Annotated in this window: 53 protein-coding genes and 1 other annotated feature; of the genes, 41 read left to right on the top strand and 12 right to left on the bottom strand. The window is 57.9% G+C overall.

Features of this window, described 5'->3' with window-relative positions; translation table 11 throughout:
- Positions 1 to 99: 99 nt before the first annotated feature.
- Together rpmB and TQ39_RS15675 are read right to left on the bottom strand one after the other, a co-directional pair.
- Entirely contained in the window at positions 100 to 288 is a 189-nt protein-coding gene (gene rpmB, locus TQ39_RS20480) for a 50S ribosomal protein L28 (protein ID WP_009325433.1), read from the bottom strand.
- Positions 289 to 431: 143 nt separating this feature from the next.
- Positions 432 to 749, bottom strand: coding sequence for a VOC family protein (locus TQ39_RS15675; protein WP_050006237.1), 318 nt, complete (start codon positions 747 to 749; stop codon positions 432 to 434).
- A gap of 339 nt (positions 750 to 1,088) precedes the next feature.
- On the opposite strand from TQ39_RS15675, the gene TQ39_RS15670 reads away from it, so the two are divergent.
- The 30 genes from TQ39_RS15670 to TQ39_RS15530 all read left to right on the top strand — a co-directional run bounded on the left by TQ39_RS15670 (position 1,089) and on the right by TQ39_RS15530 (position 31,730).
- Complete coding sequence (locus tag TQ39_RS15670) at positions 1,089 to 1,745, top strand: site-2 protease family protein (RefSeq protein WP_009325434.1); 657 nt, start codon at positions 1,089 to 1,091, stop codon at positions 1,743 to 1,745.
- Between the two features lie 33 nt (positions 1,746 to 1,778).
- On the top strand, positions 1,779 to 2,486 hold the full coding sequence (locus TQ39_RS15665) for a segregation and condensation protein A (RefSeq protein WP_009325435.1): 708 nt from the start codon (positions 1,779 to 1,781) through the stop codon (positions 2,484 to 2,486).
- Positions 2,487 to 2,533: 47 nt separating this feature from the next.
- Entirely contained in the window at positions 2,534 to 3,142 is a 609-nt protein-coding gene (scpB, locus tag TQ39_RS15660) for an SMC-Scp complex subunit ScpB (protein WP_009325436.1), read from the top strand.
- Entirely contained in the window at positions 3,139 to 3,402 is a 264-nt protein-coding gene (locus tag TQ39_RS15655) for a hypothetical protein (protein WP_139056114.1), read from the top strand. Before scpB ends, TQ39_RS15655 begins: the two co-directional genes overlap by 4 nt.
- On the top strand, positions 3,399 to 3,749 hold the full coding sequence (locus TQ39_RS15650; protein WP_050006235.1) for a DUF2953 domain-containing protein: 351 nt from the start codon (positions 3,399 to 3,401) through the stop codon (positions 3,747 to 3,749). Before TQ39_RS15655 ends, TQ39_RS15650 begins: the two co-directional genes overlap by 4 nt.
- 80 nt (positions 3,750 to 3,829) lie before the next feature.
- Positions 3,830 to 4,249, top strand: coding sequence for a GerW family sporulation protein (gene ytfJ / locus TQ39_RS15645; RefSeq protein ID WP_009325438.1), 420 nt, complete (start codon positions 3,830 to 3,832; stop codon positions 4,247 to 4,249).
- Positions 4,250 to 4,381: 132 nt separating this feature from the next.
- Positions 4,382 to 5,245: a pseudouridine synthase gene (locus TQ39_RS15640; protein WP_050006234.1), complete on the top strand. Its 864-nt coding sequence runs from the start codon at positions 4,382 to 4,384 to the stop codon at positions 5,243 to 5,245.
- Positions 5,242 to 5,589 carry a hypothetical protein gene (locus TQ39_RS15635; RefSeq protein ID WP_050006233.1) on the top strand — a complete coding sequence of 116 codons (348 nt, stop codon included), beginning with the start codon at positions 5,242 to 5,244 and terminating at the stop codon, positions 5,587 to 5,589. Before TQ39_RS15640 ends, TQ39_RS15635 begins: the two co-directional genes overlap by 4 nt.
- 98 nt (positions 5,590 to 5,687) lie before the next feature.
- Positions 5,688 to 7,019 carry a carboxyl transferase domain-containing protein gene (locus tag TQ39_RS15630; protein ID WP_050006232.1) on the top strand — a complete coding sequence of 444 codons (1,332 nt, stop codon included), beginning with the start codon at positions 5,688 to 5,690 and terminating at the stop codon, positions 7,017 to 7,019.
- A 36-nt stretch (positions 7,020 to 7,055) separates the two neighbouring features.
- Complete coding sequence (locus TQ39_RS15625) at positions 7,056 to 7,469, top strand: biotin/lipoyl-containing protein (protein WP_050006231.1); 414 nt, start codon at positions 7,056 to 7,058, stop codon at positions 7,467 to 7,469.
- Between the two features lie 18 nt (positions 7,470 to 7,487).
- A complete protein-coding gene (locus TQ39_RS15620) occupies positions 7,488 to 8,891 on the top strand; it encodes an oxaloacetate decarboxylase subunit alpha (RefSeq protein ID WP_009325443.1) in 1,404 nt (467 codons plus the stop codon).
- A 176-nt stretch (positions 8,892 to 9,067) separates the two neighbouring features.
- A complete protein-coding gene (locus tag TQ39_RS15615; RefSeq protein ID WP_050006230.1) occupies positions 9,068 to 9,946 on the top strand; it encodes a YicC/YloC family endoribonuclease in 879 nt (292 codons plus the stop codon).
- Between the two features lie 117 nt (positions 9,947 to 10,063).
- Positions 10,064 to 10,330: an extracellular matrix/biofilm regulator RemA gene (gene remA, locus TQ39_RS15610; RefSeq protein ID WP_009325445.1), complete on the top strand. Its 267-nt coding sequence runs from the start codon at positions 10,064 to 10,066 to the stop codon at positions 10,328 to 10,330.
- The gene (gene gmk, locus TQ39_RS15605) at positions 10,290 to 10,889 is read left to right on the top strand and encodes a guanylate kinase (RefSeq protein WP_242853522.1); all 600 of its coding nucleotides are present in this window, start codon (positions 10,290 to 10,292) and stop codon (positions 10,887 to 10,889) included. Before remA ends, gmk begins: the two co-directional genes overlap by 41 nt.
- Before the next feature lie 45 nt (positions 10,890 to 10,934).
- The gene (gene priA, locus TQ39_RS15600; RefSeq protein ID WP_050006229.1) at positions 10,935 to 13,190 is read left to right on the top strand and encodes a replication restart helicase PriA; all 2,256 of its coding nucleotides are present in this window, start codon (positions 10,935 to 10,937) and stop codon (positions 13,188 to 13,190) included.
- 49 nt (positions 13,191 to 13,239) lie between these two features.
- Complete coding sequence (def, locus tag TQ39_RS15595) at positions 13,240 to 13,773, top strand: peptide deformylase (RefSeq protein ID WP_050006228.1); 534 nt, start codon at positions 13,240 to 13,242, stop codon at positions 13,771 to 13,773.
- Positions 13,774 to 13,776: 3 nt separating this feature from the next.
- A complete protein-coding gene (gene fmt / locus TQ39_RS15590; RefSeq protein WP_009325449.1) occupies positions 13,777 to 14,697 on the top strand; it encodes a methionyl-tRNA formyltransferase in 921 nt (306 codons plus the stop codon).
- Positions 14,698 to 15,029: 332 nt separating this feature from the next.
- Complete coding sequence (gene rsmB / locus TQ39_RS15585) at positions 15,030 to 16,337, top strand: 16S rRNA (cytosine(967)-C(5))-methyltransferase RsmB (RefSeq protein ID WP_050006227.1); 1,308 nt, start codon at positions 15,030 to 15,032, stop codon at positions 16,335 to 16,337.
- A 4-nt stretch (positions 16,338 to 16,341) separates the two neighbouring features.
- A complete protein-coding gene (rlmN, locus tag TQ39_RS15580) occupies positions 16,342 to 17,382 on the top strand; it encodes a dual-specificity RNA methyltransferase RlmN (protein WP_050006226.1) in 1,041 nt (346 codons plus the stop codon).
- Entirely contained in the window at positions 17,379 to 18,131 is a 753-nt protein-coding gene (locus tag TQ39_RS15575; RefSeq protein WP_009325452.1) for a Stp1/IreP family PP2C-type Ser/Thr phosphatase, read from the top strand. Before rlmN ends, TQ39_RS15575 begins: the two co-directional genes overlap by 4 nt.
- Positions 18,124 to 20,196, top strand: a complete 2,073-nt coding sequence (pknB, locus tag TQ39_RS15570; RefSeq protein ID WP_009325453.1) for a Stk1 family PASTA domain-containing Ser/Thr kinase — start codon at positions 18,124 to 18,126, stop codon at positions 20,194 to 20,196. Before TQ39_RS15575 ends, pknB begins: the two co-directional genes overlap by 8 nt.
- Positions 20,197 to 20,277: 81 nt before the next feature.
- On the top strand, positions 20,278 to 21,879 hold the full coding sequence (locus TQ39_RS15565) for a PASTA domain-containing protein (protein ID WP_050006225.1): 1,602 nt from the start codon (positions 20,278 to 20,280) through the stop codon (positions 21,877 to 21,879).
- 18 nt (positions 21,880 to 21,897) lie between these two features.
- On the top strand, positions 21,898 to 22,770 hold the full coding sequence (gene rsgA, locus TQ39_RS15560; RefSeq protein ID WP_009325455.1) for a ribosome small subunit-dependent GTPase A: 873 nt from the start codon (positions 21,898 to 21,900) through the stop codon (positions 22,768 to 22,770).
- A 53-nt stretch (positions 22,771 to 22,823) separates the two neighbouring features.
- Entirely contained in the window at positions 22,824 to 23,456 is a 633-nt protein-coding gene (locus tag TQ39_RS15555; protein ID WP_040910458.1) for a thiamine diphosphokinase, read from the top strand.
- 27 nt (positions 23,457 to 23,483) lie between these two features.
- Positions 23,484 to 23,624, top strand: coding sequence for a stage V sporulation protein SpoVM (gene spoVM, locus TQ39_RS22015; protein WP_133303751.1), 141 nt, complete (start codon positions 23,484 to 23,486; stop codon positions 23,622 to 23,624).
- A 182-nt stretch (positions 23,625 to 23,806) separates the two neighbouring features.
- Complete coding sequence (locus TQ39_RS15550) at positions 23,807 to 25,327, top strand: DUF3794 domain-containing protein (RefSeq protein ID WP_050006224.1); 1,521 nt, start codon at positions 23,807 to 23,809, stop codon at positions 25,325 to 25,327.
- A 19-nt stretch (positions 25,328 to 25,346) separates the two neighbouring features.
- A complete protein-coding gene (gene spoIVA / locus TQ39_RS15545; protein ID WP_050006223.1) occupies positions 25,347 to 26,822 on the top strand; it encodes a stage IV sporulation protein A in 1,476 nt (491 codons plus the stop codon).
- A gap of 234 nt (positions 26,823 to 27,056) precedes the next feature.
- Positions 27,057 to 28,928 (top strand): polysaccharide biosynthesis protein, encoded by a 1,872-nt coding sequence (locus tag TQ39_RS15540; protein ID WP_050006222.1) that lies wholly within the window; start codon positions 27,057 to 27,059, stop codon positions 28,926 to 28,928.
- A gap of 12 nt (positions 28,929 to 28,940) precedes the next feature.
- Positions 28,941 to 29,537 carry a sugar transferase gene (locus TQ39_RS15535; protein ID WP_050006221.1) on the top strand — a complete coding sequence of 199 codons (597 nt, stop codon included), beginning with the start codon at positions 28,941 to 28,943 and terminating at the stop codon, positions 29,535 to 29,537.
- A gap of 115 nt (positions 29,538 to 29,652) precedes the next feature.
- Positions 29,653 to 29,903, top strand: a binding site (T-box leader).
- 84 nt (positions 29,904 to 29,987) lie between these two features.
- Complete coding sequence (locus tag TQ39_RS15530) at positions 29,988 to 31,730, top strand: proline--tRNA ligase (protein WP_050006220.1); 1,743 nt, start codon at positions 29,988 to 29,990, stop codon at positions 31,728 to 31,730.
- Positions 31,731 to 31,830: 100 nt separating this feature from the next.
- Here TQ39_RS15530 and TQ39_RS15525 read toward each other — a convergent pair whose 3' ends face one another.
- The 4 genes from TQ39_RS15525 to TQ39_RS15510 form a co-directional block, all read right to left on the bottom strand.
- The gene (locus tag TQ39_RS15525) at positions 31,831 to 32,304 is read right to left on the bottom strand and encodes a hypothetical protein (RefSeq protein ID WP_050006219.1); all 474 of its coding nucleotides are present in this window, start codon (positions 32,302 to 32,304) and stop codon (positions 31,831 to 31,833) included.
- Positions 32,291 to 32,521 carry a helix-turn-helix transcriptional regulator gene (locus TQ39_RS15520; RefSeq protein ID WP_009325479.1) on the bottom strand — a complete coding sequence of 77 codons (231 nt, stop codon included), beginning with the start codon at positions 32,519 to 32,521 and terminating at the stop codon, positions 32,291 to 32,293. The genes TQ39_RS15525 and TQ39_RS15520 overlap by 14 nt, the downstream gene beginning before the upstream one ends.
- Before the next feature lie 207 nt (positions 32,522 to 32,728).
- Positions 32,729 to 33,319 (bottom strand): DUF4364 family protein, encoded by a 591-nt coding sequence (locus TQ39_RS15515; protein ID WP_009325480.1) that lies wholly within the window; start codon positions 33,317 to 33,319, stop codon positions 32,729 to 32,731.
- Positions 33,320 to 33,469: 150 nt separating this feature from the next.
- Positions 33,470 to 34,378, bottom strand: coding sequence for a S1 RNA-binding domain-containing protein (locus TQ39_RS15510; RefSeq protein ID WP_050006218.1), 909 nt, complete (start codon positions 34,376 to 34,378; stop codon positions 33,470 to 33,472).
- 224 nt (positions 34,379 to 34,602) lie between these two features.
- On the opposite strand from TQ39_RS15510, the gene TQ39_RS15505 reads away from it, so the two are divergent.
- From TQ39_RS15505 to TQ39_RS15475, 7 genes are all read left to right on the top strand, one after another.
- Positions 34,603 to 34,794: a DUF951 domain-containing protein gene (locus tag TQ39_RS15505; RefSeq protein ID WP_040910461.1), complete on the top strand. Its 192-nt coding sequence runs from the start codon at positions 34,603 to 34,605 to the stop codon at positions 34,792 to 34,794.
- Positions 34,795 to 34,863: 69 nt separating this feature from the next.
- A complete protein-coding gene (prfA, locus tag TQ39_RS15500; protein ID WP_050006240.1) occupies positions 34,864 to 35,940 on the top strand; it encodes a peptide chain release factor 1 in 1,077 nt (358 codons plus the stop codon).
- 3 nt (positions 35,941 to 35,943) lie between these two features.
- Positions 35,944 to 36,963, top strand: coding sequence for an L-threonylcarbamoyladenylate synthase (locus tag TQ39_RS15495; protein ID WP_050006217.1), 1,020 nt, complete (start codon positions 35,944 to 35,946; stop codon positions 36,961 to 36,963).
- Positions 36,964 to 36,966: 3 nt separating this feature from the next.
- The gene (gene coaE / locus TQ39_RS15490) at positions 36,967 to 37,590 is read left to right on the top strand and encodes a dephospho-CoA kinase (protein ID WP_050006216.1); all 624 of its coding nucleotides are present in this window, start codon (positions 36,967 to 36,969) and stop codon (positions 37,588 to 37,590) included.
- Positions 37,568 to 38,161, top strand: a complete 594-nt coding sequence (locus TQ39_RS15485; protein ID WP_009325493.1) for a lytic transglycosylase domain-containing protein — start codon at positions 37,568 to 37,570, stop codon at positions 38,159 to 38,161. Before coaE ends, TQ39_RS15485 begins: the two co-directional genes overlap by 23 nt.
- Positions 38,162 to 38,164: 3 nt before the next feature.
- Complete coding sequence (locus TQ39_RS15480) at positions 38,165 to 39,568, top strand: aminopeptidase (protein ID WP_050006215.1); 1,404 nt, start codon at positions 38,165 to 38,167, stop codon at positions 39,566 to 39,568.
- Between the two features lie 436 nt (positions 39,569 to 40,004).
- Positions 40,005 to 40,652, top strand: a complete 648-nt coding sequence (locus TQ39_RS15475) for a D-sedoheptulose-7-phosphate isomerase (protein WP_050006214.1) — start codon at positions 40,005 to 40,007, stop codon at positions 40,650 to 40,652.
- Positions 40,653 to 40,772: 120 nt separating this feature from the next.
- Here the strand turns inward: TQ39_RS15475 and TQ39_RS15470 are convergent, their stop codons facing one another.
- Both TQ39_RS15470 and TQ39_RS15465 read right to left on the bottom strand, forming a co-directional pair.
- The gene (locus tag TQ39_RS15470) at positions 40,773 to 41,261 is read right to left on the bottom strand and encodes a flavodoxin (protein ID WP_419079958.1); all 489 of its coding nucleotides are present in this window, start codon (positions 41,259 to 41,261) and stop codon (positions 40,773 to 40,775) included.
- Between the two features lie 248 nt (positions 41,262 to 41,509).
- Positions 41,510 to 42,343 carry a helix-turn-helix domain-containing protein gene (locus tag TQ39_RS15465; RefSeq protein WP_069955762.1) on the bottom strand — a complete coding sequence of 278 codons (834 nt, stop codon included), beginning with the start codon at positions 42,341 to 42,343 and terminating at the stop codon, positions 41,510 to 41,512.
- 199 nt (positions 42,344 to 42,542) lie between these two features.
- Between TQ39_RS15465 and TQ39_RS15460 the strand changes: the two genes are divergently transcribed.
- From TQ39_RS15460 to bilR, 3 genes are read left to right on the top strand one after another with little or no spacing between them, the layout of a single operon-like run.
- Positions 42,543 to 43,940 carry an MFS transporter gene (locus tag TQ39_RS15460; protein WP_050006212.1) on the top strand — a complete coding sequence of 466 codons (1,398 nt, stop codon included), beginning with the start codon at positions 42,543 to 42,545 and terminating at the stop codon, positions 43,938 to 43,940.
- Positions 43,937 to 44,692, top strand: a complete 756-nt coding sequence (locus TQ39_RS15455) for an alpha/beta hydrolase family protein (RefSeq protein WP_050006211.1) — start codon at positions 43,937 to 43,939, stop codon at positions 44,690 to 44,692. The genes TQ39_RS15460 and TQ39_RS15455 overlap by 4 nt, the downstream gene beginning before the upstream one ends.
- Positions 44,693 to 44,752: 60 nt before the next feature.
- Positions 44,753 to 46,675, top strand: coding sequence for a bilirubin reductase, long form (bilR, locus tag TQ39_RS15450; protein WP_050006238.1), 1,923 nt, complete (start codon positions 44,753 to 44,755; stop codon positions 46,673 to 46,675).
- A 277-nt stretch (positions 46,676 to 46,952) separates the two neighbouring features.
- On the opposite strand, the gene TQ39_RS20475 is transcribed toward bilR, so the two are convergent.
- Genes TQ39_RS20475 through TQ39_RS15445 form a run of 4 tightly spaced genes read right to left on the bottom strand, consistent with a single transcriptional unit; the run spans position 46,953 to position 47,895 of the window.
- Positions 46,953 to 47,102 (bottom strand): hypothetical protein, encoded by a 150-nt coding sequence (locus tag TQ39_RS20475; RefSeq protein ID WP_199488556.1) that lies wholly within the window; start codon positions 47,100 to 47,102, stop codon positions 46,953 to 46,955.
- Positions 47,103 to 47,133: 31 nt separating this feature from the next.
- Positions 47,134 to 47,340 (bottom strand): hypothetical protein, encoded by a 207-nt coding sequence (locus tag TQ39_RS22010; protein ID WP_420865196.1) that lies wholly within the window; start codon positions 47,338 to 47,340, stop codon positions 47,134 to 47,136.
- Between the two features lie 31 nt (positions 47,341 to 47,371).
- A complete protein-coding gene (locus TQ39_RS20975; RefSeq protein WP_117461215.1) occupies positions 47,372 to 47,521 on the bottom strand; it encodes a hypothetical protein in 150 nt (49 codons plus the stop codon).
- Positions 47,518 to 47,895, bottom strand: a complete 378-nt coding sequence (locus TQ39_RS15445) for an IS5 family transposase (RefSeq protein WP_050006210.1) — start codon at positions 47,893 to 47,895, stop codon at positions 47,518 to 47,520. The genes TQ39_RS20975 and TQ39_RS15445 overlap by 4 nt, the downstream gene beginning before the upstream one ends.
- Positions 47,896 to 48,258: 363 nt before the next feature.
- On the opposite strand from TQ39_RS15445, the gene TQ39_RS15440 reads away from it, so the two are divergent.
- Positions 48,259 to 48,519, top strand: a 261-nt coding sequence (locus TQ39_RS15440; RefSeq protein ID WP_167541544.1) for an ABC transporter permease, incomplete at its 3' end; no start/stop codon positions are given.

The raw sequence follows: 48,519 nt of genomic DNA, 5'->3' as shown, positions 1-48,519 counted from the left end.
GCCGCAGCAGGTGCGGTTTTGTTGAGGCCGCTTTGCGGCGTCATGGTATAACAAAAAATACCCCGCACACGGATGTGTGCGGGGTGCAGTTGTTCGCTATCAGACAGCGCGGGTAACTTTACCCGAACGCAGGCAGCGGGTGCAGGCGTGGATATAACGGGGAGAACCGTCAACCACAGCTTTCACTCTTTTTACGTTGGGCTTCCAAGCTCTGTTTGCACGTCTGTGCGAGTGGGACACCTTGATACCAAAGGTCACGCCTTTCCCACAGCAATCACATTTTGCCATTTACTGCACCTCCTCTTTTCAAGTCGCTAGAATATAATATCAAATAATCCGGCAAAAAGCAAGTTTTTTTCAAAAATAAATCAGAGATATTTTAAACAGCCGGTTTTCGTAAAATGAAAGGCCGCGCGAGGAAAAGCACAAACTCACTCGTTGTAATAAAGAGCCCAGCCGACACCGAACTTATCTTCGACAAGGCCCGATCTAGCCGCCCAGGGAAACGGCCCTTCCAGTGAATGGCTTTTGCTTTCCTGTGTTAATATGCCGTACGCTCTGCAAAATTCATTTTCATCCGTAAAACGAATCTCGCAGCATATGGAATTCCCGCTGCCGGGCGCTACACCGGGCCCGATAAGGTTCTCAACGCCGTAAATATCCATCATGATATGGATGTCATCGCTATCCGGAGGAGTATCTTCATAGGTTTTTCGGGCATGGAAAGCGTTTTGGTAGAATTGAAACATCGCGATTCACTCTTCATTTGTGAAATCAAGATTGAAAGACAGCGTGAATTTTGCGCATTTTGACATTGCTTTTCCTCCTTTGTCAGGTCAAGCCTGGTTTGGCGGGAGCGGGCGAATTCGTAAAATAAGTATACCGCCCGCCGTTCTTCGCTGCAAGGGACGGTCTGAAGATGTTTCGTTTTCGATGGAAAGGCGATATCCCATGAACTGGGAATGCAGACGGCGTCTGCGTACTTGTGTTCCCATCGGAAAAATGGTATCATATAATATCCGTTGGATAAAGTTTACGCCGCAGAACGCGCCTGCTGTGCGCCGCGGCCGGAAGGGGAGAGACATCGCGTGAATTGGGACCTGCTTGCCACCTATGTGGCCCGCGCTGTCGCGCTGCTCACCGCGATCCCCGTGCATGAATCCGCCCATGCGTGGGCGTCGGACAAGCTGGGAGACCCTACAGCCAAGCGCTATGGCCGTTTGTCGCTGAACCCGCTGCGCCATTTTGATTTTCTGGGTGCGCTTTGCATGATCTTTGTCGGCTTCGGCTGGGCCAAGCCCGTGCCTATCGCGGCGGCAACGAATTTCCGGCATCCCCGCAGGGATATGGCGCTCTCCGCTGCCGCAGGCCCGGCATCGAATCTGCTGCTGGCCTTTTTGTGTATGATCTTTTACAAGCTGGTGTACTACCTCGCACCCGGCACGCAGGGCTGGATATTCGTATCCGCGGTGCTGTTCCAGATGGTGTGGACGAATATCACGCTGGCCGTGTTTAACCTGATGCCTGTGCCGCCCCTGGACGGCTCACGCATTGCAACGGTGTTCCTGCCGCGCGGGGCCTATTTCGGGCTGATGCGCTATGAACGGTATATCATGGTGGGGCTGTTCGCGGTTTTGATGCTGGGCTGGCTGGACACGCCTCTGCGCGTTGCCACAAATTTTGTGTGGAACCTGCTGGTGTCGGCCACGGGATTTATCGAGGCCATTCTGCGCGCCGTGCTTTGAACAGCGCTTTGAAAAGGAGAATAACCCTGCCGGATGGAACAGACGATTACTTTTAAGCTGGAAGATTTTGAGGGGCCGCTGGACCTGCTGCTGTACCTCGTCTCCAAAAACAAAATGAATATTTATGACATCGAGATTGTGGCCCTGATCGACCAGTACGTTTCGATGGTGAACGGCCTGCCTGTTTACCAGATGGAGAGTGCAAGCGAATTTATCGAGATGGCCGCCCGTCTGGTGCAGATGAAGTCGTATTTTTTGCTGCCCAAGAGCGAAGAAGCCGAGCGCATGAAGGAAGAACTCACCGGTATGCTGGTGGAATACAGCGCCTGTAAGGAGGTGGCTGCGCAGCTGCGCAGCATGGCCGAAGGCGTATATACCGTGGTGCGTGAACCGGCCGAGGTCGAGCTGGATACCGAGTACCGCCTGCGTCACGATGTATATCTGCTGGAGGAAGCGTACAACGCCCTGCAGGGACGCAGCCGTCAGAAGCAGCCGCCCCGTCAGGAGCAGTTCGAACCGCTTACCACCGCGCCTTTCGTTTCCGTCACCTCACGTATCATACATGTGCTGCGCGGCTTGATGACAGGCCGTGTCAGGCGGCTTCGCCAGCTGTTCGTCAAGGAGGGGGGGCGCAGCCAGACCGTGGCTACGTTCCTCGCGGTTCTGGAACTGGTGCGCGCCGGACGCATCGCCATCGCGGACGACGAATCGCTCACCGTACGCACCGGGCGTAAAATGTAACGGCATACGCCCCCTTAAGACTGCCAGAGAAGCGGGAGAGGATTAAAATGGATCTGAAACAAACCAAGGCCGCGGTAGAGGCCATGCTGTTCGCTCATGCCGAGCCTGTCACGGCGGAACGCCTGGCGGGCGTGCTGGGGGTGGAGGAGGACGCGGTATCGCGCCTTCTTCTTTCCTTGCGGGACGATTACGAGGCCGAAGACCGCGGTCTTGTGCTGCTCCAGCTGGAGGACCGCTGGCAGCTTGCCACCAAAACGGCTTATGCGCCGTATATCAAAGATATCATGGACACGCGGCGCAACACGCCGCTTTCTCCGGCTGCGCTGGAAGTCCTGGCCATTATTGCGTACAATCAGCCGGTGTCCCGCTCCTTTATCGAGCAGGTGCGGGGCGTGGATTCTTCGTCCACAGTGCAGACGCTGGTGCAGAAAGGGCTGATCGAGGAAGCCGGACGGCTGGACCTGCCCGGACGGCCGGTGTCCTTCCGCACGACGGATGTATTCCTGCGTACGTTCGGCATCGCCTCGCTGGCTGAGCTGCCGCCGCTGCACGGTGACGACTATGCGGAAATGGAAGAGGCCGCGGGGGAGGCTGCGTATTCCGGCGATGAGGACGCGGACGGCGCACAGGCGTTTGCACCGGAAGGGGATGTGTGATGCACACGTTTCTGATGGTGCTGCTTTGGGTGGTCCTGGGGCTTTTGGCGCTGCTTGCGGTTCTGCTTATTGTTCCGGCGGCTGTGGCGGTGGAGTATAAGCAGGGAGAGTTTACGGCCAGACTGAAACTATTGGGCATTTTCAGTTTCCGCCTGTATCCCATGAAGGAAAAGGCGGACCGAAAAAAAAGAAAACGCTGCCGCGGCCGGAAAGTGCCCCGAAGGAGCAGCCGGCTAAGCCGGAGCCGAAGCTTCATATGACGTTTGAAAAGGTGCAGGGCATCCTTTCCGCCGCCGGTGCATTCATGCGCCGCGTGTTCCGGGCACTGCATTTTACAGGCATTGTTTTTATCCTGCCCATACACAGGGACGATGCGGCGCAGACAGCTGTCGCCTATGGCAGAGCGCAGGCATGGGTGGGCGGAGCTGCCGCCGCGCTGCAAAATTTTTTCAACCTGAGCTTCAGGCAGGTGCGCATTTTGGCTGATTTTACCGGAGAGATCACGGCCGGGCCATATTTCTCTTGTAAAATAGGCGCATCACCGATTATAATGATAACAGCGGCGCTTTACGCGCTTGTGCAGCTGAAGAATGAACATGTGCTTTAGAGGCTGCGGCAGGCGGCTGCTGTGCGCCGAACCAATTGATATCATTGCGGAGCCATCAAAAACAAACGGAGGTATTCAGCATGAGCCAGCATCCCATTGAGGGCCTGATGGATGTGACCCTGGAAAAAATAAAGAGCATGGTGGATTCCAATACCATCATCGGAAATCCCATCAATATGGCGGACGGCACACTGGTGCTGCCCATTTCAAAGGTGACGTTCGGGTTCGCTTCCGGCGGCGCGGATTTTCCCAGCAAGACGACGAAGGACCTGTTCGGCGGCGGCGGCGGTGCGGGTGTTTCCATCCAGCCCGTGGCTTTCCTGGTGGTAAAAGACGGCAGCGTGCGCATGCTGCAGCTTGCCGATACCTCCAACAGTGTAGACCGCGCCATTGGTATGCTGCCGGACATGGTTGATAAGATCACGGCGCTGTTCAACAACAAACAGAAGGAGCAGCAGGCGCAGGGCGAAGCCCGGCCTGCGGCCCCGGCGGCGGAATAACGCGGCGGCGCAGGCGTGCCGTGCGGCCGGACGCGCCATGCTGTCCGGCCCGCGCACGCCCTGGCTCCGCCGTTTTTTGTGGCCGGGCTGCATCGGGAAAATGATCAGACAGGGGAAAGAAAAGGAGAGACCATGCGCGACGTAAGAATCCAGAAAGTGCTGGCCGAGCAGGGCATATGCTCACGCCGGGCCGCAGAACAGCTCATCCGCGAGGGCCGCGTGAAGCTGAACGGCAGGTCCGTCACAGTGGGCGATAAAATGGACACGCTGAAAGACCTGCTCACTGTAGACGGACAGAAGGTCTATGTGCCGAAGAAGTCGGAGAAATATTATTATATGATGTATAAGCCCCGGGGATACATCACCACCACGAACGATGAGCGTGGGCGCAAAACGGTAATGGACCTGATTGCGGACGTGCCCGTTCGGGTGTACCCGGTGGGGCGTCTGGACAAGGACAGCGAGGGGCTGCTGCTGCTGACGAATGACGGTGATTTTGCCAATCTGCTCACGCACCCCAGCCACGGAGTGTCTAAGCTGTACCGCGTGACGGTGCGCCCCCACGCAACCGAGGAGCAGATCATTGCGCTGACGGACGGCGTTGTGCTGGACGACGGAAGCAAAACGCTGCCCGCTGCCATCCATGTGGTGACAGACGAACCGGAGCGGACAGTGCTGGAAATGACCATCCGTGAGGGAAAAAACCGCCAGATCCGCCGTATGTGCGAAGCCGTGGGCCTGGATGTCATCCGGTTGCGCCGTTCGGCACTGGGCGCGGTAAAGCTGGGCATGCTGCAGCCAGGCCAGTACCGGGAGCTGACAAGCCAGGAGGTGACGGCGCTGCGCACGGCCGCCTCCCGCGGAAAGGCCACGGCCACCATTGCGAAAAATACGGCGGCCAACGCCGCGCGCCGCACCGCGGCTGGGCCTCACGGCCCGCGCGCGCCCAAGGGCGCTGTGGCGGCAAGAAAAAAACGGGGAGGGAACAGAGGATGATCGCAATGCGCCCCATCCGGGAATATGATGTGATCGATCTTTTGAACAACGGCCGCTTCGAGGGAGAAGTGGAGGGATATGTCGTAATGGACGGTCCCAAATATCTGGGCCACATGCTGTACCGTGTGGACGGCGCGGTGACGCAGGTGCTGGAGTGCGGCGTGGAGGAAAAAATGTTTGTGGACGGCGCGGTGCGCGCCTGTGTGGCCGCAGGCGAAAACGCCGGGGCCACGTCCTTCCGGGTAAACGGGGAGGACGAAAAGCTTGCCGAATGGAAGAACGTTTTCTTCCCGGAAGCGCAGGGCGACGTTCCCAACAGCAGTATTTTCCATACTTGCGAATAATTTTACGGAAATCATAACAGAAACACTTGTTATTGATTTGTCAAAATAGTATAATGATATTAATTTCGGAATTTTTTTAAAATGCAGGAGGGCTGTTAATGGCTATCGCAACAACCGGCAAGGATGTGCTTGCCAAATTCTTCGACGAAGGCGCTTACAGTGCGCTTTACGCGGACGGCGCTGTCACCGCTGCGTTTGGCAGCGCGAACGGCACCCCCGTTTACGCCGTGTGCCAGACAGGCGCGGCCGTGGCCGAAAAAGACACCGAGAAGGTCGTCAAGGTTCTGGACATGGCCGCGAAAACGGGCAACCCCGTCGTAACGTTCTACAACTCCGTGGGCGCGAAGCTGGAAGAGGGCCTTGCGGCGCTTTCCGGCAGCGCGGCTGTTGCCGCTGCCGTGGCAAAGGTCTCCGGCGTTGTGCCTCAGATCGCCGTTGTCACCGGCGTGTGCGGTGCTGGCTCCGCTCTGGCCGCTGCCGCTGCCGATGTGTGCATTGTAAGCAAGGAGGGCGAGCTGTTTTTGACGGCTCCGTTTACCTCTGCCGCCGCAGGCGATAAGCTGGAGGGCGCGGGCAGCGCCGAGTTTGCCGCCAAGGCGGGCGTTGCGGCCATTGTCGTGGACAGCGCCGAGGAGGCCGCTGCCAAGGCAGCCGAACTGGTGGGCCTGCTGCCTGCCAACAATCTGGCCGGCCCCGCCGTGTTTGAGCCGTCCGCTCCTGCGGGCACGCTGAACCTGGCGAAATACTGCCCGGTGGAAGCCGCAGCCAGCATCGCGGACGCAAACAGCGCAGTCGAGCTGTATGCGGGCTATGGCAAAACCGTTTACACCGCGCTGGCGACGGTGGCGGGCAATGTGGTGGGAATTGTCGCCACCAAGGGCGCCGAGGATGTGCTGTGCCGCAATTGCGTGTCCAAGGCCGCGCGTTTTGTACGTCTGTGCGATGCGTTCAGCATTCCGGTTGTCACGCTTGTAAATACCGACGGCTTTGTAAAGAGCGCTTCCGATGATATGGCGGGCGGCCTGCGCGAAGCTGCGCGTCTGGCAGGTACTTACGCCGACGCTACCACCGCGAAGGTGGCTGTCATCACGGGCAAGGCCGTGGGCGTTGCGTATACCGCGCTGGCAAACGCGGACCTGACGATCGCTGTCGAGGGCTGCACCGTGGCCCCGCTGGACCCGAAGGCAGCCGTTACCGTGCTGTATAAGGATGAGCTGGAGAACGGCACCAATATCGCGGCCGATACCGCGAAGCTGGCCGCCCGGTATGCTGCCGATGTGTGCAGCGCCGCCGCTGCCGTGGAAGCCGGCCTGGCCGATATGGCAGTGCCCGCCGCAGGCGTGCGCGCCGCCGTTGTATCCGCTCTGGATATGCTTTCCACCAAACGCACCCAGCGTCTGCCGAAGAAACACGGCAACATGACTCTGTAATTGAAATAGTAAAGATAATAAACAGGAGGATATCCCATGAAAACTTTCAATATCACCGTAAACGGCACCGCTTATAACGTTACTGTGGAAGAGACCGCCGGCGGCGCCGCTGCCGCGCCTGTTGCTGCAGCTCCGGCTCCCGCAGCTGCCCCGGCCCCGGCCCCGGCTGCCGCTCCTGCGCCTGCCGCCGCCCCCGCTGCTGCGCCCGCTGCGCCTGCCGCCGCAGGCAGCACCGGCGCTGTCACCGTTACGGCTCCGATGCCCGGCAACATTTTGGACGTGAAGGCCGCTGTGGGCGCTTCCGTCAAGGCCGGCGACGTGCTGTGCATCCTGGAAGCCATGAAGATGGAGAACGAGATCGTTGCGCCGCAGGACGGCACGGTTGCTTCCGTGAACTGCCGCAAGGGCGACGTTGTGAACGTGGGCGATCTGCTCGTTTCCCTGAACTGAACAGAGAGGTGAACGATTTTGGCAAAAAAACCGATTAAGATTACCGAGGTCGCCCTGCGCGACGCGCATCAGTCTCTGATCGCTACGCGCATGACGATGGACGAGATGCGTCCCATCCTGCCTGCGATGGATGAAGTGGGCTATTACTCCGTAGAGTGCTGGGGCGGCGCGACGTTTGACTCCTGCATCCGTTTCCTGGACGAGGACCCGTGGGACCGCCTGCGTATCCTGCGCAAGGAAATGCCGAACACCAAGCTGCAGATGCTGTTCCGCGGCCAGAACATGCTGGGCTACCGCCATTACGCGGACGACGCCGTCGAGTATTTCGTGCAGAAGTCCGTTGCCAACGGCATTGACATCCTGCGTATTTTCGACGCGCTGAACGACCCGCGCAATCTGGAAACGGCCATCAAAGCCGCCATTAAGGAAAAGGCTCATGTGCAGGGCTGCATCAGCTATACGCTGAGCCCCGTGCACAACAACGAGTATTTCGCCAAGTACGCCAAGACCCTGGAGGAGATGGGCGCGCACAGCATCTGCATCAAGGATATGGCCGGCCTGCTGACGCCGTACTCCACCTATGAACTGGTGAAGTCCTTGAAAGAGACTGTTTCCATCCCCGTGGACATCCACAGCCACTACACCTCCGGCCTTGCTTCCATGTCCATCCTGAAGGGCATTGAGGCGGGCGCGGATATTATAGATACGGCCATCAGCCCGCTGTCGCTGGGCACCAGCCATATGCCCACCGAGAGCCTTGTGGCTGCGCTTCAGGGTACCGATTACGACACGGGCCTTGACCTGAAAAAGCTGAACGTGGTGCGCGAGCACTTCGCCAAGCTGCGTGAGAAATATCTGGCCAGCGGCCAGCTCAGCCCGAAAATGCTGGGCGTGGACGCCAATACGCTGCTGTATCAGGTGCCGGGCGGTATGCTGTCCAACCTGCTCAAGCAGCTGAAGGACGCGGGCAAGGAGGACCAGCTCGACGCCGTGCTGCAGGAGATTCCCCGCGTGCGCAAGGACTCCGGCTATCCGCCGCTCGTTACCCCGACGAGCCAGATCGTCGGCACCCAGGCGGTGTTCAACGTCATTCTGGGCGAGCGTTACAAGATGGTAACGAAGGAGTTCAAAGGCCTTGTTCACGGCGACTACGGCAAGACGCCTGCTCCCATCAGCCCCGAGTTCACAAAGCAGATCCTCGGCGACGAGCAGCCCATCACCTGCCGTCCGGCAGATCTGCTGGAGCCGGAGATCGAGAAGCTGAAGGCGGAAGCCAGCAAGTATGTCATGCAGGAGGAGGACGTGCTCACGTACGCCATGTTCCCGCAGGTCGCGCCCAAGTTCTTTGAGAAGCGCAACAACAAGCTGGCCGGCGTCGACGGTGATCACGTCGATTTTGAAGGCAAATCCCATCCGGTGTAAACAGCTTTATACAGCGCCGTTCCCATATGGGGACGGCGCTGTTTTCGTACCTTTTGCCGCCGCACGGCCCGGGGCGTTGCGGAGCACGGAGGAGAAACAGCGAGAAAACTTGCAAAAAATGGCGAAAAGCAGTAATATAGATATATCTATTATCATGGGGAAAGAGGGCTTGTTTTATGGTGCTGAGCATGACCGGCTACGGGCGCGCCGAGCAGGAGCGAAGCGGGCGCGATATCACAGTCGAGATCAAAAGCGTGAACTCCCGATATTTTGAGTACACCTCCCGCATGCCGCGCAGCTTTGCGTTTTTGGACGACAAGCTGAAAAAGCTGGTGAACGCCACCATCTCCCGCGGCAAAACAGAGCTGGCGCTGACCGTGGTAAACATTGGTGCGCCGGAGGCTTCCATCAGCGTGAACCTGGACCTGGCAAAAGGATATCTGGATGCCATCGGCGAGATGAGCAGTGCGCTGGGTGTTGAAAACGATGTCACAGCGGGCACGCTGACGCGTTTTTCAGATATCTTCACCACACGCAAGGCAGAGACGGACGAGGAGCAGTTGTGGGCGGACGTGAAGGCCGTGGCTGAGGCTGCGGTGGAAAATTTCGTCGCCATGCGCGCCGCCGAGGGGGAGAAGCTGAGGGCGGATATCCTTTCGCGTCTGGTGTATCTGGAGCAGGCGGTGGGCGAGATCGAGCAGACGAGCGCCGAGCGTGTGCAGAAATACACGGAGAAGCTGTACGCCAAGCTGAAAGCGCTGCTGGAAGACACGAACATCGATGAGGCGCGCATTTTGACGGAAGCCGCCATTTTTGCAGATAAAACGGCCGTGGACGAGGAGACGGTCCGCCTGCGCAGCCACATCCGGCAGTATCGGGACATTCTGGAGAAGAACGAGCCGGTGGGTCGCAAGCTGGATTTCCTGACGCAGGAGCTGAACCGGGAAACCAATACCATCGGAAGCAAGGCCCAGGAGCTTGCGATCACACGCATGGTGGTGGATATGAAAGCGGAGATCGAGAAGATACGCGAGCAGATCCAGAACATCGAATGACACGCTGAAAAACACGGCATGTACGCGGGCGGCTTTGGAAGTCTTTCATGGGTGTTCTCTTTTTTGGGGGACTGCTTAGCCTGCGCTCTGCCTATACTGTTATAGGAGGAACCAGAAATGAAGCTCATCAACATCGGCTTTGGCAACATGGTCAGTGCCAACAGGCTCATCGCCATTGTCAGCCCCGAATCCGCGCCCATCAAGCGCATCGTGCAGGAGGCGCGGGACAAGGGGGCGCTCATCGACGCCACTTATGGACGCCGCACCCGTGCGGTCATCATCACGGATTCCGACCATGTGATCCTTTCCGCCGTACAGCCCGAGACGGTGGCGAACCGCCTGAATGACGAGGACGATGAAGCGGAGCTGGACGACGATGAATAAGCAGCGTTATCTGCTGGTAGTTTCCGGTCCGTCGGGCGCGGGCAAGGATACTGTCGTCAGCCGGATGATGCAAAAGCATCCGGAAATCGAGATATCCGTCTCGGCTACCACCCGCGCGCCCCGTGCGGGTGAGACGGATGGTGAAAATTATTATTTTCTTACCAATGAGCAGTTTGAGGAAAAAATCGACCGGGGCGAGATGCTGGAATATGTGAATTACTGCGGGAAGTATTACGGCACACCCAAGTCGGAGGTGGACGCCCGCTTGGACAGGGGCACGACCGTTGTGCTGGTCATTGAGGTGGTCGGCGCGGCGAATATCAAAAAGCTTTATCCGGAAAGCACGCTCATTTTCATCATGCCGCCCAGTATGGACGAGCTGCGCGCCCGCCTGCGCGGCCGCGGGACAGAGAGCGAAGAGGCGATTGCCGGCCGGCTCAAGCGGGCAGAGGAAGAACTGCCCTATGCCAGAGAGTATGATTTTTCGGTGGAGAACCGCGATGTGGACGCATGCGCGGACGAGATCTACCGTATTTTGAAGCAGCGCCAGCAGGACTAGCGTTATGTAAAAGGAACAGGCAGCCGGAAAGGGAGGGTGGAGTGCTTGGCCGAATGCGTGCAGGTGGCGGTCAGCAACGCCACCTTTCATTTTGATAAGCTGTATTCTTACAGTGTGCCGGCGCACCTGCAGGACAGAGTTTTTGTGGGCAGCATAGTGCTTGTCCCGTTCGGCCGTGGCGCGGCCGCGAGGATGGGCGTGGTGCTCGGACTGGATGCGCCGGAGGCGGCGGGCAAAAGGCTGAAATCACTGTACGACGCTGCGCCTGAACAGGCGCGCCTGTCGGATGAGCTGCTGCGTCTGGTCTATTATCTCAAGGAACACACGTTCTGCACCTATTACGAGGCGGTCAAGGCCATCATTCCCTACGGAGCGCAGTACAAAGCTGTCAACACCGGCCCCGTACCGCAGCTGCAAAAGCAGCTTGTGCGCCATACCGAGCCGGTATACCGGCGCACAGACGCCCCCTGGCAGGGGCGCCGTACCGAAAAGCAGCAGGCTGCCTGGGACGCGCTGGCTTTCGGCCCCAAAACACAGAAGGAGCTGGAAGAGCAGGGCGTGACGAAGGCGGTGCTGGCGGGTCTTGTGAAAAAAGGCGTGCTGGCTGTTTCCGCTCAGGATAAAAGCGTAGCGTTGTATGAGGATTACAGCCCCGCGCAGGAGACGATCGCGCTTTCACCGGCGCAGCAGGCGGCTTACAGCCGCCTGGCGGCTCTGATGGATACGGGCCGGCCCGCGGCCGCGCTTCTGCACGGCGTCACTTCCAGCGGAAAGACGCTGGTGTTTTTAAAGCTCATCGAAAAGGCGGTTGCGGCGGGGCGCAAGGCGTTGGTGCTGGTGCCGGAAATTTCGCTTACGCCGCAGATGATTTACCGTTTGAAAGCCTTTTTTGGAGACAGAGTGGCCGTGCAGCACTCGGCGCTCTCCAATACCGAGCGCCTTCTGCAGTGGCAGCAGATCCAAAACGGCGGCGCAGACATTGTGGTGGGCACGCGCAGCGCTGTGTTTGCGCCCCTGCCGGACATCGGCGTCATTATCATCGACGAAGAGCAGGAGCATACCTATCACTCCGAGAGCGCGCCGCGCTATTCCGCCCACGACGTGGCGAAGCGCCGTGCCGCGGCTCACGGCGCGCTGCTGCTGCTGGCCTCGGCCACGCCCTCCACGGAAAGCTACTATGCCGCGCAGACGGGCCGGTATACGCTGGTGGAGCTGTCGGAACGCTACAACCACATGCCGCTGCCGGAGGTGCGGCTGGTGGACATGCGCGAGGAGCTGGCCGCGGGCAACGCATCGTCCGTCAGCCGGGCGCTGGCGGATGAAATTTCGCGCAATTTGGCCCGGGGCGAGCAGACCATCCTTCTTTTGAACCGCCGCGGATACAAAACAGTGGGCATGTGCACCGCCTGCAGTGAGGTGGTGAAATGCGACGCCTGCAGCGTGCCCATGGTGTACCACAAGGCGGACGGCCGTTTGCTGTGCCATTATTGCGGCAAATCCGTCAGTCCGGTGCCGGAGATGTGCCCTGCCTGCGGCGGCAAGCTGAAGTATACGGGCTTCGGCACCCAGCGCGTGGAGGAGGAATTGGCGCAGATGTTTCCCGCGGCGCGGGTGCTGCGCATGGACCTGGACACGACCTCCCGCAAAAACGCCCACGAGACCATGCTGCGCCGCTTCGCAAAGGGCGAATATGATATCATGCTGGGCACGCAGATGGTGGCCAAGGGGCTCGATTTTGAAAAGGTGACGCTGGTGGGCGTGCTGGGCATCGACCAGCTTTTGTTTGCGCAGGGATACAAGGCGTTCGAAAATGTTTTTTCGCTGGTGACCCAGGTGGTGGGGCGGGGCGGCCGCGCGGCTCAGGCGGGCCGGGCGCTCATCCAGACGGTGGACCCAAACCATCCGGTTCTGAATCTGGCGGCGCGGCAGGATTATAAATCTTTTTTTGCAGAGGAGATATCCTTCCGCAGGCTGAACCTTTACCCACCGTTTTGCACCATCTGTCTGGCGGGCTTTTCCGGTGCGAAGGAGCCGGAGGTGCTGGCGGCATCCCGTGCCTTTGCGGCGGACGTGCAGCGTCTTGCACAGCAGCGCAGCGGTATTCCGCTGCGTATCCTCGGCCCCGCGCCCATGAACATTGCCATGGTGAACAACCATTACCGCTACAAGCTCACGCTTAAGTGCCGCAACGACAATGCTTTCCGCGCGCTGATGGGGGAGGCGCTGGCGGCGTACAACGCGGCCGGATGGCCGGGAAAAGTGTCCGTTTATCTGGATTTCCATTCGGACGCAGACATTTAACACATAAAATATTATCAGCTGCAAACGAAAATCTTGGAGGGATTTGATTATGGCTTTACGCACTATCGTACAGGACGGCGATCCAATCTTGAAAAAGAAATGCCGTCCCGTTACAAACTTTGACGACCGTCTGGCGGAGCTGCTGGACGACATGATCGAGACGCTGGCCGACGCACAGGGGTACGGCCTGGCGGGCCCGCAGGTGGGAGTGATGCGCCGCGTGTTCGTCAGCCTGGATGAGCGTGACCTGCCTGAGGACGGAGAGCTGCCCGAGGGTTACGAGCCGAAGTACCTGGAATTCGTGAATCCGGAGATCATCATGCAGGAGGGCGAGGTGCTCCAGTATGAGGGCTGCCTTTCGTTTCCGGGGCATAACGCCGCCATCCGCCGTCCGCAGAAGGTGACCGTGCGCGCGTTTGACCGCCACGGAAAACCGTTTACGCTGACAGGCGAGGACATGCTGGCGCGCTGCATCTGCCACGAGACGAACCATCTGGACGGCGTTACCATCATGGACCTTGCCGAGTTCTTCTATGAGGATCAGGAGCACGACGACGAGGACGAAAGCGCAACGGAGGAATGAGCATTGAACATCCTGTTTATGGGTACGCCCGATATCGCGGCTGCTGCGCTGGAGGCGATCCTTGACGCAGGGCATACGGTATGTGGTGTCTATACGCGGGCGGATAAGCCTGTCGGCCGCAAGCAGGTGCTGACGGCCCCGCCTGTCAAGCGCACAGCGATGGCGCACGGCATCCCCGTGTTTCAGCCTGGGACGCTGCGGGACGCCGCGCAGGCGGAAAACATCCGTGCGCTTGCCCCCGAGCTGATCGTGGTGGTGGCCTATGGCCGCATCCTGCCGCCGGAAGTGCTTGCGATCCCCCAATACGGCTGCATCAATCTGCATGTTTCACTGCTTCCCAGATACCGGGGCGCTGCGCCCGTGCAGTGGGCTGTTATCAACGGCGAAAAGACGACCGGCGTTTCCATTATGTATTTAAATGAGGGCCTGGACACAGGCGATATCCTGCGGGTCTCCCCGGTGGAAATTGGCGAGAACGAGACCTCCGGCGAGCTGTTTGAGCGCATCACACAGGAGGGAGCACGCACGCTGCTGGCGGCGATGGAGGATATCGCGGCGGGCACGGCACAGGCGCGGCCGCAGAATGACGCCGAGGCCACGCTGGCGCCGCCCCTTACAAAAGAACAGGCGCATTTCGGATTTGACGCGCCCGCCCGCCGTTTGCACGACCTCATCCGCGGTTTGAACCCGTGGCCCGTTGCATATTTTGAGTACGGCGGAAAAAAGGTGAAAGTGCTGCGCACTTTGTGTGACGATGCAGCCGCGGGCGCGCCGGGTGAGATATTGAGCACAAAACCGCTGAAGGTAGCCTGTGCGTCCGGCGCGCTGACGCTTCTGGAAGTAGTGCCCGAGGGGAGCAGACCCATGGAAGGCAGCGCCTGGGCCGCCGGCCGCCGGTTTACAAATGGTGACAAATTGCAATAAATTTCCTGCTTTTGCCGTATAAAAGCAAGAAAGAAAAAGATATGCCCGGGGAAAAAGCTTGAAAAAGGGGTGGCGACTGCGCCCGCAGGTGCGTGTCGGAGCGCAACCGCGCTGAAAGCGCGGCTCTTAGCGCGTAGACGCCCCTTTTTCATTCAAAATAACCCCGCGCCGTGCGCGGCGAACAGGGCATGCCCTGTTCGTAAGCGGCTTTGCGGTCATACCGCAAAGCCGGCAAATTGCAATAAATTTCCTGCTTTTGCCGTATATAGAAAGAGGCATGCGCGCAGCGCACGTGCCGCTTGAGGCTGCGGCAGGGAATCAAAGGAGCAGCTATGGAGAATCCCCGCCGCGCGGCCGTGGCCGCGCTGATAAAACAGGAACAGGACGGTTACGCAAACCTTGTATTGCGCCATGCGCTGGACGGCTTCACCGGAACAGCGCGGGACCGGGTATTTCTCAGCGCCGTGTTCTACGGCACCGTAGAGCGTATGGTGACGCTGGACCATATCCTGCAGAAATTCCTGCAAAAGCCTCTGGTAAAGCTGGATGCGTCGGTGCGCGCCATTCTGCGCAGCGGGCTGTATCAGGCGCGTTATCTGAAGAGCGTGCCTGTGCGCGCGGCCATCAGCGAATCCGTCACGCTCACGCGGCAGATGGGGAAATCCAGCGCTGCGGGGCTTGTCAATGCGGTGCTGCGCCGCGCCGCCGCTTACGACCTCACCGTCGAACATTACTCCAACGAGACCGAGCGCCTTTGCGTGGAGTACAGCGTTTCGCCGCAGATCGCCGGGCTGCTGCAGACGCGCTGCCCGGACCAGTGTGAGGATATTTTGAAGGCCAGCTTCACACCGCCGCCCCTGTGCGTGCGCGTGAACACGCTGCAAACGGATATCGGGGCGCTGGAGGAGGAATTTGCCCGGCAGGGCATGGCCACCCGACGCGGCGCGGTCCCGGACAGCCTGTATGTGGAATGCAGGGGAGACGTTACGGCGCTGAAGCTGTTCAAGCAAGGCCTGTTCCATGTGCAGGGTGAGGCGTCCCAGCTTGCCTGCGCGGCGTTGTCGCCAAGGCCCGGTGATACCGTGCTGGACCTGTGCGCGGCCCCCGGCGGCAAAAGCGCCACGCTGGCGCAGTACATGGAGAACAAGGGGACGCTGGTTTCCTGCGACGCGGCTCAAAACCGCCTGACGCTGGTCGGCGGCGCGCTGGAACGGCTGGGCGTGGCCTGCGGCCGCGTGCTGCACAACGATGCCGCCGTTTACAATGAGGCGTTTGCGGGCGCGGACGCAGTGCTGTGCGACGTACCCTGCTCCGGCCTTGGTGTGCTGGCGAAAAAGCCGGATATCCGGCAGAAAACGCTGGACGGCCTGGATGGACTGGTACGGCTGCAGCGGGCGATTCTGGAGACAGCCGCGCGCTATGTGAGGCCGGGCGGGCGGCTCGTCTACTCTACCTGTACGCTGAATCCGGATGAAAATGCCGGTATCGTCCGGCCCTTTTTGAAAGAGCATCCGGAGTTTCGTACGCGCAGTGTGGAGTGTGTTTTGCCGGGGACGACAAAAGATGACGATTTTCTTACACTTTACCCGTTCCGCACGGGAACAGACGGCTTTTTCATAGCATCTCTGGAAAGATTGTGATAAAATGAACCAGACAGGAATCTCTTCATATACCGAGCCGCAGCTTGCGGAACTGGTGAAGGAAATGGGGCAGCCCGCGTTTCGCGCAAAACAGCTTTTCAAATGGCTGCATGAAAAGCAGGCGCGCTCTTTTTCTGCAATGACGAATCAGCCAAAGGCGTTTCTCGCCGCGCTGGAAGAACGCTTTTTCATCGAGACGCTGGAGACTGAGCGCCGCCAGCAATCGAAGGACGGTACGGTGAAATACCTGTTCCGCCTGCCGGACGGCAATTGCATCGAAACGGTATTGATGCGCTATTCCTATGGCAATACTGTATGCGTGTCCACACAGGTGGGCTGCCGCATGGGCTGCCGCTTCTGCGCTTCCACGCAGGGCGGGCGTGTGCGCAACCTCACGGCGGGTGAGATCGCAAACGAGGTATACGCCGCTGCCCGGGATACCGGAGAACGCGTTTCCCATATCGTGCTCATGGGCATTGGCGAACCGCTCGATAATTTTGATCATGTCATGGACTTCCTGTCCATCATCTCTTCGCCGAATGGCGTGAACATCGGCATGCGCAACATCAGCCTTTCAACCTGCGGCCTCGTGCCGATGATCTACAAGCTGGCCGAACGGCATCTTGGCCTGACGCTTTCGGTCTCGCTGCATGCGCCCACGGATGAAATGCGCAGTTCGATGATGCCGGTCAACGATGTGTATCCCGTGGAACAGCTCATCCGGGCCTGCCGGGACTACCAGCAGGAGACCGGCCGCCGCGTCAGCTTTGAGTATTCAATGGTGAACGGCGTGAACGACAGCCCGCAGACGGCCCGCAGGCTGGCACAGCTCATCAAGGGCATGGGTGCGCACGTGAACCTTATTCCCATCAATCCCGTGGACGGCTCGCCGTATTCCGCTACGGATGCCGCCAACGTCAAACGTTTTCAAACGCTCCTGACGGAGCTGGGCGTCAACGCCACCGTGCGCCGCCGCCTGGGCACCGACATCAGCGCCGCCTGCGGCCAGCTGCGCCGCGAGGCAAAAGGAGGAACGACCGCATGAAGCTTGTCGCTAAAACAGATATCGGCAGCCAGCGCAGCGAAAACCAGGACAGCTACCGGGGGGGGCGCCGCCCGGACGACGCTGTTTGGGGTGCCGTGTGCGACGGTATGGGCGGTGCGCGCGGCGGCCGCTTGGCCAGCACCATGGCGGTGGATGCGCTGCAGCAGGCCATCGAGGCGGGTATTGACGAGGCGCACACCCCGCAGGCCGGACGCGCACTGCTGGAAAGCGCCGTGGAGCAGGCCAACCGCAGCGTTTATGAAAAGGCGCGGGGCACGCCTTCGCTCAGCGGCATGGGCACCACTGTTGTATGCGCGCTGGTGCGCGGAGGCCTTGCGCAGTATGTGCATGTGGGCGATTCCCGCATTTATCTGTTTCGCAACAACAAGCTGCTTCAGCTTACAAAAGACCATTCCATGGTGCAGGAGATGGTGGAGCAGGGTGCGCTGACGGAGGAGGAAGCTCAGAATCATCCGCGCAAGAACCTCATCACCCGCGCTTTGGGCGTGGGACGGGATGTGGAGGCGGATTTCGGCGAAAAAGAAGTGAGCCCCCGGGACATCCTGCTGCTGTGCAGCGACGGGCTGAGCAACTGCGTTTCTGTGCCGCAGATCGAGGAAACGCTGGCGCGCACGCCTTTTTATGAGGCGGCGGACGCGCTGGTGCAGAAGGCGCTGGAGGGCGGCGGCCTTGACAACATTACGGTCCTGCTGATGCAAGTAGAGGCAGTGGAGGAGAACAATGGATAATTTGATCGGGAAAAAACTGGACGGCCGTTACCAACTGGAGGAGCTGATCGGTTCCGGCGGCATGGCCAACGTCTACAAAGCCACCGACCTTTTGGAAAACCGCCTTGTGGCGGTGAAGATCCTGCGGGAGGAATGCCGCGGCAACGAGGATCTTGTGCGGCGGTTTAAAAACGAATCCAAGGCGATTTCGGTGCTGGATCATCCCAATATCGTAAAGGTATACGATGTCAGCGTGACGGACAAGCTCCAATTTATCGTGATGGAGTATATCGACGGCATCACGCTGAAAGAATATATGGAGTACCGCGCCCAGCCTTTGACGTATAAAGAGACGCTGCACTTCATCACACAGGTTCTGGCGGCGCTGCAGCACGCCCATGAGAAGGGCATCGTACACCGGGACATCAAGCCGCAGAACATCATGCTGCTGGCGGACAGCACCATCAAGGTGATGGACTTCGGCATCGCCCGCTTTTCCCGTAGCGAGAACCAGACGATGACCGATAAGGCCATCGGCTCGGTGCATTACATCAGTCCCGAACAGGCGAAGGGCGATACCACCGACGCAAAGGCGGACATCTATTCCGTGGGCGTGATGATGTACGAGATGCTTTCGGGAAAGCTGCCGTTTGAATCCGACAGTCCGGTGTCCGTGGCCATTAAGCAGATCGCGGATACGGCCACGCCCCTGCGGGAGCTGAACCCCGCGGTGCCTGAGGCGCTGGCGGCCATCACCGAGCGTGCCATGGCCAAGGAACCGAGGGAACGTTATCCCTCCGCTCAGGCCATGCTGGCGGACATCGACGAGTTCAAGCGCAACCCCAGTGTGAAGTTTGAATATCAGTACCTTACGGACACAGCGCCCACACGGTACATCGACAAAGTGGTGAACAAAACGGCTACGAAACAGTCTGGAGGCCAGCAGCGTCCCCGAACAGGCGCGCGGCCTGCCGCCCGCGGCGGCACAAAAACCAAGAAGCGGCTGGCGCTGCCCATTCTTGCGGGAATGGCGGCGGCATTTCTCATCGGCGCGGCGATCCTGGTGTTCCTCATCTTTAAATATGAGGGCAACGGTATGTTCAGCCAGAGTATGGATGTGGACCTGCCCAACTTCATCGGCCTGACGCAGGCGGAGATCCAGGAAAAATATCCGGATTCAAAATTCATTTTTCAGACGGAAGAGGAATATAATACAGAGTACGCGGCTGGTGTCGTATGCGACCAGTACCCGCGTGCGCAGACGGCTTCCGACCCTAAGCGCGTGAAGGAAAACGCGAAGATCACGCTCACCATCAGCAGAGGCGTGGAGATCGTCACGATGCCGGACCTTTCCGGTATGTCCCGCGCCGAAGCGCTGAACGCCTGTAAGGAAAAAGGCCTAATGCCTACTTTTAAGACTGAAACGGTCCCCAAGGGGCAGGCGAGCGGCGTCGTCCTGCGCACGGACCCGGTCTCCGGTACGCAGGTGGAGGCGAACACGGAAAACAGCAGCGTCACGGTCTACATCAGCCAGGAAGAGGTGGACAAGAGCACTACGGTGCCGAACCTTGTGGGTGTGGCGTCTCTGAGCGAGGCACAGGACCTGATCCGGAGTGCGAAGCTTGTGCTGGGCGGTTATTCTGAGGAATACAGCGACACCGTACCGGCGGGAGCCGTCATCTCCCAAAACCCGGTCAGCGGCACGCCCGCCAAATGGAACGACCCTGTATCGATCGTTGTGTCCAAGGGCGCGCAGGAGCGCACGATCTATGTGCACATCGCTGTGGATGAAACCAACGAGGGCGGCACTTATACGCTGCTGCTGAACGGCGGCAACCCACAGCCCTGGTCACCCACGGCGGGCCAGGCGTCCAGCTATCAATGGTCCGTCACTTCGACGGGCACGGGCACGATCACGCTGCAGAAGCCGGACGGTACGACGGCGGAGCAGGCTGTTGATTTTGCTCCGGGCGGCAGCGGAGACCTGGATTTCGGCACGTTTGGAGGCAACTATAAAAAGCCGGACGATCCTTCGTCCACACCGCCGGACCCTTCCCAGTCCGCGCCGTCGGGCGAGGGCGACTGAGCCGTTATTGCATTCAGGCGCCGGGAGCGCGTTTCGCGCGCTCCCGGTTTAATTGATTGATCAGCGGGGGAAAAAGAACAAGTGGCATCAAGAAGGCAGGCAAAAAAGAAAGGCAAAGCGGCAAAAAACGCGGAACACGGAAACGTACAGGCGTCGGCAGCCGCTTCCAGAAAGAAAACGCCGCAGGAAGAAATCCAGCAGGCGGACGGCGTGCAGCCCTTCCTCGAGACACCGGAGCACACGGAAGCAACTGCAAAAGGGAAAAGCACACAGGTGCCGGCACCGGAAAACAATGCTTTGACCGGGGAGACTTTGAGCATGTCCAGCGGCGCTTCGGAAACAGAAAGCAGCGGCGATGCGGCGCAGGATAACGCTGGTGGGGCCGCTGCGCCGCAAACGAAAGAAGAAGCGCCGCGGAAAACAGCTGCAAAGCCGAATGCTCCGGAAATTGAAGAGGGAGCGGACGTACAGGCCGGGGAGGATTCCGAAGGCAAAGAGAATGCCGCGCCGGCGGAACAGGTCCCCGTCGCTTCGGAGGATGCGGAGGACGCCGGAAAGGCGGACGCAGATGCCGGTGGAGAGTTGGAGCTGCCGGACGAGCCGGAAGGGCTTCCGGAGCTTTCCGCCGCACCGGAGGCCGCATATCATGCGCAGCCGGCCGCCGAGCAGAAAGCTGTGCCGCATCAAAAGGCACGCAAACAGAAGAGACGGCATTACGCACTGTTTTATATTTCGCTCTTGACACTGGCGGTGGTGATATGCTCCGCCGTTTCGATCTACTGGATGTTCAGCACTTCCGAAAACGGCCTGTTTGACGTGAAAGAAGATGTGGAACTGCCGAACCTGATCGGTACGCGCTGGACAGACGTGAAAGACGACGCGGCGTACAGCGGCTTTGTACTGGAAAAAGAAGAAGTATTTGACGACGAGGCGCCGGTGGGGGAGATCGTGGACCAGAATCCCCGTGCGCCGCGCCAGGTGAAAGAGGGCTCCCGCATTGTGGCAAAAGTGAGCAAGGGCGTTGAAATGGTGACCGTTCCGGAACTTGCGGGCTGGAACAAAGATACCGCACGGGAAAAGCTGCGTGCGCTGAACCTGACGCTGCTCATCAAGCCCGAAGAGACCACGGATGTTCCGGTGGACTGCGTTGTGCGCACAGACCCTGCCGCGGGCAGTGTGGTCAAGGCAGGCACCACGGTGACGCTGTATATCCGCCGTGACAGCACAGAAGTGTCTTATGTTACTGTCCCTGCCTGCATCGGTTCTACGTCGGAACAGCAGGCGAGCCTCCGCCTGACACAGCGCGGCCTGGCAATGCGGGTCATTACGGTAGAGGATGCGTCTCCGGCAGGCACGGTGATCGCTCAATCTCCGAACGCGGGTGCTATGGTGATGCGCGGTACGGTGGTAACGGTCACCGTTTCATCCGGTCCGCCGCCCGTGGTGGCACCGCCTCCGGCACCTCCTGAATCGGAATCCGATTCGGAGGAATCGTCGAGTTCCAGCTCGCCGCCGCCGTCATCCGGTTCGGAAACGCCGCCGTCCAGTTCAACGCCGCCGTCCTCCAGCTCAGAGACATCGGCATCCAGTTCAACGGAGCCGCCGCATTCCGGCTCGGAGCAGCCGCCTGTGACTTCCGGCTCAACGGCGCCGCCGGTACCGTCCGACGGGACACTGCCGTAACGGCGCGAGGTGCTGCGGATGTTTGACAACTATATCGTAAAGGGCATCGGCGGGTTTTATTATGTGAAGACGGGCGGTTCGCTTGTGGAATGCAAGCCGAAAGGAATCTTCCGCAAAAAGCGCATCACGCCGGTGGCGGGAGATATCGTCCGTCTGGAAACGGACGGAGGCGCGCCCGTCATCGCGGATATCCTGCCGCGTAAAAATGTGTTCGTCCGGCCCCCTGTGGCAAATGTAGATCAGTTTTTCATTGTGGTGAGCACGGTGCAGCCGGTGCCCAGTACGCTGGTCATCGACAAGCTGTCCGCCATTGCGGTGGATAAGGGGGCACAGCCTGTGCTTGTCATTACAAAAACAGATCTCCAGGACGCGCAGCCGTTGGCTGCCTGTTATGCCCATTCGGATATTCCCGTGCTGTGTGTGAACGCCGGGACAGGCGAGGGGCTGGACGCGGTGCGCGCCCGGCTTGACGGCAGGCTGAGCGTGTTCTGCGGCAACTCCGGGGTGGGCAAATCTACATTGCTCAGCGCCCTGCTGCCCGGGCACGAGCTGGAAACAGGAGAAATCAGCCAGAAGCTGGGCCGCGGCCGCCATACCACCCGTGAGGTGGTGCTTTACGAAAGCTGCGGCGGCCTTGTGGCCGACACACCGGGCTTTGCCAGCTTGGAGATGGAGCGGGCCGCGTACATTCCGAAAGAAAACCTGCAGTTTGCGTTTCCCGAGGTGGAGCGCTACTTCGGCCAATGTAAATTCACAGGCTGTTCTCACACCGTGGAAAAGGGCTGCGCTGTGCGCGCGGCGCTGGAAGCGGGAGAGATCGACAAAACGCGTTATGAAAGCTATGTGACGCTGTACAACGAGGCGAAAGAAGTCAAGGAGTGGCAGATGTGATCTGCCGCTCCTTTCCTGTGTGCAGCACGCAGATGGAAAGGAAGAAAGCAGGCATGAAATGTGTGATCTTTGCAGGCCTGCCGGCGGCGCCGGAGCTGCACAGCTGGTGGGCGGACGCAGACTATGTCATTGCCGCCGACGCGGGCTATGAAAATGCCTGCCGCGTTGGTGTGGAGCCGGATCTTCTGTTGGGCGATTACGACAGTGCGCCGCGTCCGGAGGCCGGTGCAAAGACGGTGTTCCTCCCGGCGGAAAAGGATGATACCGATACCTATTACGCCGCCCGCAAGGCGCTGGAGCTGGGCGCGACGGATGTCGTTATCGTGGGCGGTTTGGGAGGCGCGCGGCTGGACCATACGCTGGCCAACCTGCAAACGCTGGTGTTTTTGGCAAAAAACGGAGTGTGTGCGACACTGGCGGATACGGACAATGAGGTGACCGCCCTTTTGCCGGGCACACACCGCATCCAGGCGCGGCCGGGGTGGTATTTCTCCATTTTCAGCGCCGGGGAGCAGGCGCCTGGTGTTACGCTGGAGGGGCTGAAATATCCGCTGCACGATTATACGCTCACACATGCGTTCCCCATCGGCGTGAGCAACGAGTTCGCCGCCGAAACGGCAACGCTCCGGTTTTCCGCGGGCATGATCTATCTGGTGCTCTCGCGAAAGGAGCCGCCGCGCGGGTAACATTTTGCCCCTGTTTTGTATATAGTAATGCAGGGGAGTTCGGGTGCGCCCGCACCCGCGCCCCAATGCGGGGGAAAGCGAGGTGCCGAGATGCAAGTTGTGGTATGGAAAAGCCCGAAGTGCCTGTCCGGTATTTTGAGGGCGATCTTCAAGATTAAAAAAAGCTGAACCCATGCAGGCGCGCCTCCGGAAAACGGGTGGCGCGCGGGATGGAAACGCCCGGTGGGCGGCCACGGAAAAGCGCATGCTTTCCGCTGTGCCGCGCACCGGGCGTTTTTGTTTTTTTCGCATACATCGCCGCACCGCTTCATATAGATGAGTTAGAACAGCGAAAGGGGCGACGAGGCCGTATGGAATTAAAGGTGTACAAAGATACCGTCACCGCGGCGGAAAGCATCTGCGATACAAAACTGGAACTCCCGGTGGAGACCGAAATGCTCATCCCGGACTACCTGCCGCAGGTGTTCAAGATCGTCAAGTGCTTTGTTTATCTTGTGGTGCTGCAAAAGCAGGTCACGGCGGGCAGGCTCACGGTAGACGGTTATTTGCGGTGCGTGGTATATTACCAGTCCGAAGGGGACGAAAGTCTGTGTCAGGCGGAACAAAAGCTGCCGTTCACAAAACAGGTGGATGTGAAGCCGGGAAGCTGGGGCCCGGCGACCGTGCTTGTCTCGGGAGAGACGGAGTATGTGAACTGCCGGGCGGTCAACCAGCGACGCGTGGACGTCCGGGGCGCGTTCGCTCTGTCCATCGAGGCTGTGGCCGAGGCACAAGGGGAGGTAATTACCGCGCTGGCCGGCGGCGGCATCCAGCAGCGCACAACGTCGCTCACGGGCAGCAAGACGGTGGGATCGCAGGAAAAACTTATCACGGCTGAGGAAAGCATTGCGTTTGACGCGCCTCCGGAGATGGTGCTCAGTACCCAGTGCACCGGCGCAGTGAACGAGGTAAAGCTCGTTTCCGGAAAGGCGGTGCTCAAAGGCGAGATCCGCGCGGAAGTGGTATACCGCACGGCTCCCGGCCACACACTGGTACACACCACGCGGCAGATACCTTTCAATGAGATACTGGATGTAGAGGGCGCGGCCGAGGACTGCCAGTGTTTTGCAGTGGTGCAGCCCACAGGCTGCACCATCACGGGAGGCTCCGGCGAGGATGAGGGTGAGAACACCATCTCCGCCACGGCAGCGCTGTACGTCAAGGTGTACCGCCCGGTGGAATACATGGCGGTAAGCGACGCGTTTTCCACCGAAAGCGAGACCGTGCTCACGCAGCAGCAGGTGGCGCTGGAGGAGGTTGCCGACGTGTTTACCCAGCAGGTGGAGGCTGTCACCACAGGCCAACTGCCGGACGAGAACGCGCGCATCATTGATGTGATGGCGACGCCGCTGCCTATGGAGGTCATCGAACAGGACGGCGAGGCGGTGCTGCGCGGCCGTGTGATGGCGCATCTGCTGTGCATCAATGCGCTGGAAGAGATAGACTGCTACGACAAGGTGTGTGAATATACGCTGCCGCGCCGTTATCCGCGGCCTGCGGCGGACGTGATCGCCCAGTGCTATCCGTCGGTGGGCAGCGTTTCGGCCCGCAAGGTGGGGGACGATACCAGCGCGGCTATTGTTTTGACGGTGCGGGGCATCGTCAGCTTCCGCTCCACACAGACGGTGCTGGCCGACGTGCAGTGCACGTCGCCGCTGGTGCGGGACGACGGGGATATCGCTCTGCGCATCTATTTTGCACAGGCAGGCGAGGATATGTTCGATATCGCAAAGCGGTATGCGGCTTCGCCGGAGGCTATTGCGGCCGCGAACGATACCGGCTCGGGCATCCTGGAAGCGCCGCAGCGCCTGCTGATACCGTCGGCTACTTGAGGAGAGGGGAGAAAACAGGATGGATCATTGCAATCTTTATACAGACATCGCCACTCGTACAGGCGGCGACATCTACATCGGCGTCGTCGGGCCGGTGCGCACGGGCAAAAGCACTTTCATCAAACGCTTTATGGAACTGATGGTGCTGCCCGAGATCCAGAGCGAGGCGTTCAGCCAGCGGGCGCGCGACGAACTGCCGCAATCCGCCGCTGGGCGAACCATCATGACGACCGAGCCGAAATTCGTGCCCGAACAGGCGGTCTCCATCGACCTTGAGGACGGCGCCTCCTTCCGCACACGTCTCATCGACTGCGTGGGCTACATGGTGCCCGGCGCCATGGGTCACGAGGAAAATGAAAAGCCCCGCATGGTGAAAAGCCCCTGGTTCGACGAAGAGGTCCCTTTCGATGTAGCGGCGGAAACCGGCACGAGAAAGGTCATCTGTGAGCATTCCACCATCGGCCTTGTCGTCACCACGGACGGTTCCATCAGCGATATCCCACGCAGCGGCTACGAGAAGGCCGAGGAGCGCGTCATTCAGGAGCTGGAGGCCATCCAGAAGCCGTTTATCATTCTGCTCAACTGCGTCGCGCCGGAGTCGCTGGAGAGCATGACTCTGGCCGAGGAGCTGAGCAAAAAATACGGCCGTACCGTCATGCCCGTGAGCTGTGTGGAGCTGACGGAGGAGACCATCACCGAGATCCTCAAGAACGTGCTGTTTGAGTTCCCGCTCAAAGAGATCGCGTTTTCGATGCCCAAATGGGTCACGATGCTGGATCACGGACATTGGCTGCAGGAGGCTGTATATACAGCGGTACAGGAGTTTGCGGCGGGCACCAGCGTGATGAAGGACATCGCATCCTCGCCGCGGACCGTGGAGTGTCCATATGTCAAGACCAGCAAGATGAAGTTCATAGACCTGGGCACGGGCTGCGCCACTATGGCGCTGGAGCTGCAGGACGATATCTTTTACAAAGTGTTGGGAGAGACAACGGGGCTTGAGATATGCGACGAAGCAAGCCTCATGCCGTGCATCATCAATCTGGCGCGCATCAAAACGCAGTACGAAAAGATCAAAAGCGCGCTGGACGAGGTGAACGCCACGGGCTATGGCATTGTGATGCCGGGCATCGACGAGCTGACGCTGGAAGAGCCGGAGATCGTCCATCAGGGCGGACGATACGGCGTACGCCTGCGGGCCAGCGCGCCGTCCATCAATATGATACGGACCGAGATATCCACAGAGGTCGCGCCCATCGTGGGCAGCGAACGCCAGTCGGAAGAGCTTGTCAAGAGCCTGCTTGCTGATTTCGAGGAGGACCCGGGCAAGATATGGCAGAGCAATATCTTCGGCAAGAGCCTGCATGAGCTTGTCAACGAGGGGCTGCAGAACAAGCTGCTGCATATGCCCTCCGAAGCGCGCACACGTCTGCAGGAGACCATTGAGCGCGTTATCAACGAAGGCTGTTCGGGGCTTATCTGCATTATTCTATAATATTTTCCACGGGGCCGCGCCGGATATGGCGCGGCCCCTTCCGGCGTTTGCGGCGCGCATTTTATGCCAACATTGATTATTGAGAGAAAATGGTGTAAAATAGGAAAGAATCAAGCGGCGCGGAGGCTGTTTCCGCGCGCCGCCCCGCACAGGGCCGTCCGGACGCCGCGCTTTGCAGGCGTACCGCCGGGCCTGCAAAAGGGCAGGATGTAAATAAAGATTGGTGATGAAATTTTGCTGAGCCATATTTCCGCCTTTGCACAGCGGTTCCGAAAGCAGATATTGATCGCGTTCGACGTCGTTGTGGTGACGGTGTCGTATATGCTGCCATGGGCGCTCATCACGGGGCGCACCTCGTTTTCCGAATACAACAGCCTGCTGATCTCCAGCTGTTTTTTCTTTGTATGCTGCTATGAGATTGTCTACGGCCTGATGGGCATGTACGACAGCCTGTGGCGCTATGCCGAGATCGTGGAGTTCTTCCGCCTGTGTGTGGCGTCGGCCGTCGCGGTGTCGATTTTTGTCGTGGTGACGCTGCTGCTGTGGTGGGAGGAACGGGGGGTGCCACGGTCCGTTTATGCGCTCAGCGCACTGTTTGCCTCGTCGCTGACGCTGTACTCGCGCCTGACGTACCGCATGTACCGGAACACAACGCTGAAAAAGCGGGCAAGGGCCAACCGCCGCACGCTGCTCATCGGCGCGGGCGACGCGGCCAGCACGCTGCTGCACGAGTTTGCAAAAAACAAATCCCCTGAAATGAACATCATCTGCTGCGTGGACGACGCCCCGGAAAAGGTGGGGCGTTCCATCATGGGCATTGAGATCATGGGAACTACGGAGGATATCCCGGAGCTTGTGGAGCGCTGCGAGATCGAGACCATCCTGTTCGCCATCCCAACGGTGGATGACGAAAACAAGCGGCGCATCCTGAGCATCTGCAACAAGACAAAGTGCAACGTGCGCATCCTGCCGGATATCGTACAGCTCATCGCCAACGGCGGGAAGGACGTGCTTTCGCGCGTGCGGGACGTGCGTGTGGAGGACGTGCTGGGACGTGAGCAGATTGAATTAACAGACCTGACGAACACCCTTGTCTCCGGTAAGGTCGTGATGGTGACGGGCGGCGGCGGTTCCATCGGTTCGGAGCTGTGCCGCCAGATCGCGGCCTGCGGGCCAAAGCGGCTCATCATTGTGGATATTTATGAAAACAGCGCCTATTCCGTCCAGCAGGAGCTGAAGCGCCGCTACGGCAGTGCGCTCAAGCTGGATGTATGCATCGCCTCTGTGCGCGATTCCAAAAAGGTGGACCGCCTGTTCGCGCGCTATCAGCCGGACGTGGTGTTCCATGCAGCGGCGCATAAACATGTGCCGTTGATGGAGGACGCGCCGGAGGAGGCCGTCAAAAACAACGTGTTCGGCACCTACAATGTGGCGCTTTCGGCGGACAAATACGGTGTGGGGCGTTTTGTTCTCATCTCGACGGACAAGGCGGTGAATCCCACCAACGTGATGGGTGCGACAAAACGCCTGTGCGAGATGATCGTCCAGGCGCTGGCGCAGAAAAGCAAAACCAAATTTGTAGCGGTGCGCTTCGGCAATGTGCTTGGTTCCAACGGCTCGGTTCTGCCGCTGTTCAAAGAGCAGATCGCGGCGGGCGGGCCGGTCACCGTTACACACCCGGACATCGTGCGCTATTTTATGACGATCCCCGAGGCGGTGCGTCTTGTTCTGGAAGCCGGGGCCATGGGCAACGGCGGAGATATTTTCGTGCTGGATATGGGCAACCCTGTCAAAATTCTGGATCTGGCTGAAAACCTCATCAAGCTGTCGGGCTTCATCCCGTACCGCGATATCGAAATCAAGTTCACAGGCCTTCGCCCCGGCGAAAAGCTGTATGAGGAGCTGCTGATGGATGAGGAAGGCCTGCGCCAGACAGATAATAAGAAGATTTTTGTCGGTGCGCCGCTCAAGCTCAATAAAGATACCTTTTTCGACCATCTGACCACGCTTAAGCAGATCGCTTACAGCAACAACAGCGACAACCTGGTGCAGGCGCTGATCGATCTGGTGCCGACGTTCCATCATGCGGAAAATAACTACGACTAAGGAGCGCAGCCGATGTATAAAAGCGTTGTGAAACGTGTGTTGGATTTTCTGCTGGCACTGGCGGGCACCATCGTGCTTTCGCCGCTGCTGTTGGTGTTGGCGGCGTGGGTCAAGCTGGATTCCAAGGGCCCTGTCTTTTTCCGCCAGAAAAGGGTGGGCCGCGACAAGCGTCTGTTCAGCATTCTTAAATTTCGTTCCATGTATGCCGATACGCCTCATGACGTGCCCACGCATCTGCTGCAGAACCCGGAGGCGATGATCACGCGCAGCGGGCGCTTTTTGCGGCGAACCAGTTTGGATGAACTGCCGCAGCTGTTCAATATCCTGGCCGGGCAGATGAGCGTCGTCGGGCCGCGTCCGGCGCTTTGGAATCAGGCAGACCTGATTGCAGAGCGGGATAAATACGGGGCAAACGCGCTGGTGCCCGGCCTGACAGGTTACGCGCAGGTGAATGGCCGGGACGAGCTGCCCATTCCCGTCAAGGCGGAACTGGACGGTTATTATGCGGCACATGTAAACTTTGTGCTGGATATGAAGATTTTTTTCAAGACCATTTTCAATGTGCTTGCGGGCCGCGGCGTGGTAGAAGGCGGTACGCAGGGTAAATAGGCTTGACGCGCGGCCCGCGGTGTGATAATCTGATAGAAACAGCCGCAGAAGCGATGGCCTGCGCTTCCGTTCCTTTATGGCTTTGCGCAGCGCAGCGGCGGTAAATTGAATCAGCAAGATGGCGATGACAAGGAAACAGTAAGCGCGGCTGGATGGCGCAGAGAGAGGATGGCTGGTGAGAATCCTCCCGGAAGGCCCGCGGAACCCCTCCTTGAGCCGCGCAGCGAACGGGCCTGTCCTCATTAAGCTGTGCCGGTCCCCCACCGTTACCCGGGGAACGCATCCGGCGTTTTGCGCCGTGTGCGGCGGAGCGCGGGATATTTCCCGAACTCAGGTGGTACCACGGACATTCTGTTCGCCCTGAGCCGACTGTTAACCAGCCGGCCCGGGGCGTTTTTTGCAGTATGCGGGAACCGTCCGGCCCGGCCGAACACAAAGGAGGAGCCGAATATGAAGCTGGACAAATTGGTGGGGGAACGTTTTCGGGAACGGCCTGCGGGCTGTGTCATCGAAAGCCACGCGCTGATGGTGCGCGGCGGTTATATGAAAGGCGTCGCAAACGGTATCTTTTCCCAGTATCCGCCCTTGCGCCGCGTCACCCGCAAGCTGGAGCAGATCATCCGCGAAGAGATGGATGCGATTGAAGGACAGGAGGTGTCCATGCCTGTGGTGCTGCCCGGCGCGCTGTGGGAGGAATCGGGCCGATATGTGAGCGTGGGAAGCGAGCTGCTGCGTTTCCAAGACCGCACAGGCACTCCCATGGTGTTGGGCATGACACACGAGGAAGCCGCTGTGCAGCTCGTGCGGGAATACGGCCGGACGGCTGCGCGGTATCCCTTTATGATCTATCAGATCCAGACCAAGTTCCGCGATGAGGCCCGTCCCCGCGGCGGCCTCATCCGTGTGCGGGAATTCACGATGAAGGACGCATATTCTTTTCATACTTCCCAGCAGGACCTGGAACGTTATTACGCGCGCTGCCACCGCGCCTACGAGCGCATTTTTGCCCGGGCAGGCCTGCCGGAGGTGGTTTCCGTTGCATCGGATTCCGGCATGATGGGCGGCAGCCTTTCCCATGAATTCATGCTGTTGACGCCCGCCGGGGAGGATTCCGTGGCGGTGTGCGGCGCCTGCGGCTACCGTGCCAATGTGGAGGCTGCGGCCTGTGTGGCGCACAATGAGCCGCCCGCAGTTTTGCAGCCGCTGCAGACGGTGGAAACGCCGGACGCGCACACCATTGAGGCGTTGTGCGCCTTTTTGCATGTCATACCCGCGCAGTGCTGCAAGGCTGTGGTATACCAAAAGGAGACGGATGGCAGCTATGTGGTGTTGTTTTTGCGGGGCGACCTGGAGGCGAACCAGACCAAGCTGACCAATTATCTGGGCTGCGATGTCCGGCCGGCGGCTATTACGCCGGAAAGTGGCCTTTGCGCGGGCTTTATCGGTCCGGTGGGGCTGTGCGGCGGGATGACGGTGCTGTATGACACATCCCTGCAGGGCACGGGCAATCTCGTCTGCGGGGCAAACCGGCAGGGATTCCACAGTACGGGCCTGCAGCTTGAACGGGACTGCGGAACGGTGGAATATCACGATTTTGCCAAGTTGCCGGACGGCGGTGTGTGTCCGGTGTGCGGCAGGCCTGCCATTCGGGTGTCCCGCGGCGTAGAGGTGGGCAATATCTTTCAGCTGGGCGCCAAGTATACACAGGCCATGGGCATGCGTTATGTTGATGCGGACGGTACGGAAAAAACGCCTGTAATGGGGTGCTACGGCATCGGCGTGGGCCGCTTGGCCGCATGCGTGTGCGAGGTCCGGCACGACGACCACGGCCCCGTCTGGCCGCTGGCCATCGCACCCTGGCAGGTGCATCTGTGCTGCCTGCGGGCGGATGACGCCGGAACAAAAGCGGCGGCGGATGCATTGTACGCATCGCTGCAGAAAAACGGTGTAGAGGTGCTGTACGATGACCGCACCGTGAGCGCCGGCGTGATGTTTGCAGACGCGGACCTGCTGGGCATACCCGTGCGCGTGATCGTCAGCCCGCGCAACTGCGCAGAAGGCTGCTTTGAACTCGCCGCAAGGGATAAGACGGTAAAGGAGAAAGCACCCCTTGCAAAAGCCGTGCAGGCCGTGCAGGCGCTGCTGCGCCGCCTTGAGGACGAGGCGGCCGCACAGGTGCCGCCCAGGCTTTAAAACAGCGGCCCGGACTGTGGAAATAAAGAACAGCCGAAAAAACAAAACCCGGCGGCACGTTTCCGGATTCGGAAGCGTGCCGCCGGGTTTACCAGGATCATCAGAGCGGGCGTTCACCGCCCTGACGGCTGTAAAACCAGTACGTCGCAGCTTTCAGAAGGATGGCGGCGGCCAGCACGGAAAATGCCGTGTAAAAAGCCGCCATGTCGAACATCGACGCGGTGAGCGTGACAAAGAGCAGGATGGCGAGCAGGATGTCCGCCACAATGCCGCCGCTTTTGTCGTGCAGATACTGGTTGCGTTCGTCCAGTTCCGTTTTCATCTGCTGCTGCAGAAGCTGCCTGCTTCGCAGCAGCTGTTTGTTTTTGCAAATACGTCCGATGACATAGCCCAGCCCGCCGAAGAACACGATGCGGCTGAATTTGTCGGCAAGCGGCGTCATCGTGCGCGAGTCTCCGCCGCCAAGCTCCGCGATAAGCACCATGTACACGAGCATTCCGGTAAGCAGCAGCCAAAGAGCGCGGATGCGCCATTGAATTTTCCGGGTATAGGTCAAATGTTTACAGGTTTTCATACACAGCGTCCTCCATGCTCTTGTTTTCCGCAAGACAGCACAATTCCTCCACGGTCACGCCGAACACCAGTGCCAGCCGGTATGCCAACATCAGCGAGGGGCTGTATTGTTCTTTTTCGATGGAGATGATCGTCCGGCTGGAAACATGCGTCCGGTCGGCAAGCTGCTGCTGCGTAAGCCCTGCGGCGGTGCGCAGCTCTTTCAGTTTTGTTTTCATGCGTTCCTCCGGATGTGAAGCTTACTTCTTATGAAGTTGACTTCATATTAACAGGCCGGAACGGTTTTGTCAATAGGGGAAGGAGGAACAGGAGGAAAAGCTGCGGGCGGCTTGGGAATATAGGGCCGGCAAAGGACATGCTTTTGTTCCGCGGCAAAAACCGGCGGGATTTTTCCCGCCGGTGTGGTTTTGCCTGTGCCGCACGGCTCAAAGATTCGTGCTCTTTTTCAGAAGTTCCGCAACCAGCGCGTCGTTGCTCGTCAGCGCAGCCAGCATCAGCTTATAGATGCCGTCTCCGTTTTCAATAAACTGCGCGCGGGCCAGTTTGGCCGTCAGCTTATCCGGAACGTAAAGGGAGAAGGAGAATACGTCGCTCTCCATATCGCGGATGCTGCATTGCACATTGTAACCCGTTCCGGAGGCCGCGGGCGTGATCTGAGCGTGATGCTGGGCCTCTTTGCGTGCAAACTGCTGCGCGGCCAGAGTGGCGCGCACGGCCGCGTCCCGTACGCTGCGGGGCACGTCGTCGGCCAGCGCTTCAGCGATGTCCGCGCCCGCGGGCAGAATGGTATAACGCCCGTTTTCCTCGCGCACGAAGCCCTGTTCCAGCAGATCTGAAAGATTGCTGGCAAGCTCAAAATAATTCACAAGCTCTTCGCCAAGCAGTGCGGTCTCCAGCTCTCCCTGGGAGAGGGGCGTGCCCGCGTGCTGGATCAGATAGCACAGCAGGATGCGTATTTCGGTGGATGTAGTGAGCCCGCCCGGCTTTACGCCGGCGGTAAAAGCGTTTCCCGCCATGGTGTCCCTCCCGGTGATATCCTTTGTGCAAGGATGCGATACTTTATTTTAATCATACCGCGCCGGGGCCGAAAAGTAAAGCGAAAGACGGCGGATAAGGCGAGGAAAAACAACGCCGCGGCAGTGAGGCAGCACTGCGCGGCAAGGCTTTCAGCCATCGAATATCGTTTCTATCACGCGGGCCGCGCCCGGCACGGAGTATATCCACCGCCCGATATGTCCGGCGTGCAGGCGGTATTCCAGCGGAAAGGCGAAGGTCTCGTCCCGCATAGCATGCAGCACCACCAGCTTGATTTTCATTTTTTCGGGAATGATGCTTTTGATATATACGCTCACCAGTTGGCCGCAGTCAAGCCCTGGAGCGGCCTCGGCCAGCCCCGCGAGATTTGGGGCGAGTTCTACGAACACACCGTAGGGCTCCACGCTGCGCACCAGGCCGACCACTGTTTCACCGGCGGCAAAGGCGGCGGCGTTTTCCAGCCAGGTGCCCAGCAGCTCTTTCATCGTCAGCACAATACGCCCTTCGGTGTCCCGGCTTTTTACGGCACACAGGATATCCTGGCCTTCGTGCACACGGTCGGCCGGGCTTTGAATACGGGACACGGACATACAGTCGATGGGAAGAAGAGCCGGGACCCCGCAGCCGATGTCGCAAAAGGCACCGAAGCTCTCCAGATGCGTCACCCGGCAGGGCAGGATGTCGCCGGGCAGAAGCAGGTCGAGATACTCGGCTTTACAGCGCTGCTGCGCCTGTGTGCGTGAGAGCAGCGCCACAGGCGCGGCCCCCTGTTCGTCAATCTCCATGACCGTAAAGCACGCGGGCCTTCCCACGCGTGTGATCAGCGCGATGTCGCGCACCGCGCCTTCGCGCACACCGTCGGCGCATTCCTCGTAGGGCATTATGGCTTCGATCTCGCCCAGCCGGAAATGCAGACGCTTTTCGCTGTCGAAGGAGAGCGCACGGCTCTCCAGGATGTCGCCCGCAGCCATGGCGCGGCGCAGGGCGTCCAGAGTGTAGCTTGTGGGGAAGCGCTGTGCTCCCTCAGCACGATATTCCATGTTTCCAACCGTCCTTCATGCTTCCATTCGCGCGCCGGGCAAAGGGCCGTCCTGCGGGCAGAGTGTTTGGGACGGCCGGAAAGGGGCGCACTGGTAAAATATATGTGAACACAAGCGGGAATATTTGCTAAACGGGACGGTTTGATATATAATATTTAAGCACTCGGCATTCCCCAAAAATGGGCGGCCGGCGCATGGAAGTTATCTTGACGGGAGAAAACAGCATGGACGTTCAGGTGGGCGACAGCATCATCACAAAAAAACCGCATCCCTGCGGCAACAGCACTTTCGCTGTGCTGCGCGTGGGAATGGATTTCCGTATCCGCTGTACCAAATGCGGACGGGAGGTCATGGTGCCGCGCAGCAAAATTGAAAAAAACATCAAAAAAGTGGTGCGCGAGGCTTTGCCGCTCTAGCCGCGCTTTCCTTTGCCGTACAAAAGCAGTTTTGAAACAGCGATAAGAGGAGAGCGTTTTATTATGGATATGATTACACAGCTCAGGGCTGTGCGCAACCGTTATGACGAGATCAACAATCAATTGCAGGACCCCACCGTCATCAACAACAACGAGCTGTACCGCAGCCTGATGAAAGACTATAAAAACCTGACGCCCATCGTGGAGGCCTACGACGCTTATGATGCGGCAAAAGGCGCCTTTGACGAAGCAAAGGAAATGTTGGACGAAGGTGGGCTGGACGCTGAATTCAAAGAGCTCGCGCAGGCTGAATATGAAGAAAACAAGGAAAAAATGGCGTTTCTGGAGGAACGGCTTAAGATCCTGCTGCTGCCCAAGGATGAAAATGATGACCGGAGCGTCATTGTGGAGATCCGAGGCGGCGCGGGCGGCGAAGAAGCCGCCCTGTTTGCGCACAGTTTGTTCCGCATGTATACGATGTATGCCGAAACGCGAGGCTGGAAATATGAGGTGCTGAACGCCAACGAGACAGAGCTGGGCGGTATGAAGGAAGTGAGCTTCTCCATCGAGGGAGAGGGGGCGTACAGCCGCCTTAAATTTGAAAGCGGCGTGCACCGCGTACAGCGCGTGCCGGAGACAGAGACACAGGGCCGCGTACACACCTCTACCGTAACTGTAGCCGTAATGCCCGAAGCCGAGGAGGTCGAGATCGACATCAACCCGGCTGACCTGAAGATCGACACGTTTCGTTCCTCGGGCGCGGGCGGCCAGCACATCAATAAAACTTCATCAGCGATCCGCGTCACGCATCTGCCCACGGGGATGGTCGTGGAATGTCAGGACGAGCGAAGCCAGTACAAGAATAAGGACAAGGCGCTCAAGGTGCTGCGCAGCCGTCTGCTGGCGCAAAAACAGGCCGAGCACGATTCTAAAATTGCGGCGGAACGCCGCAGCCAGGTGGGCACGGGAGACCGTTCCGAGCGTATCCGCACCTATAACTATCCTCAGGGCCGTTTGACAGACCACCGCATCGGCCTTACGCTCTACAAGCTGGATACGATCCTGAACGGCGTGCTTGATGAGGTCGTCGATGCGTTGGTAACGGCCGATCAGGCTGAAAAGCTGAAGGCTTCCACGGAGGAATGAATTTTGCATACCTGTTTGAAACAAGCCGGCGCGGCGTCTGTCGCTGAGGCCGCGCGCCTTTTGCGGGCGGGCGAGGTGGTGGGCATTCCCACCGAGACCGTGTACGGCCTTGCGGCCAACGCCCTTTCGGACGAGGCGGTGCCGAAAATATTCGCGGCCAAAGGCCGTCCACAGGATAATCCCCTCATTTCCCATATCGCATCTCTGGACATGCTGCCTATGGTGGTGCGCGAAGTGCCGGGCGCCGCTTACCGGCTGGCGGAGGCGTTTTGGCCCGGCCCGCTGACGCTCATACTGCCCCGCAGCAAAACGGTGGCGGACTCCGTGTGCGCAGGGCTGGATACGGCGTCTGTGCGTATGCCCAGCCATCCGGTGGCGCTGGCGGTCATCCGCGCAGCGGGCGTGCCGCTGGCGGCTCCCTCGGCAAACCTTTCCGGTAGCCCAAGCCCCACAACAGCGGCAGACGTGCTGGCGGATATGGAGGGCAAGATTCCTTTGATCCTGGACGGCGGCGCGTGCAGCGTGGGGGTGGAGTCTACGGTGATCTCTCTGGCAGGAGCACAGCCGGTGCTGCTGCGTCCGGGTTATATCACCAAAGAGCAGCTGGAAGATGCAATGGGCTGTGCTGTGGCGCTTTCGGACGCAGTGCTGCACAAATTGAAAGACGGGGAAAGCGCGGCTTCTCCCGGCATGAAGTATAAGCACTACGCGCCCAAGGCGGACGTAACCATCCTAAAAGGCAGCTTTGATGCATATAAAGAATATATGAAATCGCACTGCGCGGATGGTGTATATGCATTGTGCTTTACAGGGGAGGAACCGGCGTTGCCGTGCCCCTGCGTGACATACGGGCGCGCAGACAAGCCGGACGAGCAGGCGCACGCGCTGTTTTCAGCCCTGCGTGAACTGGATGCACGCGGTGCAAAAACGGTGTTTGCCCGCTGCCCGGCGCAGGAGGGCGTGGCTATGGCTGTCTACAACCGTTTGCTGCGCGCGGCGGCGTTCCGTGTGGTGGAGGTGTAGGCTGTGAAGGTGATTGCCATTACAGGGCGCTCCGGCTCCGGAAAAAGCACGGTTTCGGCCTATTATGGGTCTTTGGGGTATCCTGTGCTGGATGCGGACCGGACAGCACGTGAGGTGACGCGTCCCGGCGGGCCTTGCCTTGCACAGTTGTGCGATGCATTCGGTTCGGACATCCTTCTGCCAGACGGCACGCTGGACCGGGGCTGCCTGGCGGCCCGGGCCTTTGCCACACCGGAGGGCACGCGGCGGCTGACGGATATCACACATCCCGCCATTATCCGGGAGTTGCTGGACGGCGTGGCTGCGGCACAAAGCACGGGCGTTCCGTTCGTGTTTGTGGACGGTGCGGTCATCGTGGGAGAGGCATTCGAGCAATACTGCGATGCGATCATCGTCGTTACCGCGTCCGAGCGGGAAGCTGTTTCCCGCATCGTGCTGCGGGACGGCATTTCCAAGCAGGCGGCGCGTATGCGCCTTGCGGCACAGACGCCGGAGGACGTACTGCGTGCTGCGGCAGATTATATCATAGCGAATACGGGAGACGGGCGGCATCTGCGCGCGGCGGCGCAGGCGGTGCTGGAACGTCTGCTCGCAAAGGAGACGAATGGAACAAAAGAAAAAACATAACCGGAATATCTATATCGTGCTGGCTGTCGTGCTGTGCCTGGCGGGTGTTTTTTTCGTAAAGGACGCGGTGCGCGCCGTGGAGGAAATGGCATATCCGCGCACCTATGCCGCGCTGGTGCAGCAGTATGCCGCAGAGTACGGAGTGGACGAGAATAAGGTGTATGCCATCATCCGTACTGAAAGCGGCTTCAAGCCGGAGGCGGAATCCAAGGTGGGGGCACGGGGACTGATGCAGATCACAGACGAGACGTTCCTGTGGATCAAATCCAAGATTGCGCCCGGCGAGGAGATTACTTTCGACGATCTGTTCGACCCGGCGGTGAACATCCGCTTCGGCACATATCTGCTTGCGACCTGCCTTGCACGCTATGACGGGGATTTTTCCACTGCGGCGGCGGCGTACCACAGCGGCATGGGGCTTGTGGACAGTCTGCTGCAGAAGGCGGAATATTCTGCGGATGGAAAAACTCTTACGGCATTTCCCTATGAGCAGATGAACCTGTACGTGCATAAGGTCAATAAAAATTATCAAAAATATCTCGCGCTTTATGCGCAGGATGAAGGAGTGTAAACAATGGAAGAAAAAAAGAGCCTGGGCAAGGAATTGCAGGAAAAACTGACGTTCACACAGCCGCATATTGCGGATGAACAGCCGGACGCGGTTGCGGAGGCCGAGCGCTTCTGTGTGGACTACAAGGCGTTTCTGGACGCGGCCAAGACTGAGCGGGAGGCGGCTGCCGAGGTGGAACGCCGTGCGCTGGCGGCGGGCTATCGGCCGATGCAGCGCACGGGCGTTACATATAAAGCCGGTGACAAGGTTTTTTACAACAACCGCGGCAAGGCCATGCTTCTGGCTACGCTGGGCAAGCGCCCGCTGGACGAGGGCGTGCGTTTGATGGTAGCGCACATTGATTCCCCGCGTCTTGACCTCAAACCGAATCCTTTGTACGAGGACAGCGACATCGCGCTGTTCAAGACGCATTATTACGGTGGGATTCGCAAATACCAGTGGGGAACCACGCCGCTGTCCCTGCACGGTGTAGTGTACCGCAAGGACGGCACCAAGGTGGAAGTCCGCCTGGGCGAGGAAGCGGGAGACCCTGTGTTTTGCGTGACGGACCTGCTGCCTCACCTGGGCGCAGAGCAGAATAAACGCACGCTGGCGGACGGTCTGCGGGGCGAGGAGCTGAATATCGTGGTCGGCTCGCTGCCTTATGCGGACAAAGAGCTGAAAGAGCGCGTCAAGCTGTATACGCTGACGCTCCTGAACGAGAAATACGGCATCACCGAACGTGATTTTACCCGCGCGGAGCTGGAGGCCGTTCCGGCCGTCAAGGCGTCGGATGTGGGCTTTGACCGCAGTATGATCGGCGCGTACGGCCACGATGACCGTGTGTGCGCCTATACCGCGCTGCAGGCGGAGCTGGGGGTGAAGGAACCGGAATACACTACGGTATGCATTCTGGCAGACAAGGAAGAAGTGGGCTCCGACGGCCCCACCGGCCTTGTGAGCGATTTTGTGTTCCATTTCCTGGGTTATCTTGCGGACGCACAGGGCGCAAACTATAAACTGATGCTCCAAAATGCAAAATGCCTGTCTGCGGATGTGAACGCGGCGTTCGACCCCACGTTCCCGGACGTGCTGGAGAAACGAAATGCCTCGTACCTGAACCGTGGTGTGGTGGTGACAAAATACACCGGTTCCCGCGGCAAATACGGCACCAATGACGCTTCCGCGGAAATGATGGCCTATGTAACAGACATTCTGGACCGGGCGGATGTGCTGTGGCAGACCGGCGAGCTTGGCAAGGTGGATTTCGGCGGCGGCGGAACCGTGGCCCAATATGTGGCGAACCGCGATATCGACGTGGTAGACATCGGCGTGCCGGTGCTTTCCATGCATTCGCCCTTTGAACTTGTCTCCAAGCTGGATGTATATATGACTTACAGAGCGTTCTCCGCCTTTGCAAACGCGTAGCGGCGAGATAAAAGCGGGACCTTCTTTTGGGAAGGTCCCGCTTTTTGCAATGTGTTTCATTTTAGCTCCCAGTCTGCGACGTGCGACCGCAGTTCTGTCTTGTGCTGGCCAGGAGCCGTCCGCGCGCATCCGTTCATCGGGAGCGCCTTGCCGGCGCTCCCTCAGCCCGGCGATAAGGTCCGCGCCGGCAATGGTCCGCATGCGGTGTGCTATGATGAGAACGGCTTGTTTTGTACAGAGCGGGAGAGGGTGCGGCCGAAACAGCGGATTCATTTTCCGCGTTCAGGCTGACAGCGGCTTCCTCCGGCAGGATGGGAAGACCGTTCCGCTTTTTCAAAAAGATGATGCTGGAAAAGAAAAAGGAGAAATGGTATACTTAAAAACATGAACCGTTTGAAAGACGGTGAGATTCGATAGAAATGTGAAGGAGAAAGCCATGAAATCTTCTGCAAAAGAGCATTTGAATGATTTGTCCAAGAGATATCCTGCTTTGATGTGCTGTGCGGCAGAGGTGGAAGCGGCTGCGCAGCAGATGATCGCCTGTTATCAAAACGGGGGAAAGCTTTTGGTTTGCGGCAACGGAGGCAGCGCTTCAGACAGTTTGCATATTGTGGGCGAATTGATGAAAGGGTTCGTGCTTCCCAGAAAGCTGGATGAAAATATGCAGAAGCGTTTGCGGGAAGCCTGTCCGGAAATGGCAGAGTATTGCATCGAAAACCTGCAGGGAGCACTGCCGGCTATCAGCCTTGTCAGCGAAGTAGGCCTGACGACGGCTTATGCGAATGACCAGGCGCCGGATTTGGCGTTTGCACAGCAGGTGTTCGGCCAAGCAAAACCGGGAGATGTGCTTTTGGCAATTTCCACTTCCGGCAATTCGGCCAACGTATTGTACGCGATCGGCATTGCCCGCGCCTTGCATGTGAAAACAATCGGTTTGACGGGGCATACCGGAGGAAAGATGGCGTCATTGTGCGACGTCTGCATCAAAGTGCCAGGCGTGGAAACGTTCAAGATCCAGGAGTACCACTTGCCGGTGTACCATGCGCTTTGTATGTGTGTGGAAGAAGAATTTTTCGGGGAATGAATGCTTTAAAGCAAGCCTTCGGAGCGGCTTGAAATTACAATTTTCAGAAACGAATAAAAACAGCAGGCACCGGAATGCATCGCATTTTTCGGTGCCTGCTGTTTTTGGGAGAATAGGATATCACAGCGCTAAGCTTTGGCGCCAAGCGCGTAAATCGGCCGGAGAAAGGCCGGTGTTCAGAAGTTTTCCTTCCACAAGGGCTGCATCAGGAGAAAGGCTTTTTTTCAAAGCGGCGGCTGTTTCCCCAAATCCGCTGCCGCCGGAAGTTGCAAACAGAATGACCCTTTTCCCTGAGAAATCATAGGTTTCCAGAAACGTATTGATAATGGTCGGTGCCACATACCACCAAATCGGAAAACCGACGAAAATCGTGTTATATGCGCCTATGGCGGCATTTTTATCTGCCAGTGCGGGACGAAAATCCGGGTCATTCATTTCGACGGAGCTGCGGCTTTTCTTATTTCTCCAGTCCAGATCGGCGGGCGTATAAGGGATCTGCGGACGAATCTCGTAAACATCGGCGTCCACGGCGGCCGCCAGCGCCTGCGCGGCTCGGCGGGTGGTTCCGGTGCAGGAAAAATAGGCAACCAATGTTTTGTTCATATCCATAAAGTTTTCCTCCTGTTTATATACTCGGGTGCAGTGCCGCCTCTTTTGCACGCTTCCGAAATGTGAACCACAGCCTTAACGGGGGATGAAAACTGTGATCGAAGCGTGTCAGTATTATACAGCTTAAAGTTGACTCCAAGTCAAGTGCTTTTTTAAGGCGGGATGAAAAGGAGAGGAACGCGTAACCAAGTTTTATATCTCTGCGGAAAGATGGAGGCTCACAAAGGGAAGGGCATGAGGCTGTGTTTCTACGCATGCGCATCCTTTTGTACCGAACGAAAATATTGCTTGGGTGTCATGCCGTATTCCTGCTTGAATGCGCGGAAAAAATGATTGTATCCGCCAAATCCTCCCAGCCGGTACACCTCGGTAATGGGACGCCCCTGTTCGATATAATGACAGCACAGGTCCAGTTTGGTTTTGACGATATAGCTGTGCAGGGTTTGTCCTGTCTGGCGTTTGAATTCCCGTGCAATATGGAACCGGCTGATATAGAATGCCTGCTCCAGCTGCTCCAGAGTGATCTCTTCCGTGATATGGGTACGGATGTACACGAACAGCTCGTCCATCATCAGATGTTTACGGCTGCCCTGCGCGCGGTGCTGCTCCGCGTGGATACAGGCGCGCAGCACGAGGATGACGAACATCTTCAGCAAGCTCTCCTCAAACAGTGCGCTGGCAAAGCTGTCGTGCTCCTGCGGCAGCGTGACCATGCGGCGTGCCAGGCTTTTGATGAGCATGGATATCTCACTGTCTGCCCGCACAGCGATGCGCCGGAAGGGCACCACGTTGAAGCTCGCCTCAAGCTGCGTCGCTTCATCAGAGAGCGCAGCCAGGGCCTCGGGGGAAAGTTGTACCCACAGCATTTCCAGTGGAAGCTTCCCGCCCGGAAAAACCATTACAGCGCCTTCTCCGGGCTTGAAGAGAAACAGATCCTCGGTGCTGCATATCCAACGCTCCGCTTCCCAGTGAAACCGTGCTGTGCCGCGTGTTACCAATACAATACTGTAATAACGCCCCGAGAACAGCTGCTTTGTACAGGCAGCATCAAAGCACATTGTTTTTACAGCATAATCCAGCATCTGCTTGCCTCCTGATTGTAAAAAAGGGTGGAATTCCAACTCGGTATTAAAAAAATTTGGATTAATTGTATAGTACATCAATTTCAGATAGTTTTCAATCAATTTTTGGATATGATTTTTGTGCCCTCCTTTTTATAATAGAGCCGTAAAGAAGCTTCTCCGTCCAAAAGCACCGGGGCAGAGAAAAAAGGAGGATATTATGAGACCGTTTTCCATGAGGGATAAGCTCGGCTATACTCTGGGCGATCTGGGCTGCTGCTGTACGGAGCAGTTCCGCGCAATGTACCTGTCCGTATTCTACACACTGATTTTACAGGTGAACCCGTTCCACATCGGTATCCTGATGCTGATCACAAAGATATGGGACGCTGTCAATGACCCTATCATAGGTGCGATCGTGGATTCCCGCGAGGCGACAAAGGGAGGAAAGTTCATTCCATGGATACGGGCCTTTTCGTTTCCCATGGCGGTGCTGTGCATCCTGGGCTTTGTCAATGTGAGCAATTTGGCCTATGGACTGCGCCTTGCCTACATGTTTGTTACCTATGTTCTGTATGAGGCGCTGTACACCTGTGTAAATGTGCCGTTTGGTACGCTTTCCAGCGTTATGACGGATGATGTGCGCCACCGCACAGCGCTTTCCCGTTACCGCAGTTTGGGCGGTACCATTTTTATGACGGTCATCGTTATGGTTGGTCCTCTGGTACTGTATGTAGACAATAAGCCGGTGGCGGGCCGTTTTTTGATGCTGGCTTCGGTATTCGCTCTTATCGGCCTCCTGTGCCTGCAAATCACCTGTGTGTGGTGCAAAGAACGCGTAGCCGTACCGGAACGCCCGAAAGGTGAGAAGCTCAATTACCTGCACGTCATCAAGGAAATCGCCAAAAATAAGGCGCTGCTGGGCGTAATGTTTTTCAGCCTTGTGGGTATGATCGGCGCTTCCGTCGTCAACGGTCTGAACACCTATCTGTTCAAGGATTACTTCGGGAATGTTAAAATCATGGCTGTCTCCGGCGGTTTGAGCGTACTATATTCACTCATCACGTTCGCCATTACACAACCGTTGGCCGATAAACTGGGCAAAAAGGAATGGTGCTGCTGGGGCGCAGGTTTTGCGGCAGCTGTGTTCGCGCTTCTGTTCTTTTTCCCCATCCACAATCCCGTACTGTTCATCGTCATCAATGGCGTCTGCTATCTGGGTGCATCCGGTATGCAGGTGCTCATCTGGGCCATGGTGAACGATTCCATCGACTATCATGAGCTTCAGACCGGTGAGCGTAACGAAGGCATTGTATACTCTACTTATTCATTTTTTCGCAAGCTGGCCAGTGCTGTTTCCGGGAGTCTTTCCAGTTTTGTGCTGGGATTCATCGGCTACAACGTGGCTGAGGGGGCGGTGCAGACGGCTGAAGTAAGCAACGCCATCTGGAAGTCCTACACAGGCATTTATGTGCTGGGTTATGGTGTCGCGGTTGCAATTTTGTTCTTTGTCTATCCGCTGACAAAGGCAAAAACGACCGAAATGCTGGAGCAGCTGAAAGCCCGCCGTGCAGAAAAAGCGTCAGCCATGGAAACAGACGGGGAGCAATGTCCATGAAAACATTGCAGGTATCCATGGAGAACCGGGTGGGCTGTACGCTGCGCGGCATTGTGACGCTGCCTGAGACGAACGAGCCGGTACCTTTTGTACTGAATCTGCACGGCTTTGCAGGTTCAGCATCCGGGTACAAGTATCTGCACACGCATATGGCACGCATGCTGGCAGACCACGGAGTGGGCTGCGCACGGTTCGACTTCTATGGCTGCGGAGAGAGTGACGGCGAATTTTCGGACATGACGTTCGATGGCCTGCACAGCGATGCGGCTGATCTATACGCCTGGGTGCGCGCACAGCCTTATGTGGATTCACGGCGTGTATTCCTTTCCGGGCAGAGCATGGGAGGTTATGTGGCGGCCAGCATCGCGCCGCGTCTGCGGCCGCACGGGCTGATCCTGATGTGCCCGGGCGCGGGCATGTGGTATGGCTGTGCCCGGCGGGCCGATATGGTGACGCAGAGCGGAAAAGATTATGCTGACCTGGAGGGGCTTGTTTACAAAATGGCCTTCAACTACAACATGGCGGCGCATCCGGATCCATTTGAAGAGGCAAAAGGCTACAACGGTCCTGTCATCGTCATCCGGGCAGATGATGATAAACTGGTGGATGACGAAAGCTGTAAACGTTATGCAGGGCTGTACCAGGTGGCTGAGTTTGTACGTGTTTCGGGCGGAGGCCACAATTTCGCCACCATTCCGTCCCGCACAGCCTGCGAACAGGCAATTTGGAAGTTCATTCAAGACAATTTATGAAAAATACCCCCGCAGGATCTCCTGTGGGGGACATTTGCAGGGAGGTAAACAACAATGGAAATGAAAATCATGCAGCCGATAACAGTGGGCGGAATAACGTTGAAGAACCGTATCATGTTTCCGCCGCTCACCACGGGCTATGAGGAACGGGACGGCAGCATTGGGGAACAGAGCCGCGCGTTCTATACCCGTCTGGCACAGGGCGGTGTGGGATACATCGTGCTGGGCGACGTTGCGCCCATTCGCAGTTTTTCTCCCACGCCAAAGCTGTTTGATGACAGCCAGATTGAAAGTTTCCGTTTGCTTGCAGACCGTGTGCATGCCTATGGCGCAAAGCTGGGCGTCCAGATTTTTCATCCGGAATACGACTGCGATGCGGTCAACGCGCTTTTTGCCCAAGGGAAAATGGAAGAGGTACGTGCCCGGCTGCACCATGATATGCAGTTTTTTACTGACGAGGTGAGCGAGGAGACGCTGCTTTCCATCATCGACAAAATATGTGCATGCGCGCAGCGCGCGCAGAAGGCGGGCGTGGACGTGGTCCAGGTACATGGCGACCGTTTGGTGGGATGTCTGTGCAGCACACGCATGAACCATCGTACCGATAAATTTGGTGGCAGTTTGGAAAACCGTACCCGTTTTGCGATTATGTTGGTGCGGGCGCTCAAACGGGCGGTGCCGGAGATGGTCATTGACTACAAATTTGCCGTCGTGACGCCGGAACGCGGCAAAGGCGGCGTGGATGCGGCAGACGCTCCGAAATTTGCCCGTTGGCTGGAGGAAGCCGGCGTGGATATGCTTCATGTGGCGCAGGCCAATCATACAGGCAATATGGCGGATACCATCCCGCCTATGGGCGTACAGCCCTACGGCTTTTTTGCGGACATTGCCGGGCAGGTGAAGGAGGCTGTGTCTATTCCGGTCAGCACGGTAGGGCGCATTATCGACCCCGCTATGGCAGAGCGGATCGTAGAAAGCGAAAAGGCGGATATCATCGGTTTGGGCCGCCCGCTCCTGTGCGACCCGGATTGGCCGAACAAAGCGCAGTCGGGCTGTGCGTGCGATATCCGACGCTGCATTTCGTGCAACAAGGGATGTACGGATAACATCCAGAACCGTGCATTCCTGGCCTGCGTGCTCAATGCGGAAAACGGTTACGAGAGAACCCGTTCTATCACGCCTGCTGCAGAGAAAAGAAATGTTGCGGTTGTAGGCGGTGGGCCATCCGGTTTGGAGGCCGCGCGCGTGGCCGCTCTGCGCGGGCACAGCGTCACGCTGTTCGAACGCGCACCAGAGTTAGGAGGCCAGTTAAACATTGCCAGCGTACCGCCCCGCAAGGAAGAAATGCGCCGCGCCGTATTGGACTTGACGCATGCTGTATGCAAAGCGGGAGTCACACTGCGCCTTGGGGCTGAAGTGTCTGCGGAGGACATTTTGGACACGAAGCCGGACGCTGTGATCGTAGCTGTGGGGGCGTCCAGCTTTGCACCTCCCATCCCGGGCAAGAACGGCCCGAATGTGGCCGACGCTTGGGCCGTGTTGGCAGGCGAACAACAGGTCTATGGACGCGTGGCCGTCATTGGAGGCGGTATGGTGGGATGCGAGACCGCCGAATATCTGGCCGGACACGGTTGTAAGGTCTCCATTGTGGAGATGATGGATAAGATTGCCGCGGGTGAGAGCACTACAATCCTTCCCACGCTGATGGAAAACTACAAGACGCTGGGCGTAGAGCAGTATCCGGGCCATACGGTGAAAGCAATCACAATGGATACACTTGTCTGTGAAGACAAAGAAGGCGGGGAAGTGCTCATCCCTTGCGACTATGTGGTAATGGCCGTGGGGGCGCGTCCTGCTGCATTCGATGCATCGGCGCTGGAAAACGCAGGCATACCCGTAGTGCGGGTGGGCGACTGTGCGGATAAGGTGGCGGACATTTCCAATGCCATCAAAACCGCATATGATGCAGCCTGTGAGCTGTAAGAGATAAGGAAAAGGCAGGGCTTTCCAGTGAACTGCTCCAGTAAAAGCGGACAATATACAAAAGGCCCCCTATGTAGGACAATAACTACATAGGGGGCGTTGCTATGTCAGGAAAAAGGGGGACGATATTATGATTTCGTACATCACTTGGAGATGTTACAAAAGGATGAAGAACTGGCGGAAGAAATGCGTTGCCGGAATCAGGAGCGTTGTTATGGTACTCATGGGTATCGCAGAATATGGATATAGTTAGAACAGCAAAATGTTCGCCACAACCCTAAAGAATTGAGAAGAAGTATAAATATCCCGTGATCGCGTAATTGGATTTTGACTGCGCGTGCTTTTCCTCCACGGAAACGACCTCGCCATCTTCGTCAAAATCCACGATGCAGAAACGCACAGAAGCGTACAAATAATAGCCAAACACCGTAGAGTCTGTTTTAAAACCATCAAAGTAACTAAACAAGGATACAGGCAAGACAGACAACAGCGTGAAAATAGAGTGCTTTCTTCTCATACCTGGTGGCAAAACGGCGGTTGTTTTTCAACTTGAGGAAAAGGTTTTCCACCAGATGACGCTCTTTGCACGTGTGACAGTCTGTTTTCCTGGGGTGTTTGGTAGTGATACGGCTGGGAATCACCACGATTCCGCCCCGTTCTTCCAACCAGCGTACAAATTTATCGCTGTCATAGCCTTTATCCGCCAGAATGAGCTTGCTTGCCGTTTAAATCAAAAGGTTCCAACAGTGCCTGCGCCACGCAGATATCATTACGGTTCCCACTGGAGAGCAAAAAGCGCAATGGATTCCCAAGTCCATCCGTTACCGCATGAACTTTTGTGGTCAAGCCTCTCCTCCTCTGCCCGGCTTCCTCGTGATATCCCCCTTTTTAGCCCCACTGGCATGTTGGTGAACCTTGATCGTAGTGCTGTCCAGCATTAGCGTTGTTTCGTCCACCAAATCCTGCTCAATCAGGGCTGTGAGGATATTTTCCCACACTCCGGCTTTTGTCCAGGCCCGAAACCGACTGTATACGCTTTGCCATGGGCCGAACCGCTCCGGCAGATCACGCCATGGAATTCCCGTGTTCAGCCAGTATAGAATTGCGTTAAGCATTTCCTGGTTGCATTTCCTTGGACGCCCTCCTGGCGGCTCCCTTTCAGGCGGAAACTTGTCCTTGATCCTGTTCCATTGTTTTTCGCTTATTTCATGTTTCTTCATGCTCCCGTTCTATTACATCGTCGTTTTTCACACAATGGCTAGGTTTTAAAACAGACTCTAGCGCGTTTATTCTCGACGTTTTCCACCGCTTTTTTGCATGGATAATAATAGTAGAAACATTCGTTTAGAGTATTCCGTTAAAAGCAGAACTTCAAAATGTTTTATCAGTGATGGATTTATAATATAAAATTCTATCAGTAGTGCAATAGAATTAAATGGTTTCGTCCAATTCTATTCCGGTACGAGAAAAGAAAGCTGTAACGTCGAAATTAGCGTAAGGAAAATCTTACTTGCTTGTAAAGGGAAAAATTTTGTGGTATCCTTACTTGGAGTATAATAAGAGGAAAGAGATGTCTAATTAAAATGCAGATGCTGAAGGCTTACGCCAAAGATTTCTGGCGGTACCGCTACCTGCTGCAGAACCTGATCGGCCGTGATTTCAAGCTGAAATACCGCCGCAGCGTGCTGGGCGTGGTGTGGAGCGTGCTCAACCCGCTGCTGATGAATGTCGTCATGGTGGTGGTGTTTTCCACGCTTTTTGACATGCGTGGCAGCGGTATCGAAAATTTTTCCGTATATTTGCTCATTGGGCAGCTGCTGTTCAACTTTTTCAATGAAGGAACC

This window comes from Ruthenibacterium lactatiformans, assembly GCF_000949455.1.
GTDB classification, from domain to species: Bacteria; Bacillota; Clostridia; order Oscillospirales; family Ruminococcaceae; genus Ruthenibacterium; species Ruthenibacterium lactatiformans.
Note: the sequence above shows the minus strand (reverse complement) of the source record. Positions and strands in the feature narration are given on the sequence as shown.

What these genes read in the sequence shown, in the direction of transcription:
- TQ39_RS15505 (WP_040910461.1), top strand. Translation starts at nt 34,603, where the DNA reads ATGGACGTTCAGGTGGGCGACAGCATCATCACAAAAAAACCGCATCCC.
- rsgA (WP_009325455.1), top strand. Translation starts at nt 21,898, where the DNA reads ATGTTTGACAACTATATCGTAAAGGGCATCGGCGGGTTTTATTATGTG.
- TQ39_RS15615 (WP_050006230.1), top strand. Translation starts at nt 9,068, where the DNA reads ATGGTGCTGAGCATGACCGGCTACGGGCGCGCCGAGCAGGAGCGAAGC.
- TQ39_RS15555 (WP_040910458.1), top strand. Translation starts at nt 22,824, where the DNA reads ATGAAATGTGTGATCTTTGCAGGCCTGCCGGCGGCGCCGGAGCTGCAC.
- rsmB (WP_050006227.1), top strand. Translation starts at nt 15,030, where the DNA reads ATGGAGAATCCCCGCCGCGCGGCCGTGGCCGCGCTGATAAAACAGGAA.
- remA (WP_009325445.1), top strand. Translation starts at nt 10,064, where the DNA reads ATGAAGCTCATCAACATCGGCTTTGGCAACATGGTCAGTGCCAACAGG.
- TQ39_RS15635 (WP_050006233.1), top strand. Translation starts at nt 5,242, where the DNA reads ATGATCGCAATGCGCCCCATCCGGGAATATGATGTGATCGATCTTTTG.
- TQ39_RS15650 (WP_050006235.1), top strand. Translation starts at nt 3,399, where the DNA reads ATGACGTTTGAAAAGGTGCAGGGCATCCTTTCCGCCGCCGGTGCATTC.
- TQ39_RS15630 (WP_050006232.1), top strand. Translation starts at nt 5,688, where the DNA reads ATGGCTATCGCAACAACCGGCAAGGATGTGCTTGCCAAATTCTTCGAC.
- TQ39_RS15465 (WP_069955762.1), bottom strand. Translation starts at nt 42,343, where the DNA reads ATGCTGGATTATGCTGTAAAAACAATGTGCTTTGATGCTGCCTGTACA.
- rpmB (WP_009325433.1), bottom strand. Translation starts at nt 288, where the DNA reads ATGGCAAAATGTGATTGCTGTGGGAAAGGCGTGACCTTTGGTATCAAG.
- TQ39_RS15675 (WP_050006237.1), bottom strand. Translation starts at nt 749, where the DNA reads ATGTTTCAATTCTACCAAAACGCTTTCCATGCCCGAAAAACCTATGAA.
- TQ39_RS15485 (WP_009325493.1), top strand. Translation starts at nt 37,568, where the DNA reads ATGGAACAAAAGAAAAAACATAACCGGAATATCTATATCGTGCTGGCT.
- pknB (WP_009325453.1), top strand. Translation starts at nt 18,124, where the DNA reads ATGGATAATTTGATCGGGAAAAAACTGGACGGCCGTTACCAACTGGAG.
- TQ39_RS15625 (WP_050006231.1), top strand. Translation starts at nt 7,056, where the DNA reads ATGAAAACTTTCAATATCACCGTAAACGGCACCGCTTATAACGTTACT.
- TQ39_RS15520 (WP_009325479.1), bottom strand. Translation starts at nt 32,521, where the DNA reads ATGAAAACAAAACTGAAAGAGCTGCGCACCGCCGCAGGGCTTACGCAG.
- def (WP_050006228.1), top strand. Translation starts at nt 13,240, where the DNA reads ATGGCTTTACGCACTATCGTACAGGACGGCGATCCAATCTTGAAAAAG.
- bilR (WP_050006238.1), top strand. Translation starts at nt 44,753, where the DNA reads ATGAAAATCATGCAGCCGATAACAGTGGGCGGAATAACGTTGAAGAAC.
- TQ39_RS15480 (WP_050006215.1), top strand. Translation starts at nt 38,165, where the DNA reads ATGGAAGAAAAAAAGAGCCTGGGCAAGGAATTGCAGGAAAAACTGACG.
- TQ39_RS15665 (WP_009325435.1), top strand. Translation starts at nt 1,779, where the DNA reads ATGGAACAGACGATTACTTTTAAGCTGGAAGATTTTGAGGGGCCGCTG.
- ytfJ (WP_009325438.1), top strand. Translation starts at nt 3,830, where the DNA reads ATGAGCCAGCATCCCATTGAGGGCCTGATGGATGTGACCCTGGAAAAA.
- TQ39_RS15535 (WP_050006221.1), top strand. Translation starts at nt 28,941, where the DNA reads ATGTATAAAAGCGTTGTGAAACGTGTGTTGGATTTTCTGCTGGCACTG.
- TQ39_RS15470 (WP_419079958.1), bottom strand. Translation starts at nt 41,261, where the DNA reads ATGGATATGAACAAAACATTGGTTGCCTATTTTTCCTGCACCGGAACC.
- TQ39_RS15455 (WP_050006211.1), top strand. Translation starts at nt 43,937, where the DNA reads ATGAAAACATTGCAGGTATCCATGGAGAACCGGGTGGGCTGTACGCTG.
- TQ39_RS15575 (WP_009325452.1), top strand. Translation starts at nt 17,379, where the DNA reads ATGAAGCTTGTCGCTAAAACAGATATCGGCAGCCAGCGCAGCGAAAAC.
- TQ39_RS15530 (WP_050006220.1), top strand. Translation starts at nt 29,988, where the DNA reads ATGAAGCTGGACAAATTGGTGGGGGAACGTTTTCGGGAACGGCCTGCG.
- TQ39_RS15515 (WP_009325480.1), bottom strand. Translation starts at nt 33,319, where the DNA reads ATGGCGGGAAACGCTTTTACCGCCGGCGTAAAGCCGGGCGGGCTCACT.
- TQ39_RS15550 (WP_050006224.1), top strand. Translation starts at nt 23,807, where the DNA reads ATGGAATTAAAGGTGTACAAAGATACCGTCACCGCGGCGGAAAGCATC.
- scpB (WP_009325436.1), top strand. Translation starts at nt 2,534, where the DNA reads ATGGATCTGAAACAAACCAAGGCCGCGGTAGAGGCCATGCTGTTCGCT.
- TQ39_RS15525 (WP_050006219.1), bottom strand. Translation starts at nt 32,304, where the DNA reads ATGAAAACCTGTAAACATTTGACCTATACCCGGAAAATTCAATGGCGC.
- TQ39_RS15640 (WP_050006234.1), top strand. Translation starts at nt 4,382, where the DNA reads ATGCGCGACGTAAGAATCCAGAAAGTGCTGGCCGAGCAGGGCATATGC.
- rlmN (WP_050006226.1), top strand. Translation starts at nt 16,342, where the DNA reads ATGAACCAGACAGGAATCTCTTCATATACCGAGCCGCAGCTTGCGGAA.
- TQ39_RS15460 (WP_050006212.1), top strand. Translation starts at nt 42,543, where the DNA reads ATGAGACCGTTTTCCATGAGGGATAAGCTCGGCTATACTCTGGGCGAT.
- gmk (WP_242853522.1), top strand. Translation starts at nt 10,290, where the DNA reads ATGACGAGGACGATGAAGCGGAGCTGGACGACGATGAATAAGCAGCGT.
- prfA (WP_050006240.1), top strand. Translation starts at nt 34,864, where the DNA reads ATGATTACACAGCTCAGGGCTGTGCGCAACCGTTATGACGAGATCAAC.
- TQ39_RS15510 (WP_050006218.1), bottom strand. Translation starts at nt 34,378, where the DNA reads ATGGAATATCGTGCTGAGGGAGCACAGCGCTTCCCCACAAGCTACACT.
- spoVM (WP_133303751.1), top strand. Translation starts at nt 23,484, where the DNA reads ATGCAGGGGAGTTCGGGTGCGCCCGCACCCGCGCCCCAATGCGGGGGA.
- TQ39_RS15445 (WP_050006210.1), bottom strand. Translation starts at nt 47,895, where the DNA reads ATGAAGAAACATGAAATAAGCGAAAAACAATGGAACAGGATCAAGGAC.
- TQ39_RS15475 (WP_050006214.1), top strand. Translation starts at nt 40,005, where the DNA reads ATGAAATCTTCTGCAAAAGAGCATTTGAATGATTTGTCCAAGAGATAT.
- spoIVA (WP_050006223.1), top strand. Translation starts at nt 25,347, where the DNA reads ATGGATCATTGCAATCTTTATACAGACATCGCCACTCGTACAGGCGGC.